The sequence below is a fragment of the Psychrobacter sp. ANT_H59 genome (assembly GCF_008369225.1).
In the GTDB taxonomy this organism is placed as follows: domain Bacteria; phylum Pseudomonadota; class Gammaproteobacteria; order Pseudomonadales; family Moraxellaceae; genus Psychrobacter; species Psychrobacter cryohalolentis.
In genome coordinates, this window is sequence record NZ_VOBE01000003.1 from 115343 (window position 1) to 173013 (window position 57671).

The 57671-nt window shown below is 43.9% G+C and carries 48 protein-coding genes (2 of these 48 running past the window's edge); 33 read left to right on the plus strand and 15 right to left on the minus strand.

The annotated features are described in order from the left end of the window. The 8 genes from FQ083_RS06100 to FQ083_RS06135 all read left to right on the plus strand — a co-directional run. Nucleotides 1-1089: the 3' portion of an FAD-linked oxidase C-terminal domain-containing protein gene (locus FQ083_RS06100; RefSeq protein ID WP_149409221.1), read on the plus strand. The gene continues 390 nt to the left of window position 1, outside the view; only the last 1089 of its 1479 coding nucleotides appear in the window; the start codon falls outside the window, past its left edge; it ends in the stop codon at nucleotides 1087-1089. Beyond that, nucleotides 1086-2144 carry a glycolate oxidase subunit GlcE gene (gene glcE, locus FQ083_RS06105; RefSeq protein ID WP_149409222.1) on the plus strand — a complete coding sequence of 353 codons (1059 nt, stop codon included), beginning with the start codon at nucleotides 1086-1088 and terminating at the stop codon, nucleotides 2142-2144. Before FQ083_RS06100 ends, glcE begins: the two co-directional genes overlap by 4 nt. A gap of 26 nt (nucleotides 2145-2170) precedes the next feature. After that, entirely contained in the window at nucleotides 2171-3382 is a 1212-nt protein-coding gene (glcF, locus tag FQ083_RS06110) for a glycolate oxidase subunit GlcF (protein ID WP_149409223.1), read from the plus strand. Nucleotides 3383-3625: 243 nt separating this feature from the next. After that, entirely contained in the window at nucleotides 3626-5383 is a 1758-nt protein-coding gene (locus FQ083_RS06115) for an L-lactate permease (RefSeq protein ID WP_149409224.1), read from the plus strand. A 192-nt stretch (nucleotides 5384-5575) separates the two neighbouring features. Beyond that, a complete protein-coding gene (locus FQ083_RS06120; protein WP_149409225.1) occupies nucleotides 5576-6784 on the plus strand; it encodes an alpha-hydroxy acid oxidase in 1209 nt (402 codons plus the stop codon). A 99-nt stretch (nucleotides 6785-6883) separates the two neighbouring features. Then, nucleotides 6884-7930, plus strand: coding sequence for a rhomboid family intramembrane serine protease (locus FQ083_RS06125; RefSeq protein ID WP_149409226.1), 1047 nt, complete (start codon nucleotides 6884-6886; stop codon nucleotides 7928-7930). 244 nt (nucleotides 7931-8174) lie between these two features. Beyond that, nucleotides 8175-8987 carry a MipA/OmpV family protein gene (locus FQ083_RS06130; protein ID WP_149409227.1) on the plus strand — a complete coding sequence of 271 codons (813 nt, stop codon included), beginning with the start codon at nucleotides 8175-8177 and terminating at the stop codon, nucleotides 8985-8987. A gap of 218 nt (nucleotides 8988-9205) precedes the next feature. Further along, entirely contained in the window at nucleotides 9206-10114 is a 909-nt protein-coding gene (locus FQ083_RS06135) for a hypothetical protein (protein WP_149409228.1), read from the plus strand. A 169-nt stretch (nucleotides 10115-10283) separates the two neighbouring features. Here FQ083_RS06135 and FQ083_RS06140 read toward each other — a convergent pair whose 3' ends face one another. Together FQ083_RS06140 and fumC are read right to left on the minus strand one after the other, a co-directional pair. Then, nucleotides 10284-10811 (minus strand): peroxiredoxin, encoded by a 528-nt coding sequence (locus FQ083_RS06140; protein ID WP_149409229.1) that lies wholly within the window; start codon nucleotides 10809-10811, stop codon nucleotides 10284-10286. Nucleotides 10812-11108: 297 nt separating this feature from the next. Beyond that, a complete protein-coding gene (gene fumC, locus FQ083_RS06145) occupies nucleotides 11109-12512 on the minus strand; it encodes a class II fumarate hydratase (protein WP_149409230.1) in 1404 nt (467 codons plus the stop codon). 143 nt (nucleotides 12513-12655) lie between these two features. Between fumC and FQ083_RS06150 the strand changes: the two genes are divergently transcribed. Both FQ083_RS06150 and FQ083_RS06155 read left to right on the plus strand, forming a co-directional pair. Further along, nucleotides 12656-13366: a 5-formyltetrahydrofolate cyclo-ligase gene (locus tag FQ083_RS06150; protein WP_149409231.1), complete on the plus strand. Its 711-nt coding sequence runs from the start codon at nucleotides 12656-12658 to the stop codon at nucleotides 13364-13366. Further along, nucleotides 13363-13596, plus strand: a complete 234-nt coding sequence (locus FQ083_RS06155; protein ID WP_149409232.1) for a hypothetical protein — start codon at nucleotides 13363-13365, stop codon at nucleotides 13594-13596. Before FQ083_RS06150 ends, FQ083_RS06155 begins: the two co-directional genes overlap by 4 nt. Before the next feature lie 246 nt (nucleotides 13597-13842). On the opposite strand, the gene FQ083_RS06160 is transcribed toward FQ083_RS06155, so the two are convergent. Further along, on the minus strand, nucleotides 13843-15204 hold the full coding sequence (locus tag FQ083_RS06160; RefSeq protein WP_149409233.1) for a Na+/H+ antiporter family protein: 1362 nt from the start codon (nucleotides 15202-15204) through the stop codon (nucleotides 13843-13845). 318 nt (nucleotides 15205-15522) lie between these two features. Here FQ083_RS06160 and lon point away from each other — a divergent pair, with 318 nt between their 5' ends. Then, a complete protein-coding gene (gene lon / locus FQ083_RS06165) occupies nucleotides 15523-18147 on the plus strand; it encodes an endopeptidase La (RefSeq protein ID WP_262880873.1) in 2625 nt (874 codons plus the stop codon). 274 nt (nucleotides 18148-18421) lie between these two features. After that, complete coding sequence (locus FQ083_RS06170; RefSeq protein WP_149409234.1) at nucleotides 18422-18979, plus strand: superoxide dismutase family protein; 558 nt, start codon at nucleotides 18422-18424, stop codon at nucleotides 18977-18979. Between the two features lie 111 nt (nucleotides 18980-19090). Here FQ083_RS06170 and topA read toward each other — a convergent pair whose 3' ends face one another. Both topA and FQ083_RS06180 read right to left on the minus strand, forming a co-directional pair. Continuing rightward, nucleotides 19091-21781: a type I DNA topoisomerase gene (gene topA, locus FQ083_RS06175; RefSeq protein WP_149409235.1), complete on the minus strand. Its 2691-nt coding sequence runs from the start codon at nucleotides 21779-21781 to the stop codon at nucleotides 19091-19093. Nucleotides 21782-22060: 279 nt separating this feature from the next. Next, complete coding sequence (locus tag FQ083_RS06180) at nucleotides 22061-22657, minus strand: hypothetical protein (protein WP_020444081.1); 597 nt, start codon at nucleotides 22655-22657, stop codon at nucleotides 22061-22063. A 320-nt stretch (nucleotides 22658-22977) separates the two neighbouring features. Between FQ083_RS06180 and FQ083_RS06185 the strand changes: the two genes are divergently transcribed. Further along, complete coding sequence (locus FQ083_RS06185) at nucleotides 22978-23523, plus strand: DUF2799 domain-containing protein (protein ID WP_262880874.1); 546 nt, start codon at nucleotides 22978-22980, stop codon at nucleotides 23521-23523. Nucleotides 23524-23699: 176 nt separating this feature from the next. Here the strand turns inward: FQ083_RS06185 and FQ083_RS06190 are convergent, their stop codons facing one another. The 3 genes from FQ083_RS06190 to FQ083_RS06200 all read right to left on the minus strand — a co-directional run bounded on the left by FQ083_RS06190 (nucleotide 23700) and on the right by FQ083_RS06200 (nucleotide 25990). Next, the gene (locus FQ083_RS06190; RefSeq protein ID WP_011514224.1) at nucleotides 23700-24101 is read right to left on the minus strand and encodes an ExbD/TolR family protein; all 402 of its coding nucleotides are present in this window, start codon (nucleotides 24099-24101) and stop codon (nucleotides 23700-23702) included. A gap of 100 nt (nucleotides 24102-24201) precedes the next feature. Continuing rightward, nucleotides 24202-24891 (minus strand): MotA/TolQ/ExbB proton channel family protein, encoded by a 690-nt coding sequence (locus tag FQ083_RS06195; protein ID WP_149409236.1) that lies wholly within the window; start codon nucleotides 24889-24891, stop codon nucleotides 24202-24204. Nucleotides 24892-24997: 106 nt separating this feature from the next. Continuing rightward, nucleotides 24998-25990: an energy transducer TonB gene (locus tag FQ083_RS06200; RefSeq protein WP_149409237.1), complete on the minus strand. Its 993-nt coding sequence runs from the start codon at nucleotides 25988-25990 to the stop codon at nucleotides 24998-25000. A 334-nt stretch (nucleotides 25991-26324) separates the two neighbouring features. Here FQ083_RS06200 and FQ083_RS06205 point away from each other — a divergent pair, with 334 nt between their 5' ends. The 4 genes from FQ083_RS06205 to FQ083_RS06220 all read left to right on the plus strand — a co-directional run bounded on the left by FQ083_RS06205 (nucleotide 26325) and on the right by FQ083_RS06220 (nucleotide 30511). Next, nucleotides 26325-27377 (plus strand): siderophore ABC transporter substrate-binding protein, encoded by a 1053-nt coding sequence (locus FQ083_RS06205; protein ID WP_149409238.1) that lies wholly within the window; start codon nucleotides 26325-26327, stop codon nucleotides 27375-27377. 81 nt (nucleotides 27378-27458) lie between these two features. After that, nucleotides 27459-28565, plus strand: a complete 1107-nt coding sequence (locus FQ083_RS06210) for an ABC transporter permease (protein ID WP_133105088.1) — start codon at nucleotides 27459-27461, stop codon at nucleotides 28563-28565. Nucleotides 28566-28627: 62 nt separating this feature from the next. Then, entirely contained in the window at nucleotides 28628-29695 is a 1068-nt protein-coding gene (locus tag FQ083_RS06215; protein ID WP_149409239.1) for an iron chelate uptake ABC transporter family permease subunit, read from the plus strand. Nucleotides 29696-29740: 45 nt separating this feature from the next. Continuing rightward, nucleotides 29741-30511 (plus strand): ABC transporter ATP-binding protein, encoded by a 771-nt coding sequence (locus tag FQ083_RS06220; RefSeq protein WP_133105090.1) that lies wholly within the window; start codon nucleotides 29741-29743, stop codon nucleotides 30509-30511. Nucleotides 30512-30551: 40 nt separating this feature from the next. On the opposite strand, the gene FQ083_RS06225 is transcribed toward FQ083_RS06220, so the two are convergent. Beyond that, nucleotides 30552-31841, minus strand: coding sequence for a PepSY-associated TM helix domain-containing protein (locus FQ083_RS06225; protein WP_133105091.1), 1290 nt, complete (start codon nucleotides 31839-31841; stop codon nucleotides 30552-30554). 184 nt (nucleotides 31842-32025) lie between these two features. Beyond that, complete coding sequence (locus tag FQ083_RS06230; RefSeq protein ID WP_149409240.1) at nucleotides 32026-34119, minus strand: TonB-dependent receptor domain-containing protein; 2094 nt, start codon at nucleotides 34117-34119, stop codon at nucleotides 32026-32028. Nucleotides 34120-34767: 648 nt separating this feature from the next. Here FQ083_RS06230 and FQ083_RS06235 point away from each other — a divergent pair. Next, complete coding sequence (locus tag FQ083_RS06235; RefSeq protein WP_149409241.1) at nucleotides 34768-36174, plus strand: uracil-xanthine permease family protein; 1407 nt, start codon at nucleotides 34768-34770, stop codon at nucleotides 36172-36174. 162 nt (nucleotides 36175-36336) lie between these two features. Here the strand turns inward: FQ083_RS06235 and FQ083_RS06240 are convergent, their stop codons facing one another. Beyond that, nucleotides 36337-37002: a TetR/AcrR family transcriptional regulator gene (locus FQ083_RS06240; RefSeq protein ID WP_011514234.1), complete on the minus strand. Its 666-nt coding sequence runs from the start codon at nucleotides 37000-37002 to the stop codon at nucleotides 36337-36339. Nucleotides 37003-37338: 336 nt separating this feature from the next. Between FQ083_RS06240 and uraD the strand changes: the two genes are divergently transcribed. From uraD to FQ083_RS06295, 11 genes are all read left to right on the plus strand, one after another. Further along, nucleotides 37339-37860 (plus strand): 2-oxo-4-hydroxy-4-carboxy-5-ureidoimidazoline decarboxylase, encoded by a 522-nt coding sequence (uraD, locus tag FQ083_RS06245; RefSeq protein ID WP_262498147.1) that lies wholly within the window; start codon nucleotides 37339-37341, stop codon nucleotides 37858-37860. Nucleotides 37861-37898: 38 nt separating this feature from the next. Continuing rightward, complete coding sequence (uraH, locus tag FQ083_RS06250) at nucleotides 37899-38267, plus strand: hydroxyisourate hydrolase (RefSeq protein WP_011514236.1); 369 nt, start codon at nucleotides 37899-37901, stop codon at nucleotides 38265-38267. Nucleotides 38268-38479: 212 nt separating this feature from the next. Then, on the plus strand, nucleotides 38480-39826 hold the full coding sequence (locus FQ083_RS06255) for a urate hydroxylase PuuD (protein WP_149409243.1): 1347 nt from the start codon (nucleotides 38480-38482) through the stop codon (nucleotides 39824-39826). A gap of 146 nt (nucleotides 39827-39972) precedes the next feature. Next, complete coding sequence (locus tag FQ083_RS06260) at nucleotides 39973-41484, plus strand: NCS1 family nucleobase:cation symporter-1 (RefSeq protein WP_149409244.1); 1512 nt, start codon at nucleotides 39973-39975, stop codon at nucleotides 41482-41484. Nucleotides 41485-41584: 100 nt separating this feature from the next. After that, nucleotides 41585-42565: an allantoinase PuuE gene (gene puuE, locus FQ083_RS06265; protein ID WP_011514239.1), complete on the plus strand. Its 981-nt coding sequence runs from the start codon at nucleotides 41585-41587 to the stop codon at nucleotides 42563-42565. 224 nt (nucleotides 42566-42789) lie between these two features. Next, nucleotides 42790-43332 (plus strand): ureidoglycolate lyase, encoded by a 543-nt coding sequence (locus tag FQ083_RS06270; protein ID WP_149409245.1) that lies wholly within the window; start codon nucleotides 42790-42792, stop codon nucleotides 43330-43332. Nucleotides 43333-43446: 114 nt separating this feature from the next. Next, complete coding sequence (locus FQ083_RS06275) at nucleotides 43447-44283, plus strand: bifunctional allantoicase/(S)-ureidoglycine aminohydrolase (RefSeq protein WP_149409246.1); 837 nt, start codon at nucleotides 43447-43449, stop codon at nucleotides 44281-44283. A gap of 256 nt (nucleotides 44284-44539) precedes the next feature. Further along, on the plus strand, nucleotides 44540-44815 hold the full coding sequence (locus tag FQ083_RS06280; protein ID WP_011514242.1) for a Trp family transcriptional regulator: 276 nt from the start codon (nucleotides 44540-44542) through the stop codon (nucleotides 44813-44815). Between the two features lie 61 nt (nucleotides 44816-44876). Beyond that, nucleotides 44877-46295 carry an anthranilate synthase component I family protein gene (locus FQ083_RS06285; protein WP_149409247.1) on the plus strand — a complete coding sequence of 473 codons (1419 nt, stop codon included), beginning with the start codon at nucleotides 44877-44879 and terminating at the stop codon, nucleotides 46293-46295. A 32-nt stretch (nucleotides 46296-46327) separates the two neighbouring features. Then, entirely contained in the window at nucleotides 46328-46975 is a 648-nt protein-coding gene (locus FQ083_RS06290; protein ID WP_020444099.1) for an anthranilate synthase component II, read from the plus strand. A 271-nt stretch (nucleotides 46976-47246) separates the two neighbouring features. Then, nucleotides 47247-48194, plus strand: coding sequence for a DMT family transporter (locus tag FQ083_RS06295; protein WP_149409248.1), 948 nt, complete (start codon nucleotides 47247-47249; stop codon nucleotides 48192-48194). 111 nt (nucleotides 48195-48305) lie between these two features. On the opposite strand, the gene FQ083_RS06300 is transcribed toward FQ083_RS06295, so the two are convergent. From FQ083_RS06300 to FQ083_RS06315, 4 genes are all read right to left on the minus strand, one after another. Beyond that, nucleotides 48306-49049 (minus strand): amino acid ABC transporter ATP-binding protein, encoded by a 744-nt coding sequence (locus tag FQ083_RS06300; RefSeq protein ID WP_011514246.1) that lies wholly within the window; start codon nucleotides 49047-49049, stop codon nucleotides 48306-48308. Between the two features lie 73 nt (nucleotides 49050-49122). Continuing rightward, nucleotides 49123-49806 (minus strand): amino acid ABC transporter permease, encoded by a 684-nt coding sequence (locus tag FQ083_RS06305; RefSeq protein WP_188004087.1) that lies wholly within the window; start codon nucleotides 49804-49806, stop codon nucleotides 49123-49125. Nucleotides 49807-49859: 53 nt separating this feature from the next. Then, complete coding sequence (locus FQ083_RS06310) at nucleotides 49860-50696, minus strand: amino acid ABC transporter substrate-binding protein (RefSeq protein WP_149409250.1); 837 nt, start codon at nucleotides 50694-50696, stop codon at nucleotides 49860-49862. Between the two features lie 314 nt (nucleotides 50697-51010). Continuing rightward, entirely contained in the window at nucleotides 51011-51775 is a 765-nt protein-coding gene (locus FQ083_RS06315; protein WP_149409251.1) for a UTRA domain-containing protein, read from the minus strand. Between the two features lie 269 nt (nucleotides 51776-52044). Here FQ083_RS06315 and hutU point away from each other — a divergent pair, with 269 nt between their 5' ends. The 4 genes from hutU to hutG form a co-directional block, all read left to right on the plus strand. Continuing rightward, entirely contained in the window at nucleotides 52045-53763 is a 1719-nt protein-coding gene (gene hutU, locus FQ083_RS06320) for a urocanate hydratase (protein ID WP_149409252.1), read from the plus strand. Nucleotides 53764-53809: 46 nt separating this feature from the next. Beyond that, nucleotides 53810-55192 carry a YjiH family protein gene (locus FQ083_RS06325; RefSeq protein WP_149409253.1) on the plus strand — a complete coding sequence of 461 codons (1383 nt, stop codon included), beginning with the start codon at nucleotides 53810-53812 and terminating at the stop codon, nucleotides 55190-55192. Nucleotides 55193-55282: 90 nt separating this feature from the next. After that, nucleotides 55283-56845, plus strand: a complete 1563-nt coding sequence (gene hutH, locus FQ083_RS06330) for a histidine ammonia-lyase (RefSeq protein WP_149409254.1) — start codon at nucleotides 55283-55285, stop codon at nucleotides 56843-56845. A 27-nt stretch (nucleotides 56846-56872) separates the two neighbouring features. After that, on the plus strand, nucleotides 56873-57671 hold the 5' portion of the coding sequence (gene hutG, locus FQ083_RS06335; RefSeq protein WP_149409255.1) for a formimidoylglutamase. Its footprint extends 293 nt past the window's final position; only the first 799 of its 1092 coding nucleotides appear in the window; the start codon lies at nucleotides 56873-56875; its stop codon lies off the right edge, out of view.

Below are 57671 nucleotides of genomic sequence, written 5' to 3' on the forward strand. Positions count from 1 at the left end.
TACGGCTTGTATTATGGCCCAGACCCCTCCTCACAGATTGCCTGCTCCATCGGTGGCAACGTCGCCGAAAACTCAGGCGGCGTCCATTGTCTCAAATATGGTCTGACCACTCACAATTTATTAAAAGTTGAGATGGTCACAGTCGAGGGGGATCTCATTACTATTGGTAGTGAAGGTCTTGATAGCAACGGCTTTGATTTGATGGCTTTGATTACTGGCTCTGAGGGTCTACTTGGGGTGATTACTGAAGTGACGGTCAAGCTGCTACCTAGCCCTGAAAAGGCTCAGGTCATTATGGCCGCTTTTGACAATGTTCAGACCGCAGGGGACGCGGTCGGCGGCGTGATTGCCAAAGGTATTATTCCAGCCGGACTTGAGATGATGGATAGCCCTGCCATCATAGCCGCCGAAGCGTTTGCTCATGCAGGCTATCCAATTGACGCCCAAGCGTTGCTGCTGTGTGAGTTAGATGGTAGCGAGGCGGAGGTTCAAGAACAGATTGCAGAGGTTGAGCAGCTGTTTATCGAGCTTGGCGCAACCACAACACGTGTCTCGCAAAGTGAGGCGGAGCGCGCCTTATTATGGAAAGGTCGAAAATCTGCATTCCCCGCTGTCGGACGAATATCCCCTGACTACTACTGCATGGATGGCACCATTCCGCGTAGCCAACTTGCCCATGTCCTAACCGAAATGCAAAAACTCTCAGATGAATACGGTCTGCGCGTCGCCAACGTGTTTCATGCTGGGGACGGCAATTTGCACCCGCTTATCTTATTTGACGCCAATGTCCCAGGAGAGCTTGAACGTACTGAAGAGTTTGGCAGCCGTATTTTAGAGCTTTGCGTCAAGGTGGGCGGCTGCATAACTGGTGAGCATGGGGTTGGCGTCGAAAAAATCCGCCAAATGACGATTCAGTTTAACGATCAAGAGCTGACACAATTTCATGCAATCAAGCACGCCTTTGACCCAATCGGTACGCTAAATCCAGGTAAGGGCATTCCAGTGCTCAAGCGCTGTCAAGAGTACCGTACCCTTGACAGAACGCAACACAACCATGACTCTCAACCACAGCAAGGAGATCTGGCATGACAGACATCAGTCAAGAGCTGATTGCGCGAGTAATGCAAGCCAGCCATGACGGCACAGCCCTACAAATCATGGGCGGGGGCAGTAAGCAGTTTATGGGACGTGAGCCAATAGGCGACCCCATCAGTCTTAGCGAGCACAAAGGTATTCTCAGTTATGAGCCGATCGAATTGGTGCTGACTGCTCGTGCTGGAACCTCAATTACTCAGATTAATAGCGCCTTAGCAGAACACAATCAGTGCTTAGCATTTGAGCCACCGACATTTGACGGACAAGCAACCTTGGGTGGCACATTGGCTTGCCATTTATCAGGCCCAGCAAGACCTTGGAGCGGTTCAATAAGAGACCATGTCTTAGGCATTCGCCTGATTAATGGCCATGCAGAAGAACTGCGCTTTGGCGGTCAGGTGATGAAAAACGTCGCCGGTTATGATGTCTCACGGATGCAAGCAGGCGCTATGGGCACGTTGGGTATCATCACTGAAGTCAGTCTAAAAGTCATGCCTAAGCCTGCCGCCACTGTGACTATTAAGCAGGAAATGGACGCTGCAAAGGCTATTGAGACCATGAACCGTCTCTCAGGAAAATCCAAACCCTTGACAGGGGCTTGTTGGTTTGACAATCATTTGTATTTGCGCTTGGCCGGCGCGCGAAGTGCTGTAGACAGTACTGTCAACCAGTGGCAAGGCGCAATATTAGAGGATACAAATACGTTTTGGTCAATGCTTCGTGAGCAGCAATTGGATTATTTTTTAAACGCGTCCTCATTGTGGCGGTTTTCTGTAAAAAGTAGCGCGGCGCATATGCTACCAGAGGAAGATTGGCTGATTGATTGGGGAGGATCACAGCGCTGGCTTCGTGGCGAATTTACCGCGGACAAATTAGAAGCGCTCGCTGAGGCTGCAGGTGGTCAGGTCAGCCTTTATCGCGGTGGCGACAGGAATCAGGAGGTCTTTCATACTCAGCCTGAGGCGCTCCAAAAGCTCCACCAACGCCTCAAACACGCCTTTGATCCGAATGGTGTTTTCAATCCCAATCGTTTATATAGCTGGATGTAAATTAGCTCGATGACAAGGAAGTCGTAATGCGAACTCAAATCAATATAAAGTATCTGGATCACCCAGATATTCAAGAAGCCGATGATATTTTGCGCACTTGCGTTCACTGTGGATTTTGTAATGCTACGTGTCCCACGTATCAAGAGCTTGGCGATGAGCGTGACGGTCCTCGCGGTCGTATTTATTTACTAAAACAAATGCTTGAAACTGGTGATGTTAGCGAAAAATCCCAACTTCATTTAGACCGCTGTTTGACTTGTCGTAGCTGCGAAACCACTTGCCCCTCCGGGGTAAAATATGGCCGCTTGGCTGAAATCGGCCGCGATATTATGGAAGAACAGCTGTCGCGACCTGCCGATCAAAGGCTTAAACGCTGGCTTATCAGAAAGGTGTTGCCCTATCCGCACCGATTTGGGTTTCTCTTAAAACTCGGACAACTGTTTCGCTCCTTTTTGCCTCGCGACTTAAAAGCCCAAGTTCCTGTTAAGCAAATCACCCGCCCGCGACCCTCGCAGCAACACTCGCGTCAAATGCTGGTGTTAGAGGGCTGCGCCCAACCTTCTGCCACACCCAATACCAACAATGCCGCCGCCCGAGTACTTGATAGGCTAGGCATTAGCTTGATTGCTGCACCAGATGCCGGATGTTGCGGCGCTGTGAGCTATCACATACCTGCTCATGAAGAAGGGCTTGCGTTCATGCGGCGCAATATCGATGCGTGGTGGCCATATATTGAGGCTGGGGCTGAAGCCATTGTTATCAGCGCTTCAGGCTGCGGCTCGATGGTCAAGGAGTACGGCGAAAAACTCAAACATGACGACGCTTATGCAGTTAAAGCCAAGCGTATCAGTGCACTGACCCGAGACCTGAGTGAGATTTTGATCAAAGAGAACCTAGAGAAGTTGGTAGTAAAACAGACGAATCGTAAGACCGCTGTCCACTGCCCATGCTCGCTACAGCACGCTCAGCAGTTAGGCGGTCATGTTGAGCAGATATTGCAACGCGCTGGGATTGAGCTCTCTAAAACCCAAAACGGACATTTATGCTGCGGCTCTGCTGGTACTTACTCGCTCCTTCAGCCTAAGCTTAGCCAGCAACTACTCACCAATAAAATCAACGATCTTACCATCGATAACCCAGATCAGATTGTGACAGCCAATATCGGATGCCAATTGCATTTAGGCAGCCATGCGTCCGTCCCAGTCAAGCATTGGATCGAATTGTTAGACCCACAATAAAACCAACTATAATGAGTTAAGCGGATTGTAAAGGACAATCATAATCAGCTCTTAACTACCTTAATAAAGAATACAAGGTCTCAGCTAATTTTTGAAATAAGTTCTCTACTGCCATTTGAATGACGCCCGCAGCACCAAAAAACTACGGGCTTCTTTTGGCTTAATACTGATAAAGAAAAAAGAAATATCCTTCAATGATATTTCAAAGATGACTTCAACTACATATACCAAGGACGGTTTATTATGTACACTTTTTTGGCCTTAGCGCCTATTCTGGTAGTACTCGTTTTGCTTGTAATGTTGCGGCTCCCTGCCAAGATTTCTATGGGCGTTGCCTATTTAGTAACCGCGCTATTAGCGTTGTTCGTTTGGCAAGCCAGTGGCGCCCAAGTCGCAGCCGCTACTGTAAACGGCATCATCGTCGCACTCACGCTTTTATTTATTGTATTTGCGGCTATTTTATTGCTGAATACTTTGAAGGAAGGGGGCGCTATTGTCGCTATTCGTAAAGGCTTTATGGATATCTCGCCCGATAGACGCGTTCAAGTTATCATTGTGGCGTGGTTATTCGGCTCGCTGATAGAAGGCTCATCAGGATTTGGTACGCCATCTGCTATCGGTGCACCGTTGTTGTTAGCTTTAGGTTTCCCAGCGATGGCATCAGTTATGGCTATGTTAATTATTCAGTCGACGCCCGTATCATTTGGTGCCGTTGGTACGCCAGTATTACTTGGCGTTTGGACTGGTATCAATGATAAGCCAGATATAACGCAAGCGATTGCGCCACTCTCAACTGAAAACTATCTATTACAAATTGCGGGTAACATCGGTCTGATACATGCGCTGGTAGGTTTTCTAATTCCGTTACTTTTGAGTGGATTTTTGACTCGGTTCTTTGGTAAAAATCGCTCCTTCGTTGAAGGGCTCAAAGTATGGCCTTTTGCTATATTCGCTGGTCTCTGCTTTACCGTTCCTTATTATTTAGTGGCTAGATACCTAGGTCCTGAGTTCCCATCATTGGTCGGCGGTTTTATCGGTCTTATGATTGTGCTTCCTGCAGCACAGCGAGGCTTCTTGATGCCTAAAGAGATTTTTGATTTTGCGCCACGCGCTAAATGGGATAAAGACTGGCTCGGCTCGTTACCTGAAGAAAAGTTTGATGATTCCATTGCACCAAGATTTTCTTTGGTTCGGGCATTTTCTCCTTATCTCATCGTTATTGGTCTACTAATCATCACTCGAGTCATTGCACCGCTGAAGGCATTTTTGACTGGAGATTTGACCACTATACAATTTACCAATCTTTTTGGTACAACTATTTCTAGTAAAATCCAACTTGCCTATTCTCCAGGTATCATTCTAATTATTGTTGCCTTAATCTCTATCTTGTTGTTCAAAATGAACGGACAAGCCGTCAAACGTAGTTGGAGTAGTTCTGCAAAAACCATGGTAGCCGCCGCACCAGCCTTGCTGTTTTCGGTACCGATGGTACAAGTATTCATCAACTCCGGGTCAGCTGCTGAAGTCGCAAATTCGCTACCCGCTATGCCCATCTTACTGGCTGAGAGTGCTGCTGGTGCCTTTCAAAATGCATGGCCACTCGTGTCTCCGTGGATTGGCGCGTTGGGTGCGTTCATTGCAGGCTCAAATACCGTCAGTAATATGATGTTCGCTTACTTTCAGTGGTCAACCGCTAGTCAAATTGGCTTAGATGTCAATCTTGCTGCACAAGTAGTAGCACTGCAAGCGGTCGGTGGCGCAGCGGGTAATATGATTGCGGTACATAACGTCGTTGCTGCTTGCGCGGTAGTTGGTCTGATGGATAAAGAAGGCTATGTTATTCGCAAAACCTTAGTCGCAATGACATACTATGTGATTCAGGCAGGATTGATCGGTATGGGTATTATTTTCGGTCAAATGTGGTGGTGGATATTGGCTGTCATTTGGCCAATCGCATTTTTTGGCATCATGGCAATGACGAGTAAAAAAACCGTTACTTAACATGAGTTAGCTGTACTAGTAAATCTGTGAATCTGCACTCAGTACTTGAACTGACGCTATTATACTAACTATGATAGCGTCAGTTTTATGTCACGGTTAAGATAATATTATCTAATAATTAACGACAAAAAATGAATGACCGCAGCATCATAATGAATAAACGGTTACCAAATAAGCAACAAGGAAGACCTTATGAAAAATTTGAGCAAAATTACTGAAATTGAAGACTTACGACGGGTCGCTGAGCGCAAAGTACCTCGCATGTTTTATGATTATGTCGACTCAGGATCATGGACTGAGACCACCTATCGTAATAATGAAACCGACTTTGACCGTATCAAACTGCGTCAGCGAGTATTGGTTAATATGGAAGGACGCTCGCTTGCCACCGAAATGTTGGGCACGTCAGTAAAAATGCCGGTTGCGATTGCGCCAACAGGCTTTACTGGCATGATGTGGGCAGACGGAGAAATCCTCGCGGCACAGGCAGCAGAAAAGTTTGGCGTACCGTTTTCACTATCGACCATGAGTATTTGCTCTATCGAAGATGTCGCCACCCATACCAGCCAGCCGTTTTGGTTTCAGCTATATATGATGCGCGATATGGACTTTATCGCCAATTTGATTCGCCGCGCCAAAGAAGCCAATTGCTCAGCGCTCATCCTGACCGCCGACTTACAAGTACTCGGTCAACGTCATAAAGACATCAAAAATGGTCTATCTGCGCCGCCAAAGCCGACGCTTGCCAATATCTTAAATCTGATGACCAAGCCAGAATGGTGCATGAATATGCTGGGTACCAAGCGTCACACCTTTGGTAATATCGTCGGTCACGCTAAAAACGTCGAGGATATCTCATCGCTATCCGCATGGACAGCTGAGCAGTTCGATCCTGCGCTGAGCTGGGATGATGTCGCTCGTATTAAAGACATGTGGGGTGGCAAGCTGATTATCAAAGGTATTATGGAGCCAGAAGATGCTGTAATGGCCGCTCGTAGCGGTGCTGATGCGTTAGTGGTCTCAAACCATGGTGGACGCCAATTGGATGGTGCACCCTCTTCCATTTCATCTCTATCCGATATTGTACAAGCTGTGCGTGCTGAAGACAGTCAGATTGAAGTTTGGCTCGATAGCGGTATTCGTTCTGGGCAAGATGTACTCAAAGCGATGGCATTAGGAGCCAATGGCACGATGATTGGTCGCGCTTTTCTTTATGGTCTTGGCGCGTATGGCGAAGATGGTGTCCGCCGAGCGCTTGAGCTGATTTATAACGAATGTGATATCAGCATGGCGTTTTGCGGTCATACCGATATCAATGAAGTGCGCGATGATATCTTAGTCAAAGGTACCTACGAGCATCTTAAAACTGCCTTGCCATACGTAGCGCCAATGCGCTGGTAAGTGTAGACGATATAGCTACTTAGACTTGTTGGTCGCTTTCTTTATACTATCTATACCCTTTATACTGTATTGATAATTTTTTATTGATAATTAGATGTTATGACCATTCAACAATTATTAAAGACAGCGCCTGTTACCACCTTGTTATTAGTCAGCTTTATCGGGCTATTTATCATGCAGGTATTAACGGGTGTCGATGCCAATAATCCCTCAACTGCAGCGCTGATAAAATGGGGTGCCAATGCCTTGCCTTTTACTATGGATAATGAGCCATGGCGCTTGGTGAGCAGTGCGTTTTTGCATATTGGGCTGATGCATTTATTGTTTAATGGTTTTGCCATGTATTTTTTTGGTCAAATCGCCGAGCCGATGTTTGGCTCTGCGAAGTTTTTGGCGCTATTTTTACTGGCAGCAATCGGTGGCAACTTACTAAATAATTACGTCACATGGCAAGGTATTGTGGACGGGACAGGACAAGCCGGATTATCTGCGGGCGCATCGGGCGGTATCATGGGTATTGGCGCAGCGTTATTAATCGCTGCGCTGTTTAAGATATCAGTCAATGGTATGGTGCTGAATCTTAAAAGCCTGATATTTATTATGGGCATCAACTTAGTCTATGGTTTTGCGGTGCCGGGTATCGACAATGCTGGTCATATTGGCGGTGCGATTACCGGTCTTATCATTGCACTGGCTTTTGCGACTGCCTATCGTCAACGTATGGCAGCTGTCATACAGAATATTGCCACTTACGAGAATGATTATTTACCCCATTATCAAAGTGAGCAACAAAACGAATATCACACCACTTATATTAATACGCCAGTGAATAGCGACACTGACTTTGATAATGATGTTCACTCAACCAACCCTCATTTAAATCATGACAGTTTGCATAATGAGAGTCATGTGGATAATAATAGTGGTGTAAACTCAAACGTAACTGTTAACCCTACCAATCCTATTCGCCCTACTCTTAACGAAACCCTGAATGAAAAAAGCAAAGCCATTAAACCTGCGCCTATTTGGCAATTGCTGCCGTGGATTGTAATGTTATTTATTAGCATTGGCTTTATGTGGTGGTGGCAAGATATCCATCAGCAATTAATAGAAGTGCTCAATGCCATTGAGCAAAGTACTGTTTAGCCTATAGCTCTTTTATTTTTACCTGATTCTATAGTCAGTTCAAAATAAAAGCGATACGATTGTAATAACGTGCTATTGGCTATAATTTTTTCTTGCTTGCTGTTCGCAGGCGTGACAGAGGCTGCAAAAAATTTATAGCCAATAGCACTGTATCGTTTTTAAGATGAATCGACTATAACGTACAAAATCCTTACGAGTTTTACTATTTTTATCCCTTTGTTTCACCCACTTATGAGAGCACATCATGTTTACATCATCATCGCTATCCCCTACTTTTAAGCGTGCTTTGCTTAGCACGTTGACGGCTACTGCCATGCTTGGCACAGCTAGCCTATCTAATGCAGCACTCTTCAATAAAAACCTACCGAAAGATCCTGATGCTGAGCTAAGCGTCGGCGTCAACGTCATGGCAGTCAAATCTGCTTATGATTTGGAAGAAAGCACCGAGATAAAAGTATTGCCAGGCGCATTCTATGACAATAATAAAATCTACGCACGCGGTGCTCAAGCGGGTGTATACCTTATCAATGACGGCAGCAATCAGCTAGCTGCTTATGCTCAGCTTGCTGGCAATTCATTTGATCCTGATGATGCCACTGGCGCACTAAAAGGACTGGATGAGCGTAAAGCCTCTGCTGCTGCAGGCTTAAGCTATACGCGTCTGACACCGGTTGGTGGCTTTCGTGCCCAATACGCAACAGATATCTTAGACCGTAGTGGCGGTAATACTGCCCGCTTAAGCTATATTGGTAAAATTAGCAAAAACAAGCTAACGGTCTATCCAAGCGTTGGATTTGAGTACAATGATGCCGACTACAATGAATACTACTACGGCGTGAGCGATACAGAGTCAACTAGAACAGGCGTCGCTGCTTATACCGCCAACTCAAGCTTGAATCCTTATATTAATGTTAGTGCCAACTACGATTTCAGTAAGCGCTGGGCGGGCTTTGCCAATCAAAGCTTAAGTTATCTGCCAAATGAGCAATATGACAGTCCAATGGTTGACTCGCGTACTGATGCTACGACGACGCTTGGTTTGCTTTATAAGTTCTAATTGAGATTAGAAGTTTGGTTTAAAAAAGCCGAGCATTTTGCTTGGCTTTTTCTTTGATATGAGACTAATATTAGGACGTTGCATTACACGGCTATGAGCTATCTCTCAATTACTCTGAATTTATGTTTGCTTATTTTTGAGGCTGTTATTATTATGAAATTTAACTAATCTCTCAAAAATCATGGCTAATAGTCAGACTCTAAAAAATAAGACAACTTATGGAAGACGAACAAGAAAAAAATGGTTTAATATCTAAAAGAGAAAAACCTGTAGTACCAGAACCTTATTCTTTTTCAGAAGAAATAAAAAATAGGGAAAGCTGGGCAAAGATAGCAATAGCGATTATATTAACGGCTTTGGTGTCGTACAAGATAGCTACTATTGACGCTAACCTAGACTTCTCAAACTTTAATTTCAGTTTCACAGACCTACTCTCTTTAATACTTGCAATTTTTGCGATTTCTATGTCTGTAGCCCTTTATTTTAAGGCAACAGACACAAGCAATAGGTTCTACGATAACACCTTTAAATTCACAAAGGACATTTCAGAAATACTTGGACGCATAGAAGCTGGATTCGGAGCGAGGCTAAAAAATCTAGATGAAGGTTATTCAGGTCTTAGAGACAGCTTTCAAGGGAGCATAGGTAGTTCTGAAGAAATAGATGCTAGTAAAACTGAATTGGAAAGAGAGATTGCAGAAAAAAACCAGATTTTATCGGATCTTATTGACCAAACAAAATTGAGCGAAGACGAAAAAACAGAAGTGCTTCATAGCCTTCAAAGTAAAGAACGCGAAATCTTAAATTTAACTAAGGAACTCAAATTTCTTAAACACAAAATCCAGAACAACGAAAGCTCAATAGAAAGTACCTTAATTAATAAAGTACCACCTTCTATGAGAAAAATTGTTTTTAACATTTTAGAGTCTAGCGATATTTCTATTCATCGCGTTGCCGATTTACCAATAGAACTTCTCAGAAACATACTTATTTTTGATAGAAGAATGTACTCTGCACCTACTCAAAAATTATTATTTAAATACGGGATAATCGATGATAATGGGAGCTTTACAAACGAAGGTTTGCAATATATTAGAGCGCTAGCAAAAGATAGTTTACCATTCTGAACGAGCACAGCAATGAATATGTTTCTAAATACAATCATGTATGAAAACTCATATTGACTCAATTTATATTAGTTAAACGCAGATAGTTTTAGAATAGATCCAAGACCAAAAAAAGACCTTGCCACATAACGTGACAAGGTCTTTTTTATTTCTAACTTCTCAATAGAATCTAAGCATTACTTTTTAAATACGCTAACATAGTGTCTGCATCTGATACTTCAAATGGGTCTATTGGACAGTTGTCGCCAAAATCAGCTTCCTTAAACACTTTTGTAACTTCTTTATTGTCGACAACCATCGAATAACGCCATGAGCGCATACCAAAGCCAACATTACTCTTATCAACAAGCATCCCCATTTTACGAGTGAACTCACCATTACCATCAGGAAGTAAGAAAACGTTTTCACGGTTTTGCTTCAGACCCCATTGATACATGACGAACGCATCATTGACAGAAATGCAAACTATTTCATCTATGCCTAATGCCTTAAACTCATTATAAAGCGCTTCATAACGAGGGAGATGGCTGGTCGAACAAGTTGGCGTAAAGGCACCTGGTAGAGAAAACACAACCACTTTTTTATTGGCAAATAACTCATCTGTGGTCAGATCATACCATGTGAACGGGTTGTCTCCTCCAATAGAGTCATCACGAACACGAGTTTTAAAAGTCATATCAGGTACATGGGTAATCATTGTTTACTCCGATTTAGGTTATTGTCTTTTTTTCCAAAATTCTGCATGTATATGATAATAGTTATAGTAGTCTATAAGCAATCTTTGAGATTACATTCACTATATAAGATGTAGATCTAGCTTTAAAAATATAAACCAAAAAAAAACCTTGCCACATTCTCGTATAAGAAGTGACAAGGTCTTTTTATTCTAAATTTTTAGTGGAACAAATATGATGCTGCTACTAGCAGTACAAATGGTACCTATCGTACATTAAGCAAGTCTGACACCGTAGCAGGTCATTATTTGGTCTACTGCTTACTTAGGATTTACCATGTCAGCAGGAATAACCCACTCATCAAACTGCGCTTCAGTTAATAGCTCTAACTCAACTGCAACTTGCTTCAAGGTTTTGTTTTCTTTGTAAGCCGTCTTAGCGATTTTCGCGGCATTCTCATAACCAACATGACGGTTCAATGCAGTGACTAGCATCAATGAGTTATGCAAGAAGTCATCGATTTTGTCTTTTACTGGCTGGATACCAACAGCACAGTTTTCGTTAAAGCTATTGCACGCATCGCCAAGCAGTTTGATAGATTGCAGTAGGTTAAAGGCAATCACTGGCTTATAAACGTTTAGCTCAAAGTTACCTGACGCGCCTGCCATGCTGATAGTGACATCGTTACCCATGACTTGCGCAACTACCATGGTCATTGCTTCTGACTGGGTTGGGTTTACTTTGCCCGGCATGATAGAAGAGCCAGGCTCATTTTCAGGAATCGTCAACTCGCCCAAACCACAGCGGGGACCTGATGCCAACCAACGTACGTCGTTAGCGATTTTATTCAAGCTACTTGCTAGCGTTTTTAGTGCGCCTGAAGCAAATACTTCAGCATCACGAGCAGCTAGTGCTTCAAATTTATTCGGTGACGTCACAAATGGAAGACCAGACAATGTCGCCAATTGCTCAGCTGATTTTACGGCATAATCAGGATGAGCGTTTAGACCAGTACCAACCGCCGTACCACCTAATGGCAATTCATACAAGCCTTGTAGCGCATTATCAATACGTACCAATGAATGATCAAGTTGGCTAACATAGCCGCTAAACTCTTGACCTAAAGTCAAAGGCGTGGCGTCTTGCAAATGCGTACGACCGATTTTTACGATGCTATCGAATTCTTTTGCTTTCGCATCTAGCGTATCACGTAGCGCTTTTACCGCTGGAATCAATAAGCCGTTGATTTCACGAGCAGCGGCAACACGAATCGCCGTTGGAAAGCTGTCGTTGGTAGATTGAGCATGATTTACATGGTCATTTGGGTGAATCGGCGTGTAGCTACCACGCTCAGAACCAGCGATTTCATTGGCACGATTAGCCAATACTTCATTCATATTCATGTTTGACTGTGTGCCAGAACCCGTCTGCCAAACGACTAGCGGAAACTGATCGGTTAGACCACCATTGATGACTTCATCAGCCGCTTGGACGATAAGATCGCGCTTGTCTGCATCGATACGCTCAAGGCTCGCATTGGTAATCGCAGCGGCTTTTTTGACCAGTGCCATCGCTTCAATCATCGGACGCGGCAAGGTCTCGCCACCGATTTTAAAGTTTTCGCGGCTACGCTGAGTTTGTGCACCCCAATAAGCGTCAGCTGGGACTTCTACATTGCCCATGGTGTCTTTTTCGGTACGAGTTGCCTGATTCTGTGTTGACATAACTACCCTCTTTGATGGTTTGGTAATGAATGGTTTGTCATAAAAAGTGCAACAGCTGCTGCACACAAAGAAAAATACGCTGTAAAGTGGCGTTATGATAGCATGACTTATCACAAATTTCTCCACGTCCGTGAGGGTAACTGATGTCTAAGAGCACCAGCCAACAACAATCTACCAGTTCGCTACCTGAGTTATCTACCGTGAGCAGTCAAGCTACTAATAATATGCAAATAGCTGATACCATTAGCAACCCACCCAGACGCCATTTTACTCGCCAGCGTCGTAGGCTCTTGGATAATGAGCGTAAACAATATGCACGCATGGCAAGCTTGCATTTAGTCAAGCTACAGCAACGCTTACCGCCAAATGCACGTATCGGCTTATATTATGATGGCTTTGGTGAGCTGCCCACTCAGCCAATTTTGGATTGGTGTCAACACTTAGGCTATTTTTCGTATTTGCCGGTGGTCGGCTCATTTGGTCGTACTAGCAATGGCTTTGAAGATAAACGATTGCGCTTTGTGCCTATTTATCATGCAAAGTTATTAAATGTACCGACACGCATTCATAGCTTAGGGATGAAACAAAACCATCATCGAAGATTATTGTGGGCACGCGAGCTAGACGTCATTATCTGTCCATTGGTGGCGGTCGATTCGAACGGTAATCGTATGGGCATGGGTGGCGGGTTTTATGATACGACGCTTAGCAAAAGCTATCAATCAGGAGCAAAAAAACCGTTAAAGATAGGCTGGTGCTATGACTTTCAAGTGGTTGAGCAACTAGAGCGTCAATCATGGGATGTGCCTTTAGATGCCATAATTACGCCAAGTGGCTTGAGGTGGTTTCGATGAAAAATGATAAGAAATCTCTAGATACTAACTCTAGTGCAGAGAATGTCGAACAACATTTGCAAGAGTTAGAAAAAGCGGATTATGAGCGGCTCTATTATAGTCAAGAGCAGACTTTTAGCGCTGACGAGTTAGCAAATACTATCAATGAACGCCGTTTAAATGAATTAATGGCGCAAAGTGATGAGTTTTTGAGTGGGTTAAATAGTGAGATTGAGGATTTTGATGAATAGTATTAAGAAAGGCATAAATCACATCATCATATAGTTAAAATACCTTAAAAACGCTACAGTACTGCTGGTATAAATTTTTTGTAGCCTCTGTTTGCGTCTGCGTAGGCATAGCAAGCAAGAAAAATTAATATCAGCAGTACATGATGTATGGATATTACTTCTCCCTGACTATAAAAAATCAAAAAGGCGAATGATTATAAAATCACTCGCCTTTTTTATATCGACATTAAGAGTTTATATTGTTAATTAAAGCACCATCGCCGCAATCCAGCCAAAGATCAATAACGGAATGTTGTAATGGATAAAGGTTGGCACCACGCTGTCTTTGATATGGTCATGCTGTCCATCAACATTTAGACCAGAGGTGGGACCCAATGTTGAATCTGACGCTGGAGAACCGGCATCACCAAGCGCACCAGCCGTTCCAATAATAGCTACTGTTGCCAATGGCGAAAACCCAAGCGAAATACAAAGTGGGACATAAATCGCTGCCAAAATTGGAATGGTCGAAAAGGATGAGCCAATACCCATGGTCACAATCAAACCAATGAGTAACATAATAAATGCGGCCATCGCTTTGTTACCAGCAAACAACGATGCCGCTCCATCAACTAATGGCTGTATCTGCTCAGTCGCTTTCATGACTTCCGCAAACCCTTGCGCCGTAATCATAATAAAGCCAATCATCGCCATCAGCTTGATACCGTCATTAAAGACCGTATCGGCATCACGCCATTTAACCACGCCCGTTGCCATAAAGACGCCAAAACCAAACATTGAGCCTAGCAATAATGAATCAGTATAGAGCTGTACAACAAAGGCAGTGACAATCGCTGCAATCGCCACTAGCGTCTTCATTTTACTTTGTGTTTGTGCAGTAGCCGCAGTTTTGCTTAACTCGTCACTATCTAACACTTCATCATGTGCAGCTTTATCAATTGCTAGCTGCTGATACTGACGCGGTTTACGATAGCTGATAAATACAGCAATCAGTAAGCCCACGAACATACCCAAAGCGGGAATCGCCATGGCTTTGGTCACCGAGATATTACTGATATCGATACCGGCTTCACCAACGTTTTTGAGCATGATTTGATTAAGATAAATATCGCCAAACCCATAAGGAACAAACATATAAGTCGTGACAAGTCCAAAGGTAATCAAACAAGCAATCAGGCGTCTATCAATATGCATGCGGTTAAATGCTAATAATAGCGGCGGCACAAGCAAGGGAATAAAGGCAATATGAATGGGGATTAAGTTTTGACTAAAGCAGCTCATAGTGACTAGACCTGCAAACAGCATGTATTTAATCATGCCACTGGTGCCGCCTGCATCAATGCGCTTAATCACTGCCCCTGCCAAAGATTGTGGCAAGCCGGAATGCGCAATTGCCACTGCAAACGCACCTAGCAGCGCATAAGACAGCGCAATTTGCGCGCCGTTTTTAATCCCTTCTTGAAAGGCGTTCAAGGTATCAGTCATACCGAGACCAGCAATGAGCCCACCTGCCAGCGCACCGATTAACAAACTGAGTACCACGTGTACCCGCGCCAAAGACAGCCCTAGCATGATGACTACCGCCAGTAGCACCGCATTGATGGTCATATTCTCGCCCCTTATCCTATATTTTTTAGCCTACTATCGACCCATTTTGGTATGCTGCCAATTTACTTATGTCGTCTCAGCCTTTTAATCCACACAGTTGCTATTTGAACGGAGCGATTAAGACGCGCGCTATTTTACCTGATTTTACGACTAAAACCCACGCGCAAAACCAAATAGCCTGAAGAGAAAAAGTAGATAAAGGCACAATATTCTCTCAACTGTTGATAACAGAGCCTTGCAATTTTATATAGCAGCACCATTTATCTAAACATGAACCACTAACTTGACTTTACAAGTCTGGTGAACGAGGAAGAATATATGAGTGAACATAAAATTGATAAAGACAATATCGACATCGATGTCGACGTATCACCTAACGTTGCTGATGACAACAAGCAGCGAAGTGAGCTAGAAAACGAGCAACAGAACGAGCTAAAAACCTCGTCTGATAACGCAGTAGAAAACAAGTCAGCGGCTGACGCTGCTCAAGAAGATGACACTGCGAAAGACAGTAAAGAAGATGCTGTTGAAGATTATCTGCCATTATTGGCATTGCGCGATGTCGTTGTTTATCCGCATATGCAAATCGCCTTGTTTGTCGGTCGTGAGCCTTCAGTCAAAGCGGTTGAATTGGCGCAAGCTGAGTACGGCAATAAAGTATTGGTCGTTGCTCAAAAAGACTCGCTCACCGAAGACATTGATCACGATAACTTATATCAATACGGCACAGTATGTCGTATCGTCAGCACCATGCCACATGATAGCGATGAGAATTGCATCAAAGTATTGATCGAAGGTCAATATCGCGCTCGTGTTGATTCGATAGAGAGTCATGATGATTTATTGATGGCAAGCTTTGAGCGTGCAGACCTTGATGTCAGCATGGATGAAAGCCAGCAGAAAAACACGATTCAAGCTTTAACCTCGCTGTTTGAAAGCTATGCCGATGCACGTCTACGTAATGCGCGTGAGCTAACGCGCGTTGCAAAACGTATCGATGATTTGCTTGAGTTGGTCTATTTTATCTCAACTCGTGTGTCGATGGATCTTGATATCAAACAGTCATTTTTAGAGCAAAATGATATCAAAACCCATATCAACACTTTGACTGAATATTTGGTCAAGCAAAGTGCTGAGCAAAACATCGAACAAGATATCCAAGAAGCTGTCCGTCAGCAAATGGAAGACAATCAGCGCGAATACTTCTTAAACGAGAAGATGAAAGCCATTAAAAACGAGCTGTCAGATATGAATGACGGTGCGTTCGATGGTGAAGATGACGTGGCTGAGCTTGAACAACGTCTTGATGAAGCTGACTTGCCAGAAGATGTGCGCAAAAAAGCTGAGCAAGAAATGAAAAAGCTCAAAATGATGCCACCGGCTTCGAGCGAATCTTCAGTGGTGCGTAACTATATTGAATGGATTTTGGACACGCCGTGGAATGCGACGACTAAAGTTTCTATCAATTTAGATAAAGCTAAAACTGTCCTAGACGAAGACCATTATGGATTACAAGATGTCAAAGATCGCATCTTAGAATATCTCGCTGTACAATCACGAGTGAAAAAACTGCGCGGTCCGATTCTTTGCTTAGTCGGTCCTCCGGGTGTTGGTAAAACGTCATTGGGTGAGTCGATTGCACGCGCAACCGGTCGTAAGTTTGTGCGTATGGCGCTTGGCGGCGTACGTGATGAAGCGGAGATTCGTGGTCATCGCCGTACGTATATCGGTGCAATGCCAGGTAAAATCGTGCAGTCATTGGCAAAGGTAGAAGTCAAAAACCCGCTATTCTTATTGGATGAAATCGATAAGATGGCGCATGATTTCCGCGGTGATCCAGCATCAGCATTGCTTGAAGTGCTAGACCCATCACAGAATGATACTTTCAATGACCATTATTTAGATATGGACTTAGATTTGTCACAAGTGATGTTTATCTGTACCGCTAACAGTATGGATATTCCAGCCGCGCTACTTGACCGTATGGAGGTTATTCGCTTACCGGGTTATACCGAAGCAGAAAAAGTGAATATCGCGCAGAAGTATCTAGTGCCAAAAGCAATTAAAAATAATGGTCTCAAAGAAGGCGAGATTGAGATTGTAGAAGCGGCATTGCATAGCATCGTCCGTAGCTATACACGTGAAGCCGGTGTACGTAATCTTGAGCGTGAAGTGAATAAAATCTGCCGTAAAGTGGTTCGCGGTTCGGTTGAAACGCATGGTGCACGCGCTCCGAAAAAAGCAGAACGTCAGCTGGTCGTGGTCGATGACAAAAACATCGATGACTATCTAGGTGTCCATCAGTATGACTATGGTCTAGCGGAAGAAGAGCCTGAGATTGGTCGTATTACTGGGCTTGCTTGGACACAAGTCGGTGGTGAGCTACTCACTATCGAAGCGGTTGCGATGAAAGGCAAAGGTGAGCTTATCTTTACCGGTTCACTCGGCGATGTGATGAAAGAATCTATCCGTGCAGCGATGAGTGTGGTACGTGCTCGCGGCGATAGCTTAGGGATTGACTACGAGACCTTTAAAACGACTGACGTCCACGTACATATGCCAGAAGGAGCCACTCCAAAAGATGGTCCATCTGCTGGTGGTGCGCTAACGACAGCGCTGGTCTCTGCCTTAACTGGTATTGCTATTCGTCCAGATATTGCCATGACAGGTGAGATTACCCTGCGTGGTAAAATCTTACGTATCGGTGGTCTTAAAGAGAAACTGCTCGCAGCGCATCGTGGTGGTATCAAGCATGTGTTGATTCCAGATACTAACGAGCGTGACTTAGCCGACATCCCTGATAACGTCAAAGAAGGCTTAACCATTCAGCCAGTCGCGACGATTGATGAGATATTAAAAGTAGCGTTGGTCAGTATGCCAGTACCAATTAAACCTGCCAAAGTAACGGTTGATAAGACCAAAGGTAAAGCGCTACACAATTAATCAGTTAACGTAAGAAAAAGACCGTAATATTAGTTACGGTCTTTTTTTTGTTCAGGATTTTTAAATTTGCTATTTATTTTCTCTTGGATTAAATCCCTTCAAATGTGATAGGAAGATACCCTGCTTAAGTTACCTTCTTTTAAAAATCATATGATACTTACATTTATTAACTGATTGTTGCGCTTTTGGTGAATAACTCCTTCAAGCACCTAGCTATACTGATACAGTAAATCATTGATGATATCAAAAACAAAAATTTAAAACGGAGATAATAATGAATAAGACAATACTTGCAAGTGCTCTATTATGTGGTTCTGCTTTAGCAATAACGGGTTGCCAAACTGTAGAAGGTCAAATGCAAACAGGCAATCCTCTAAACCAACCTGTTTTAAAGTCGACCATTAATGCTGTTACTGGTGATAAAAATGAAGTCGGGCAAATGTTTTTACGCCCCGTTGATGGCGGTGTACAAGTATATGGTAAGCTGATGAACTTGCAGCCGGGTCAGACCGTGTCGCTACATATTCATGAAACAGGAAGCTGTGGCAATATGGGTAAAGCAGCAGGTGGGCATTTTAATCCAGATAATAAGCCACACTCTAACCCAGATGACATGAATGGTCATGCAGGCGACTTACCTAATCTAACGGCTAATGCGGATGGTGTCGCAACTATCAATTATGTGAATAAGAAAATTTCTGCCGCTGACGCTGGTAAATATAGCGTCAATCGTCTAGCCTTTATCGTGCATAACGGCGTTGATGATTATACCAGTCAGCCAGCTGGTAATGCCGGTGATCGCGTCGCTTGCGGTATCATCGAAAAAAGATAATCCATAGTCCATAATCACAGCTTCGATTTTAAATCATAAAAAAACCTCTTAGATTGTCTAAGAGGTTTTTTTATTGCCTAAAACTACTGAAAGCTTAAAGGTAAAAGAAATTTATTCCTCTACCCACTCGCCTTTACGCCAGTAAACGCCCCAACGTGTGGCTTTGCCATTTTTCTCAGAGCCGATATACTGCTCTTTTTTCTTGCGCGACCAACGTAAAATCGTTGGATTACCATCTGGATCTTCATCTGGACCTTCAAACAAATACTGGAACTTGTCTTCCATTTTATCTTTAATCTCTCGCAGCTCAGCAAGCTTTGGCGGACGTGTCTCCCGTACTTTAGGGAACTTAGAGGCGGCTAAGAACATGCCCGCTGCGCCTTCACGTAAGATAAAGTAATCTTCATGCTTAACAGATTTTAACTCTGGTAGATGGATAGGATCCATGCGCGGCGGTGCTGCTTCGCCTGTTTTCAGCACTTTACGCGTGTTATCACATTGCTGGCAAGCAAAATAAGGACCAAAACGTCCCGTCTTTAGCTCCATTTGTCCATCGCACTTATTACAGTCAATAGTTGGAGAATCAGAGCCAGGAACTTCGAACTTACCTTCTTCTAAGACATAACCATCACAATCAGGATTGTTACCACACACATGCAGCTTAAGACCGCCATCAACGATATAACCATTCATTGCCGTACCGCATTTCGGGCAGCGTTTCTTCTCCATCAAATCTCTGACTTCGGCCGCTTCGTCATCACCTTCGGCATCATCAAGATTGGCAAAAGCTTCGACTGGCATTAAGTTCTTAGTGCCTTTACAGCGTTCTTTTGGTGGTAAGTTGTAACCAGTACAACCTAAGAATACACCCGTTGAACCGGTACGTAGCTGCATTGGACGAGCACAAAGATCGCAATGGACATCTGGTACATCGGTTGGATCATTCGGGCGCATGCCGTCTTTTTCTTTAGCACGATCAAGCGTTGTTTTGAAGTCACCATAGAAATTATCAAGGACATCTTTCCAATCGGTATCGCCTTCTGCCACATGATCAAGCTTGTCTTCAAGCGCGGCGGTAAAGGTATAATCCATCAAATCAGGAAAACTTGCCGTCAGTCTATCGGTGACGATATCACCCATTTTTTCAGCAAACAGGCGCTTGTTTTCTAACTTCACATAACCGCGATCTTGAATAGTCGAGATGATAGAAGCATAGGTCGATGGACGACCGATGCCTTTTTTCTCAAGCTCTTTGACCAAACTTGCCTCAGTAAAACGCGGTGGTGGCTTAGTAAAATGCTGACTCGGATCAAGCTTATCTAGTATTAATTTATCGCCTTTTTTCACATCTGGTAATAAGTTATCGTCGGTCTTGGCGGGTGGCATAACCTTGGTAAAGCCATCAAATACCAAGGTGCGACCGCGTGCTTTTAGCTCGACATCATCAGCAGCAACGAATAAATTCACTGATAGATATTTTGCTGGTAGCATCTGACAGGCCACAAACTGACGCCAGATTAGCTCATACAAACGTATCGCATCACGCTCAACGGCTTTAAGCTGTGTTGACTTCATATTGACGTTAGACGGACGTATGGCTTCATGCGCTTCTTGTGCGCCTTGTTTATTACCATAGAAATTCGGCTTTTCTGGCACGTATTTTGCGCCATAGCTGTCTTCGATATAGCCACGTACCGCAGCAAGCGCATCACCTGATAAAAAGGTCGAATCGGTACGCATATAAGTAATATGACCCGCTTCATATAAACGTTGCGCTAAAATCATGGTTTTCTTAACTGAGAATCCCAGACGCGTGCTGGCGGCTTGTTGCAAAGTCGAGGTAATAAAAGGCGCGCTTGGTTTCGACTGCGTTGGCTTCTCTTCACGTTCTTTGACGATAAAGTCATTTGCTTTTAGGACATCTAATACTTTATCGGTCTGCTCTTTATTGACGAGTTTTAGCGTTTTGCCGCCTTGCTTGGTCGCTTCTAAACGAATACCAATTTGCTCAGCGTCTGCAGCTTTTTTGGCTTTGATATCAGCAATATGGGTATCGGCATGAATCTGCCAATACTCTTCTGGAATAAAGGCGCGAATTTCATGTTCTCTTTCTACGACCAAGCGCATGGCAACTGACTGTACGCGACCCGCCGATAGACCACGAGCGACTTTTTGCCACAATAGTGGCGATACCATAAAACCAACGACACGGTCTAAGAAGCGACGCGCTTGCTGTGCATTAACTCGGTCAATATCAAGTTTAGACGGTTGCTTGAAGGCATTTTGAATGGCAGATTTGGTAATCTCGTTAAAAACGACGCGCTCATATTTACTGTCAGCGCCGCCGATGACTTCTTTAAGATGCCAAGCAATCGCTTCCCCTTCTCTGTCCATATCCGTTGCCAGATAGATTTTGTCAGCGTCTTTGGCTAAAGCTTTCAGCTCTTTGATGACCTTGGTCTTATTTGGCAAGACTTCATAGACTGCCGCCCAATCATGCTCAGGGTCGACACCCATACGCCGTACCAATGCTTGCTGAGTTTTCTCTTCTTTGCTTAGGCTGTCATCTTTTTTGGTCGTTGCTGGTTTCTTTGCGCTTTTGCTAGCACCGACTGGCAAATCTCGGACATGACCGATACTTGAGCGCACGATAAAATCATCACCCAAGTATTTATTGATGGTTTTTGCCTTGGCGGGTGATTCAACAATCACCAAAGATTTGCCCTTTGGACTGGCTTTTGGGCTGCCTTTAGGTTTGTCAGCAGCGGGCGCTGCACTTTTTTTAGCTGCGGGTTTTGTCATAGGTGACGACACCATAATAAGTAAATTAAAATAAGAATTGTCTAGCAGCATGCCATTTATAGGTTTGGTTATAAGGGCGTGGCAAATTATTGTAGTAATGGCTGCTAGTAAAATCGGTTATAAAACAAATGATAACCATAACGAAAGGTTTCAGTTATAAAGACGTTACACTGCTAAGGCTCAAACTGTCAACTGAAAATGACTAAGCGTCTGCCAAAAGCACTTGCATATCGCTCGTTTATGGAGACGAAAAAACAATTTGCTACCTTGTGGCGATTTTTATAGGATCTTTTGCATCTGCAGCGCCCACTCTTCAAGCTTTTCTTTGAGCGCTAATAAATCGCTCTCAATCAATTTTTGCTGATAAGTAGGATTGGTCGCAGGGCGTACATAAGCGATATCTTCCCAATAAATCACGATACTATTTGCCTTAGTCAATAGCCCCTTTACGTAGGGCTCAATACTGACTGGCAAATCAAGTGGCATCTTGTCCAAACTGACATTGGGCTTCTTAATTGCCGTATGGGTATTGCTTTGATTCGCACGAATAGCCGTTGGCACGATAAGCTTATTATCATCTGTAGTCGTATCGACAAAGCTACTATCTGGTCGCCATTGCCCATCAATCACTTGATAGCGGGTAAACGGCAGATTGGTATTTTCTAATATTAAGCAATACTGACCCATCATTCCGCGACCATACTCGTTGTCTTTACCCTTTATCCAGTCAGGACAAGTGACCAGCTTTGGATTGAGCTGCAAGCGGCGCGCGGTCATACGCAGCTTATCTAAACGCTGATCGATACCGCTCGGCTTGAGCGCCATCATACTCCCTAATACGAATAGTACAATGAGAATAGCAATCCACATACCCATGACAATCTGACCTTTTAGCTAATAAGTTCGCTCATAGCAGCGATTATTTTATACGTGACTGACCTTGATAACTGTATTTATAATGCGTGTCAGCTCTCAAAAATCAAGAAGAATAGAGCGCAAGTACACAAATTACCGCATGCTAGATTATCTATCGTTATGAGACAAGCCACCAGCTAATCTACAATATCGCTGATATTTATAGTGGCATATCAAATACTTAGTACAGAAAGCTACTCGTTCGATAACAAGATACAAAAAGTCGGGCATATAAAAAAGTGCTATGATAAACCATAATTTTAAACGCGCGCAGGTTTATTATGAATAATCTTATTAAGCGAAACTCATCGAGTGCCAATTTTACTCAAAAATCGCGCAGTCCAATCATGAGTAGGTCCAACGTTGCATTAACACTAATCGGTGTTGCCTTATTTACTTTATCAGGCTGTGCTACCACCCAAAAAAGCCTGACGCCGCAGCAATGTCAAAGCAGCAACTGGCAAGAAGTGGGCTATGCCGACGGTATCAATGGGCGCTCAGGGGATTATTTCGGTCATTATGCTAATAGCTGTGCTCGTGCTGGCGCTCCCATGCCAAACCGTATTCAATGGGAACAGGGTCGCCAGCTGGGGCTAAAAAAATACTGTACCGAGCTAAATGCTTATAAGCGTGGTCGTGAAGGCTATGACTGGCAGCCTGTCTGCCCGCTTGAAGGCATTGAAAAGCTCGAAGAAGCTTACGCGCAAGGTCGCTATTACCATATCCGCCAACGTGACCTTGATTACTTGCGGTCGCCTTATCCGTTTGGTTATGGTCCTAGACGCTATGGCGGCTACGGCTATCGCCCGTTTGGCTACGGCTGGTAAGCATTTATCAAGAATAAAAGCCAAATAATACATTAATAAAATAAAGGAAACCTCACAAGATTACCTTGTGAGGTCGGAGAGAAAGTTTATTATTTTAATGGTTCTTATTATTATTCTGCTGATTTTTCTGTTAATAAGCTTGCTGATACTTCTAGCAAGTATTATGGCTTTAACGATTATTCATTAACAAAGGCTATTTTGCTTAGTCCCGCTTCACTCGCCGCTGCCAACACTTGAGCGACGGTATCATATTTACTGTCTTTATCAGCACGTAGCTGTACGGAAGGATCTTTGCCAGCGGCACTTTGCTGCTGCAAGCGTACTTCTAGCTCTTCCATACTAATAGGATCGCTGTCCCAAAATATTCCTGCATCTTTATCAATACTGATTTGAATCGCTTCGGGCGGGATTTCATTTAACATCGCACTGGTCTTTGGCAAATCTAATGGCACTGCCGGATTCAATACGCTCGCCGTCAATAAAAAGATAATCATCAATACCAGCATGATATCGATCAGCGGAATGAGGTTCATCTCATTCATGCTTTGACTACTATCATCACCCAATTGAAATGCCATAATATTCTCAATACGTTTTGTATAATCATCAAAGCTATTACTTTCTAGCTTACCTGTCGCTTCGCTTTCTTTTAATGTAAAACCCTATCAATAAATAGGGTTACGGCTGTGATGGCGCTGATTTATGATAACGTTCTGTTTGTTGAGGAGCTTGCGTCTCTTTATGATTACCTTTTACTAACTGAGCTTGAGTCACGGCAGGTTCATTATTTATTGATGATTGTTGTGTGACTGCTAGCTCAGCAGATTGCGCCAGTAAATCATGGGCGCGATCATTTGCATGGTACATGATGCTACGATTAATACGTACAGCAAGGTTATAGAACACTACCGCTGGAATCGCTACGGCTATTCCTAAACCGGTCATGATAAGTGCCTCACCGACCGGTCCCGCTACCTGCCCAAGTCCTGCTTGTCCGCTCATACCAATATTACGTAGGGCATGGAAAATACCCCATACTGTCCCAAACAGACCAATAAACGGTGCAATCGCTGCTGTCGTACCAAGGATAGGCAAACCACGCTCGCTAGCAAAACGGTAGCGACCAATGTGCTTTAGCAAGGTTTGCTCAGTAATCAAACGCCGCGTCGCTGCATCTGCCACGCTTAGATCTGAGCGCTTTGCCTGCATCTGCTGGCTCAAATCATCAGCAACAGTCGTCACCAATTTTCGACTTTGTAGCACCCGAATGATGCCCGTGACCCAAGATATGATAGATAAAGCGAGCAGTAAAAAGAACAAGGTTCTAGTCACCATGTCGCTATATTGCCAGTAAGTTGTAAAGTCCATGTCAGACTCCCTAGTAAGTTGTGCCATCACATAAACCTGCAGCGACTATCGCATTTATGCTTATCGTGAAAAGATTATAATGTATGTTTTTATAGATGGATAATCGTTAAGGTACTGCGTAGCTCACAGGCAAGGTCACATTACCAACCACTGGTACGCCAGCATTATTCGTAAAGGGTTTGAACTTGCCTGAGCGCACTTGCCGCGTCGCTTCTTTATCCAATGCCGCATTCCCCGAAGATTGAGCGATACGCACATTATCGATCCCGCCCTGCTTGTTTACCCTCAGTATCAACACAACGTTGAGCGTATCACCCGAATTTGCTCGTCGTGCAACGCGCTCAGGGAAACTGAAGTTTGGCGCTGATACCCAATTTGCCGAGCTGGCGGTAAAATTGACAGGCTCATTACTTTCAGCAGCTGCTTTAGCGGCCTCTTCTGCTTGCTTAGCCGCTCTTGCTGCTTTTTGGGCCGCGTCATTTGCTGCTTCGGCACTCGCTTTAGCATTTGCTACTCTTTGCGCTTCCTGAGCCTGCGCCTGTTGCCTCTGTGCTTCTTGCGCTGCTTTTTCCGCTTGTGCTGCTACAAGTCGACGTTGCTCAGCTTGCTGATTGTTAACCTTTTGGTTATTAGCAAGCTGCTCAGATATGGCTTTATCAATGGCGGGATGCGGCTCTTCTTGCTTAGTCTGTTTTTGTGACGGCTTTTCTTGAGCAATCGACGTTGTCTTTTCTTTTTTGACTAGCGGTGTAATATCAGGTTTGCGTTCTTGTACCACTGGTTGTTTTGGCGTCTCTGTGACCGGCTTTGGTTTTATTATAGTCTGCGGTTTTGGCGCTGGCGTGCTTTTATCTATCACAACCTTAGTCACTTCTTTTTCAACAGATTTCACAACTTTTACCGGCTCTTTAGGTAACGCAGCAGGTAATGATACCAGCTCTATTTCAATAGGCGGCGTCTGTTTGGGCAGCGCGACTTTGGGTGCAGACGGTTTCATTGCCACCAATGCCACTGCCGTGAGCACGTGAAGCCCTACTACAACTAGTATCGCTATCAAGATTGATTTAAGTGGGGGCGTCTCTAAATCCGTTGAACTCATAATACTCTAGCATTTAACCGTCATAGAATGGTGGTGATAATAATGCAAACGATAATTATTATCAATAGTAAATTTCTAATATTTCAGGCGTTATTGTGAATTTTTTAAGTTCAATCTAGGTCAGTATGCGAGTCTATTATAACCTGAATACACTTAGTTAATAAAAATCATTATCATCTTTATTGATAATACGTCTCAATTACTTTATGATGGCGGCTGAATTATTTATCCAATTTATAATAAAACACCGACTCATTTAACCTGCCGTTAAATGAAGACTTTTATCGAGCAGGTTGTATAAAACTGTCAAAACCCGTCCTATACCGAGTTATCTATGTCTACTACCTCATTCTCTAGCCACCGTGCTACTCCTGTTTTTAAACGTCCCTTAGTAGCTGCACTCATGACAGCACTGCTTACTAGTATTACTGTAACTGGCTGTAGCGCTCCTGAATCTAATGACTCAGAACCCGCAGATAGCAACACCGAAAATAAAACCGCTGATAAAGCCAAAAATGTCGCCACTAACGAGGCGGTTTCTGTGACCACTATTAGCGTTGATACCATCAAGGGATCTGTTGATTTGGCAATCAACCCATCGCCGCTAGTGGTTTATGACATGACCTTGATGCAGGATTTGGCAGCGCTCGATGTCGCTGTTGATGGCATGCCAAGCGGTCTAAAATTGAATAATCTGCATTCAAAAACTCAACCAGATCCGAAAGAAGTCGGCACGGTATTTGAGCCAGATCTTGAAGCATTAAACGCAATGCAACCACAAGCTATCTTGGTCGGCTCGCGTATGGCAGAGAAATATAATGCGCTCTCAAGCATCGCGCCAACGCTCGATATGAGTATTGATACTGCCAATATCTATGAGTCTAGCAAACAGCGCTTGCATGATTTGGGTGCGTTATTTGGCAAAAGCGATCAAGCCTTGAAGCTGCAACAGGATATCGACGGTCTTATTGATGAGACGAAAACAGCGACCAAAGATAAAGGTAATGGCTTGGTCATCATGGTTAATGGTAATAAGTTGTCTGCTTACGGTGATAAGTCACGTTTTGGCTTTATCCATACTGTACTCGGCGTACCGATGGTAGATAATCAGATAAAAGACGCCGATCATGGTCAGCCGGTTTCCTTTGAATACTTGCAAAAAACCAACCCTGACTGGTTGTTTGTAATTGACCGTAGCGCGGCTATCGGTGAAGAAAACGTTGGTGCAAAAGCCGTCTTGGACAATCCATTAGTCGCGCAAACGACAGCTTGGAAAAAATCTCAAGTGGTTTATCTAAGCCCAGATTCATACCTTGCATTTGGCGGTTATTATCAGTGGATGCAAGATTTAACCGCGATTAAAACGGCATTTAGCCAAGCAAAGTAAATATTTTTATTCGTTGAAAACCAGACGTAAGTGCCCATTCTTGCGTCTACCCTTTACGCTAATCATAAGTTAACAGTCGTTATGTCGTTATTTTCTAATCACGCTACCAATATAGATAAAGTTAATAGCGATAAACCCCTATCTTCTGCACCATCACAACGGCAGCAGAAGATAAATGGTCAGTTAAACTCTAAATCACGACACGCAAAAATAGCACCTTGGTTAATAAATACCGCAAGCTTTGTCATCATGGGAATGTTGGTATTGCTAAGTTTATCTATTGGGGTTGCTGACTTTTCATGGTCAGGTGTTTTTCATAGCCTCATCAATCATAGTGCAAACTCAGACAGCTCGCTGATGCTGGTCAGCCGCTTACCACGGACGATTGCTATTATTTTGACCGGTATCGCCATGGCAGTGGCAGGTATGATTATTCAAGTGGTACTCAAGAACCGCTTTGTAGAGCCGTCTATGGTGGGCGCAACTCAAAGCGCTGCCCTTGGCTTATTGGTGGTGAGTCTATTCTTTCCGGCCAGCGCGCTAATTGTAAAGATGAGTGTGGCAACCATTGCGGCGGTATTTGGCATGATGCTCTTTATGCTGCTGATTCATCGTATTCCGCCGACAGATTTCTTGATGATTCCGTTGATTGGTATTGTCTTTGGCGGGATTATTGATGCTATTACTACCTTTATTGCCTATCAAACGGAAACGTTACAGATGCTCAGCGTTTGGCAATTTGGTGACTTCTCAAGCGTGTTGTCAGGACGGTATGAGCTGTTATGGTTGACCGGCGTGCTGTGTATTATTGCTTATATTATCGCCGATAAGCTGACCATTATTGGATTGGGCGATAATATTGCTTTAAATTTGGGTATTAGTAAGCGTCATGTGACGTGGATTGGCGTTGGTATGGTCGCCATGATGAGTGCCGTGGTCGTGGTTACGGTTGGAATGATTCCTTTTATTGGTTTGGTCGTGCCGAATATCGTTAGTCGCATTATGGGCGATAAGCTCAGGCGTAGCTTGCCAGCGGTAGCGTTATTGGGCGCTTCAGCGGTATTGCTTTGCGATATTATCGGGCGCTCGATTCGCTATCCGTTCGAGATTCCGGTAGCGACCGTCTTTGGCGTGGTCGGAACGGTGGTGTTTTTATGGCTATTATTACGTGCGCCTGCTGAGTCATAAATGAGCTAGATTATCTAAGTTATCATTGTTTTACTTGCCATTCTCTTTTATAAGATTAGCGTATGTTTTTACCTTCTGCCTCGTCTGGTCAAACGACTGATGCTACTATTGATAGTGCTAAGAGTGCTACCGCCAACCTGAACCCATTAGCAAAATTCTGGGCAAGGCTATGGTTAGCTATCAGTCAACAGCCTAAATCTGTTGCGGCTCTTGTTTTATTAATCTCCGCCATTTTATTTTTAACCGTCAATGTCCATGGGCATTGGGATTTTACCCTGCCACTACGGGGTAAAAAACTATTGGCGCTGATGGTGGTCGGCTACGCAATTGGCGTCTCTACTCTGCTTTTCCAGACTTTAACCCATAACCCTATTCTCACTCCCTCATTATTGGGCTTTGACTCGCTTTATGTGCTATTGCAAAGTCTATTGGTATTTTTCTTAGGGGCGATTAGCTTCACCAGCCTTAATCCGATTGCCAAATTTTCGCTTGAGATCGTATTGATGTTTGGCGCGTCGTTATTGCTGTTTAAATTACTCTTCTCTAAAAGCAGTCAGGACTTAACGCGGCTGATATTGGTAGGGGTTATTTTTGGAGTCTTGTTTCGCAGCTTATCAGCCCTGATTGCGCGACTGATTAATCCAGATGATTTTGTAGTGGTGCAATCGGCAAGTTACGCGCAGTTTAATACGGTCAATCCGCAGCTATTAAGCATTAGCCTATTTATTTGTGTCGTGAGTGCGCTATTTATTTGGCGCTGGCGGTATCAATGTGATGTGCTCATGTTGGGTAAAGCGCAGGCAACTAATCTCGGTATTAACTATCAACGTTTGGCATTTGGGCTATTAACTGTCATCGCGGTATTGGTCGCTACAGCTACGGCATTGGTCGGTCCAGTGACCTTTTTTGGTTTATTGGTCTGCGCTCTAACCAATCGTATGGCGCGCCATATGTATCATAGCGAACGGCTCATTTTAGTGAGTTTAGTAGCGATGATTTGCTTGGTACTCGGTCAAACGCTCTTTGAACAAGTGCTCGGTATGGCAGGCGTATTATCCGTCGTTATCGAGCTGGCAGGCGGCTTGATATTTTTAGCATTGATATTTATGAGCCAGCGGCGCTTGAATTAAAAACTCTAAACACTTATTAAACATTCAGCTTAAAAAAGAAGCATTATGATAAAAATAACGGGTGTATCACATCATATTGGCAAGCAGCAGATTTTGCACGATATCAACTTATTATTGCCACCGTCACAAGTCATCGCTTTAATTGGTCCCAATGGTGCTGGTAAATCGACGTTATTTTCGGTGATGGCGCGGTTGCAATCCTTGCAAAGCGGACAGGTTAGCTTTGCTGTAGATAATGAGGAACGTGATATTGTTCAATGCGATGCGCGTACCCTTGCGACAACGGTAGCGATGCTCAGTCAAGACAATCAAGTGCAAGGGCGGCTGCGGGTGCATGAATTACTGATGTTTGGGCGCTATCCGTATCATCAAGGTCGTCCAACGGCAAGCGATCAGGAAAAAGTGGCTGAGATTATCGAACGCTTTGAGCTAGAGCCATTAGCGGAGCGTTTTTTATCTGCCTTATCGGGTGGACAGCGGCAACGGGTGCTGATTGCGATGATTGTTTGCCAAGATACACCGTATTTATTGCTTGATGAACCGCTAAATAATCTCGATATGTATCATTCAGGTCGCTTGATGCGTGAGCTGCGTGAGTTAAGTCATAGTCAGCAAAAAACCGTGGTCATTGTCCTCCACGACATCAATCAAGCCGCCCAGTTCGCTGATACCGTAGTGACAATGAAGGACGGTCAAGTGCAAGCTATTGGTCGTCCAGTCGAAGTAATTACCCAACAAACCATGAAAGATCTCTATAACGTTGACGTTACCGTACTCAATCACCAAGGTCGTCCGGTAATCGTGGATGCGGCTTAAAATCGTACTTGTAAACGGCTTTGTCACTTTAAGACCAATTTTATCTCAGCTTTCGCAAAGATTTTAAGCGTTGCTGTCGACCTTTCCACCACAAATATACCCCAGTACCAGACAAGACAGCAACGGCTAAGCCAATCAATGCCAAGAATATTTGATATGCCAGATGACCGACACCATGACTGATATGTCCCATATGTAAGGTGGATAGCCATTGGTCAGCTTTATGACCAAATGAGGCGTTTTGATAAGCAAAATTTACGCGCTCAACACTACCGATTGCGGCATTGACCGTGATAGATGACGCACCGCCTTTTTTACCGATGTCTTGATTGGTTTTAAAGCGCATCTGCCACTGCTTATCTTCCTCAACCCAGCGAATACCCAATAATTGCTGCACGGTCAGTCCGTTTTCTTGCGCGGCAATATTCGCTTGATTGCTTAAATAATCGATACTATTGGCTTTATTAACAATATTAGCAGTGATCATTTCAGTGCTAACTGGCGCGCTAGATTTATCTGTTTTATTTGATTTACCTTCTTTCCCTTTGTTGCCGTCAAGACCGACCACCGCTTGCATTACTGGCTTATAAACCTGCTGCAAATTAAAACCCACACTTGACCAAGCAATCACAAACAGCATCAGCCACAACCATAAACCAAACGCATGATGCGCGTCATAATTAAGCTTAAAGGTATTGGTTTTGGTGCGGATTTTCCACGCAGGCAGCCAGCGTTTTAATAAAGAAGCCCGTTTTTTAGTAGGATATTGGGGCGGTACCTGATTCTTTTTAACCGCTCTTGGAAAGGTTAAATAAAATCCAATAAAACAATTAATCGTCCAAACAAGCGCAATAATACCTAGTACTAACTTACCAATATCACCAAGCAACAACTCACGATGCAGCCAGAACACCTTCCACATGGTATTGCGCCATGCCCACTCGTCTTTATCACGCGTGCCAATAATATCCGCAGTATAGGGATTGATATAAACCTCTTGGAACAAGGGTTTAGGTTCTACTTTTATATCGCCTTTATATTTATCGACAGCAAAGACGACAGCGCGATTAGGCTCGATTGCCACGGGCATGGTCGAAAAACTGTATTCTGGATAGTGGCTAATCACCTTGTCATGCAAGGTAGCAATAGACAATGGCGGTGTCTGCACTTTCTCAACAACCGCCAAACGCTGATTAAATACCGCGTCCAGCTCATCGTGAAATGCCAATAGTGCGCCCGTTATACCAGCCATAAGTAAAAAAGCGGCCATCACAAGTCCAGTATAACGGTGAATCCATAGGCAAGTTTGGCGTGGGTTAAATGAAATCATTGATTATTATTCTTTGTTAATTTTAGCGTTAGAATTGCGCTAAATGCTGATGTGTTAAAGACGCATAAAACGATTTAAAAAAGACATCTGGTTTAAAAAAGAGGTTTCGACATAAAAAAGCCAGCTCTTATACAAAGCAGCTGGCTTTTTTGATACTCATTTTTTACGCATGATCACTATAAATTTAGAACTGATAGGTTAAAGATGCTTTGATATTGCGACCGGGTTCAAAGTCGGTGCGCAAACCATCTGCTTGTTCTGCAAGCGAACGTGACGCATGGCTGGCATAGGTTTCATCAAAGATATTATAAACCCCAACAGTCGCTTTTAAACCATCGACTTGTTTTGGCATATAACTCATAAAAATATCATGCACATCATAGTTAGACTTTTCAGGCTGGGCAGATTCAGTTTTGGGCGTGATAGCAGCCACATAGGTACTGCGCCAGCCAAGCTCAGTAGTGTCTGTTGGTACGTAGGCCAAGTTCACCATATATTTATCGCCTGAGTCGGCGCTGCCACCAGTCACTGATGGGATGCTATAGCCCGTTTTATCACCTTTACTACGTGCATGGGCATAGCTTAGACCCATGCTAAAATTATCCATTTTATAGTCAGCAGCGAGCTCAACACCCTTAATTTTATAATCTTCATCTTTATTGACCGCGCCTTGGCAAGCGCCACCCAGTTGTCCAGTGGTACAGTCTAGGCCAACGCGAGTACCACCAGAACGGACAAATTCAATAAAGTTTTCGATATCAGTTTCAAAATATTTTCCGCTAAGTTGCAGTGCATCGCCCGCTACCGTTAGATCGCGCAAGGTTTTTACGATACCAATCTCAGCATTTGACCCTTCTTCTGCTTTTAAGTCACTATTGACGTAGGTTTTGTCGCCATCTGAGTTAAAGATCGCTTGACTCAAATCAGGACCGTTAAATAACTGCGTATAACTGGCAAACACTTGCGTTAACGGTGCAATCTCATAGCTGGCAGCAAGGGCACCAACCACATTGTTATAGGTTTTGCCTGCCGATACAAATTCAGGCGACTCATAACGGTCGTAGCGTACGCCCGGCGTTAAGGTTAATTTGCCATTCTTCCACTGATCTTCTAGATAAATAGAGGTATTTTTGGCTTCATCGGTGCCCTTTTTAACGAAGTCGCGCTCTAGCTCAGATTCTTTTTTGTAGTGCTCAATACCAGCGATTAGCTTATGGCTGCCGACATTGGTATCAATAACACTGGTATTTTGAATTTTTGCGCCGGTGGTTTTTACGCCTGCTTCCCAGTTATAACCTGGCTTTGTCGTATAATCGGTATCGCGTGAAATCTGCGTTTCGGTTTGATAAACATTGGTATCGACATTGACCAAGTTACTGGCAGGATTGTAGCTATAGTCCAGCCCATAAGTATCACGCTTAACCTTTTGCGGCAGAATTTCATTCCAACTGCCAACGCCTGGGCTTGCTGGGAAATCTGGGCGTAATGGGAACATGCCTTCGTTTTCGGTACGGCTAAAGCTAGCCCCTACGTGATGGTCATTGGCAATATACGCGCCTGCCTTTAATAAAATATTCTCGCCTTTGCTATCTTCCGTTTGGATCTTACGACCTTCGCCATCTTCACCCGCATTGGCATTACGCTGACCATAATAAGCCAGTAAGTCTATATTATCCGTTGGGGCAGCAAACACAGTCGCTGAGGTGAGCAGTTCATCATTATTACTACCATAACCTGCATGCAATTTGGCACCGATTTTTTGACCCGGTTTTAGCAAATCTGCAGCATCAACGGTTTTAAAAGCAACTGCGCCACCTAGCGCATCGTTACCTAGTGTCACTGAGTTATTACCGACCGATACTTCCGCTTGTTTTAGCAAATCAGGGTCAATGGTCACATCGCCCATATGATAAAACAGCGTGCCTTCTTGGCGAGCGCCATCAATAGTGACTTTTAGATTAGTATCATCGAGTCCACGTACGCGTATACGCTGATTGACCGCTGACGTACCACCTACCGTAACACCGGGTACGACATTTAAAAAATCACTTAAGTGGCTTGCTTGCGCAGCTGGGGTATAGCCTTCAACATCAACACCGCCCTCTTGCACGCTTTCACGTACTGAGCTGTTTGCCGTCACTGTGATGGTCTGTAAGGTGGTGCTCGGCATATCTGCTGAGGTAGCAGCACTCGCCGCTTGTGCCCCTAATACTGCTGCTATGCCCATAGACAATACGGTCAATCGACTAGAAAATCTTGCTAATTTTACTTCGCGCATAACATACTCACTTTATCTAGTATAAGAATTTTAAAACTCGTTTAGGAAACCAATAATCAGTAATTTTTGCCCAAAATCACTTTCTAAAAAGCTTGATGCTTTAATAATTATTAAGTTTCATATAAGAATGACATTATTAATGTTAATGATAATGATTAGCGTTTAAATATTGACAGGCATAATAACGAAGTATTAACAATTTGGCAATATTTAAACTGAAAAATTTTCTTTTAATATCTTTGTACGCTTGTATCAGCACCTGCACATCTGATGAATACCTTTAGTCTATTGCTGTCTAGATAAGTTTCACCTATATGCGGAGGCGATTATGAGCGACTGAGTGATTATTTATAAACGCTGAATATCAAAAAAAAGTATTGCAATATACTGCCAATTACATATACCCTAAGATAGTTGACTATTTAGTCAGGTTTGTACATACGACTATCGGTCACACTGAGAAAGACTGGTTATTTGCTTGCATGTATTTGCATAAGGATCATGCGACTCTGTGTTTGATACTGTGTAAACAGCTAGTGCGATAAGGATTTATAGAGACCCTCATATGTCTCCTATTTATCAACGTAACGCTGTCTCTAAATATCTTTACAGAGCTTGGACTAAAAGTCACTTTAGGAGAAAGCCAAAATGAGTGAGCATACTCAAGGAAATCCCGATTTATTGTACGGACTGCACGACCGTCCTGCGCCTGCAAAAGCATTTTTAGGTGCGGTACAACATGTACTCGCCGCTTTCGTTGGTGTTATTACGCCCTCATTGATTATTGGCGGTGCTTTGGGTCTAGGTGAGCATATTCCCTACCTAATCAGTATGGCGCTAATGGTATCTGGGGTTTCAACCTTTATTCAAACCCGTAAATTTGGTCCTGTCGGTTCAGGGCTGATGGCTCTGCAAGGCACCAGCTTTGGTTTTTTAGCGGCCGTGTTAGCAGCAGGTTTTGTAGTAAAAAACCGAGGTGGTAGTCCTGAGGAGATTCTCTCTGTAATCTTTGGCGTGACATTCTTAGGCGCCTTTGTCGAGATATTCTTGAGTCAGTTTATTACTAAACTTAAATCCTTGATGAGCCCTATCGTCACCGGCTGTGTCATTGTCACTATTGGTTTGTCCCTAACCAAAGTTGGTCTAACCGATCTAGCAGGCGGTGTTGGTGCAGAGAATTTTGGTAGTATGGAGAATTTGCTACTGGGTGGCGGGGTCTTAATCAGTGTCGTGCTTATTAGTATCGTACCTAACAAAGTTATTCGCTCAAGCGCTATTTTTATTGGTCTGATGTTAGGCTTGCTGGTAGCAGCATTTATGGGTCGTATTGACTTCTCATTAGTCTCACAAGCCCCGCTACTGACTGTACCTGTGCCTTTCAAGTTTGGCTTTAGTTTTGATTGGCAAGCGTTTATACCGATTGCCTTTATGTATATCATTACCAGTATCGAGACTGCTGGTGATTTGACCGCAACGTCGATGATCTCAGGTGAGCCTATCAAAGGTCCACTATATGAGAAACGTATCAAAGGTGGGGTACTAGCTGACGGTGTCAACTCTGCCATTGCTGGTATCTTTAACAGCTTCCCAGTCACTACTTTTAGCCAGAATAATGGCGTTATTCAGATGACGGGTATCGCTAGTCGCTATGTGGGCTTCTATGTCGGCGGTATCTTATTTTTTATGGGTTTATTCCCTATCCTAGGTGCTATCTTCACTCAGCTACCAAAACCAGTAGTTGGTGGTGTGACACTGTTGATGTTTGCAACCGTAGCGACTGCTGGTATTCGCATACTTTCAACCGTAAACTTCACCCATCGTAATATCTTAATCATAGCCACTTCTCTAGGTTTGGCGATGGGTGTTGCCTTTGTGCCTGATGTATTTGCACAAATGCCGCAGATGTTCCGTAATATCTTTGGTTCAGCAGTGACCGTATCGGGTATTATCGCGATTACGCTTGATATGATTTTACCAAAAAGCTTTGGTGCGGAGTTTGATACGGCTGACCAGCATGCTGAGGATGACGTGAAGTCTGCTCGTGAAGCCGCTTAAGAATCAAGGGTTAGATGATTTTCTAAGACAATGTAAAAGACTTTGCTGAGTGACAAAAGAAAAGGATTGCCTTAATGATAAAGCGCTAATTAGCAGCGATATCGTTAAAGCAATCCTTTATGCGTCAAGCTATTCATTAATAGCAGTTGTTCCAATCTACCCCTACTCGAGTCCGCAACCTCGTAGTATAAAAGGTATTAAGAAGTCAGCAGCGCGGGCCTCGTCTGTCTCATCATACGCGCTCTTTTGCATTAAGCCGACGATTTCTGTTTCAAACTCTGCATAGCGCTGCGTGGTTGCCCAAATCAAAATCAATAGCTGTAAAGGGTCAGCAATGGCAATTTTGCCTTGCTCATGCCATATCTTCATGACTTGTGTCTTATCCAGTGCCCAATCTTTCATCGCCGTCGACATAAAATCATGTAAATGCGGGGCACCGCCGATGACCTCTAACGCAAATAGCTTATGGCGATTTGGGTTTGCAAATGCTTGATGCAATTTGGTGCGGACGAACTTTTCGATAACGGTTCTCGGATCGCTGTCTACTGTCATCGTCACCAAGCCATCATTCCACTCTTGAATGATGGCACGCAAAACTACTTTGTACAGATTGGTCTTACTCTTAAAATAGTAATGCACATTGGCTTTTGGCAGCCCTGCTCGATCAGCGATACCTTGCATGGTGGCACCGCGATAGCTTTTCAGCACAAACTCTTCTTCAGCGGCAGTCAAAATCACCGCTTGGTTTTGGGCACGAATATCATGCTGATTGCGATGAACCACACTCTCAGAGGCGGATGAAGCTTTTGCTTTAGAAATTTGAGTCATAGGTTGCACCATTAGACATTTATATCAGTAAGTACCATATTCTAGCGTGACTTTAAGATAAACTGTGAAGAAACACACTGATTATTAGCATATCTAGTAAAAAATAAAAATATTTTGCATAAAGTAGTTGACCATTTAGTCAGGTTTAAGCAGAATGGATATATATTAACCAATTATGACTCAATCGATACTACTTTCACCTGAGTTTTTCCCTGAGTTAAGTAATCAACAGACTAATATCAGCACACGATACTGTCTGTACCTTATAAATTCATATCACTCAAATGATAAATGTGTATCCGTCAACACTTTGTGTCAATAGATAAGGATATCACTGTGAGCTTATCACTAGCGCAACTGAACGCCCTCTCGCAAGCCGATGCGACCTCAGAATTTCTAACTTGCTGTACCAGTAGCCAATGGGCGCAAACCTTGGCAGACGCACGTCCGTTTGCAGATATAAAAGCACTATTGAGTGCAAGCGATGACGCATGGCAACAAGCTAAAGCGGATGAAGCTAACTTGCTAGAAGCCTTTGATGGTCACCCACAGATTGGCAATGTCGACTCATTAAAAGAGAAGTATCGCAATACGCAAGACAGTGCTGCTCATGAGCAATCAGGCGCCAATGACGCTGAAGATGCGGTACTTGAAGCGTTAGCACAAGGCAATCAAGACTATCTCGATAAATTCGGCTTTATCTTTATTGTCTTCGCAACTGGTAAAAGCGCGCAGCAAATGCTTGATCTATTGCAAGCTCGCCTGCCAAATGATCGCAAGACTGAATTGCTCAATGCGGCTACTGAACAAAATAAAATCACGCGTTTGCGTTTACAAAAACTGTTAGGCGACGCTTAAATCTTGCTTTGTCTCTCTCATACATAAAAGGAATTATTATGTCAGGTACTCTTTCATCACATATTTTAGACACCCATCTTGGCAAGCCTGCCGCTGACATCGCAGTGACGTTACATCGTATTAGTGCCAGTGGCGAGCCATCATTATTGGCAAACGGTGTCACCAACGCTGATGGTCGCGTGACGCCAGATAGCTGGGCATTTAACCCAGAAATTGATATTGCTGAGTATCATTTAGATATCGGTCGCTATACGCTGACCTTTGATACCCAAGCATATTTTGATACGCAAAACCTCACAGTATTTTATCCGCAAGTGGTCATCGATTTTATGATACAAGATAACGGTCACTACCATGTGCCGCTACTGCTTAGCGCACACGGCTACGGCACTTATCGCGGATCATGATTGATTCTATAGCTTTATGACTCGAAACCTTATAAAAACAAGGCTAAACGAGTGCTGGAAACTCTAAACACCTGACAATGAGGTCAGTGATTTAAGACCAAATGAATAATGCTGGTATCGCTACGTTGTATCACAATCTTTTATAATAACGAAGGTGAGCAAAAGTCGTTACGAGTTACCAAGATATAATAATATAAAAGGACATTGACAACATGGGTGCATATCTTCTCGATTGGCTAAGCTTATTTTTCCGCTGGTTTCACGTTATCGCTGGTGTAGCATGGATTGGCGCATCATTTTACTTTGTATGGCTAGATATGAGTCTTCAGAAGCCACCAGAATGGAAAGCCAAAAAAGGCATTTCAGGCGATCTTTGGGCAGTACATGGTGGTGGTTTCTATGAAATTGCCAAATACAAGCTCGAACCTGAAGAGATGCCAAAAACGCTGCATTGGTTTAAGTGGGAAGCCTATACCACATGGCTAACCGGTATGGCGATGCTCATTATCGTTTACTATATCAATGCCACGGCTTACTTGATTGATCCGAGCAAAGTTGACTTTGGTAGCAGCGTTGGTGCTATATCGACCAGTTTACTGTTCTTATTCGGTAGTTATTTTATTTATGAAGTCATTGTACGCAGCAATGTCGGCAAAAATAAACTGGCTTTTAGTATCACCATCTTTGTACTAATGATTATTGCCACTTGGGGTTCTTATCAGCTATTTAGTGATCGTGCATCTTTTATCCATGTCGGTGCCATTTTAGGTACTATCATGGCAGGTAACGTCTTCTTCGGTATTATGCCGGCTCAGCGCGCACTCGTAGATTGTGTACGCCGAGGCGTAAAACCAGGTCCAGAAGTAGCAGATTTGGCATTGATGGCCAGAAATCGCTCATTGATGAATAACTACTTTACCTTGCCGCTCATCTTTATCATGATTAGTAATCACTATCCAATGATGTATTCACATGCGCATGGTTGGTTGATATTGGTATTCATTGGTGTCATCACGGCAACAGCTCGTCATTACTTCAACGAAAAACACTTGGGTCGCCATAGACCAAAATTCTTAGTGATTCCTGCGATAGCAACCGTGCTATTGATTATCTGGATGCGTCCAGCACCTATCGAGCCATTACCAGTTTCTCCAATCAAGACGCCTGCTGTCACTGAAGTAGCACCGACAGATACACCGCCTGCTGCTGTCACTCAAGATACGAATACGGTAGCACCTGCTACTGCTACAGAGGCTGATTCCAATGTGGTTGCTGGCGGAACTGCCGCTACCGAAGTAGTACCTGTTGCTGCTTCAGCTGACGACGCTATCATGAAAGTAGTAGAAGCAAAATGTAGCGTTTGCCATGCGGCACAACCAACACAAGCTGGATTTAATGCGCCGCCAGCGGGTATTATTATCCAAACCCCTGCAGACATAAAAACTCATCAAGCTAAGATTGTGACTGCCGTACAAAGTGGTTATATGCCACTGGGTAATATCACTCAGCTGAGCGATGAAGAGCGCCAACAACTGGTCGCTTATGCTTCAGGGTTATAAATGAGCATTCTAGACAAAGAAGAGTAAACGCTGATCAAACAATTATCTTGACCAATGACCTAGACATCCTTAAAGTGTTAACAATAAACATTAATAAGTGTTAACAATGTTTATTTCGATTGATTCCAATCTAAAGGGAGAAAAGGATGTCCACTGCGAATAAGCAAGGAAGTCAGCTCAGTACTCAATCTAATAGCGCGCTCTATGATTGCAATACCTTTAATCCAGAACGCAAAAACTCAAGATTATATAATGAAGATCTTGCCCCACTACAGCCTGAACAGCGTAATTGGGGTTGGTTTGCGATATTTAATGTTTGGTCCAATGATATTCAGAGCTTATTCGGTTATACCTTAGCGGCCTCCTTATTTTTGAGTTATGGACTGAATGGGTGGTGGGTCATGGCAGCGATTATCTGCTCAGGATTCATCGTCATGCTGATGGTCAACTTAACTGGTAAACCCAGTGTCAAATATGGCATCCCTTTTCCAGTCTTGATACGTGCCAGCATGGGTATCAATGGCGCTAACTTACCTGCCATCTTACGCGCTATTATCGGTATCTTTTGGTACGGGGTGCAGACCTACTTTGCCTCAACTGCAGTTGCCATTTTGTTGACTATTGTCATAGGTAGCCCAGATACGAAATTTTTAGGCTTGAATAGTACCGCTTGGATTGCCTTTGTCATCGTTTGGGTATTTCAGATTTTACTGTTTTGGGCAGGCATCGAGCCGATCAAGCACTTTTTGAATTGGGCAGGACCGCTAGTCTATGTCGTTATGGTCATCCTGATGGCCGTCATCTGGTATCAATCAGGCTCTGAGTTGTTACCTGCGATTAACTCTATCTTCGCTAGTGGCAGCGATTATAGTGGAAATTCCATACAGGCATTTACTGCTATCGTCGGTACGATGGTTGCTTATTTCGCAGCAGTCGTCATAAACTTCGGTGATTTCTCACGATTTTTGCGTAGTGAGCGCGATATGCGCTTGGGTAACTTACTCGGTTTGCCGATTAACATGGTATTTTTCTCGTTCATCGCCTTGGTCATTACCGCTGGAACCCTAGTAATATTTGGCGAAGCATTGACCAATCCATCGGATATTGTTGATCGTGTGGATTCTCTACCCTTGACCATTATTGCAGCGCTGACCTTCTTTGCCGCAACCGTCGGTATCAATATGGTTGCAAACTTTATTCCCCCTGCTTACGATTTGGCTAACTTATTTCCTAAGCATATTAACTTTCGCATGGGCGGTTTAATTACTGCTGTTATCGCCTTTTTCGTTGGTGCATTGTGGCTATCATTCATCAGTAAGATCGGTATTGTCGGTTTTGTAAATACTATTGGTGCGGTTATCGCTCCATTCTTTGGTATCTTAGTCATCGATTATTACCTAATTAAACGTCAACATATCGATATGAATGACTTATTTTCCGCTCAACCAACTGGTGCTTATTACTACTACAAAGGCTGGAACATCCGTGCGCTTATCGCCTTTGCAATCGGCGCTTTATTCTCTATCGCCACGGTATTGATACCCGCACTGACTAAGCTTGAAGGTTATGGTTTCTTATTAGGCGCGGCAATAGGTGGCATCGTGTATTGGGTATTGATGCGCCCTTATGCAGTAGATCCTGACACCATAGTAGAATAAGGCAGTGAAGTCAGAAAGATGAAGTGCAATAGTAGAATAAAAAATAGTTATTACATTTCTAATAGATCTATTACTCTGTTTTTATAAAGGATAAAACACCATGAAAAAAAAGATAACCAGCGACTTTGATCAAGCCGCTTATCCACGCGATTTAAAAGGCTATGGCGACCATCCACCCAAAGCCAATTGGCCGGGCGGCGCTAAGATTGCCGTACAGTTTGTGCTAAATATCGAAGAAGGCGCAGAGAACAGTGTCTTGCATGGCGACGGTCAGTCAGAACGTTTTTTATCAGACGTTTTAGGTACGCCAGAATTTAACAACCGCCATCAGTCGATTGAATCCGCCTTTGAATATGGTAGCCGAGTGGGTGTTTGGCGCGTACTAGATACTTTTAAAGAATATGGTTTACCTATTACTACCTTTACTTGTGCAGCCGCTGCCGAAAAAACACCGCATATTGTCGAGCGCATTCTAGAAGATGGTCATGAGATTGCCAGTCACGGACTGCGCTGGATTACCTATCAATATATGTACCGCGAGACCGAGCGTGAACATGTACGCCGCGCCACTGAAATATTTGAGCGTATGGTCGGCAATCAGCCTCTTGGCTGGTATACCGGTCGCGATAGCCCAAATACTCGCGAGCTGGTCGCAGAACAAGGCGGCTACATTTATGACTCTGACTCTTATGCTGATGAGCTGCCGTACTGGCTCAATGTTAAAGTAGAAGAAGGCAACAAAATTGCTCGCAAACCGCATCTGGTCATTCCTTATACGCTTGAGACCAATGACATGCGTTTTTCTTCAAGTCCTGGGTTCACCAATGCTGAACCTTTTTATCAATACTTAAAAGACAGCTTTGACACTCTATATGAAGAAGGTCAAGACACTCCCAAGATGCTAACCATTGGTTTGCATTGCCGCATCATTGGTCGTGCTGGTCGCATTAAAGCGCTTAAACAGTTTTTACAATACATCACCAGTAAACCCGACGTTTGGATCTGCCGCCGCGATGAAATCGCTAAGCACTGGTATGAAAATCATCCAGCCACGGCTGATAACACCGCCAACTGGATGTAGCCGTAACAACAATCATAAGACGTATCATCATATTAATAAGCACGTACGTAGTAGCAACCACGTAAGCTAACGGATGATACGCTTGAGGTGGTAGATACCTGAGTGCTGTAATTGCTTAAAGACGACATCTTATGTCCGGTATTTTCTTATCTCAAATCGAGCTATAACTGAATAAATTGCTAGAACAAATAAATAATATTGCTAATTAATCTAAAGGTGAACTTATGAAAACCACAATCATTGCTAAACCTTTAACTAAAGCTGCTTTTGCGCCTTATGGCTCAGTGATTGAGCCTTATGATGATCAAGAAAAGTGCCCTGAAAACAGCTGGGATATCAATCGTGGCTTTGCCTGTCGTCATAATGCCATCTCAAAAGTCACTCATGATGGCGGAGAAGTCGGTTTTAGTATTTTCCGTACTAAAAGACGTGACTGCCCTATTACGTTATCGGTCATGGAATACCATCCATTTGGCACGCAAGCGTTCTTTTCTATGAATGGCACAGACTATATAGTCGTTGTGGCCAAAGCTGGCGATTCGCCTAAATCAGCTGATGATTTAGAAGTGTTTTATGCTCATTCGCATCAAGGTGTACAGTATGATGCCAATGTTTGGCATCATCCGCTACTGGCGCTAAAAGCGGATTGTGACTTTTTAGTGATTGATCGTATCAACGGCGAAGGTAACAATTGCCATGAATTCGAGATTGATGATTGGGAAGTTTGCATTGATATCTCTGTTGAGCAAGCTAAAAATCAGGCTTAATGGCTATCGTCAACTAACGAAGAATTATGCTAATGTCAGAGCATTAATCGCATAAAAAATCAAAGGTTCAGACACAAATTTATCGCGGCACCAAACCCCTAAGGAACACGAACCATGACAACAAAAAGTACTTATTACGCACCAACTGGCGGATTGCCTCCACAAACACAATTACTATCCGATCGTGCTATCTTCACCGAAGCTTATGCGATTATTCCTAAACGTGTACTAACCGACATCGTGATTAGTTATTTACCTTTTTGGACAGGCATGCGGATGTGGGTACTTGCCCGTCCTTTAAGCGGTTTTTCAGAAACCTTCTCGCAGTATATCGTCGAAGTAGCACCAAATGGCGGCTCAGAAAAACCTGAGCTAGATGCAAATGCCGAAGGCGTCGTATTCATCGTTGAAGGTGAAATGGACATGACGATTGAAGGCGTGTCGCATCATCTTGAAGCGGGTGGTTATGCATTTTTACCACCTGGCTGCAAATGGACGCTAAAGAACAATAGCGACAAGCATGTCAAATTCCATTGGATCCGTAAAGCCTATCAACACTGTGAAGGTATTGATGTGCCTGAAGCGTTTGTAACTAGCGATCACGATGTTGAAGCTATTGAGATGCCGGGTACTGATGGCGTATGGACAACCACCAGGTTTACCGAGCAGTCTGATATGCGTCACGACATGCATGTGAATATCGTGACGTTTCAACCAGGTGGCGTGATTCCATTTGATGAAACGCATGTTATGGAACATGGTTTGTATGTATTAGAAGGTAAAGCCGTCTATCACTTAAACGGTGAATGGGTAGAAGTTGAAGCAGGTGACTTTATGTGGTTACGCGCATTCTGCCCACAATCTTGTTACGCTGGTGGACCAGGTCCATTTAGATACTTACTATATAAAGATGTGAATAGACATATGCCGTTTATTCGCCCAGTAAAATAAGCAATATAAAGGCTTAGTCGTTCATTCGAATCTATCATTCATTGTTCTTTAGAACACCAGCAAAATTTTTAATAGTAAAGCCAGCTCATTACGATTAGCTGGCTTTTTATTTTTATGCTGAAGTTAATATTTTTAAACAGCGCTTTAATCAAGCAATGCTAAAACATTCATCACTTTACTTGTTTTTTATGTACTACTGTACTAGAATACTGAAACAAGATAGCCACTTACCTCTTTTTTATTAAGATTAAATATTATGAGCACTGACCCTTATCGTAGCTTGTTGACGCATTTAGCCCATTGCAATGACAGTAATGATATCGATGAGCTATTAACAGCGCTACTAACGACTAAAGAGCAACACGAGATTGCCAATCGCATCTGTATTTTTGATTTGCTCGAGCGTGGTATCACCCAGCGTGACATATCCGAACAGTTGGGCGTTGGCATCGCAACGGTCTCTCGTGGCGCCAAAGCCATGCAAATTCACGATGTAAGTGCACTGCTAGCCACCCACAGACAAGACAATTAACGCCAAGAATATTAGCTGAATTTATTTTATAAGACCTATTTGAATTACTTTGGACCTCGTTATGACCTCTCCTACACTACAATATGACCAGCCTGCTACTATTGATATTCCAAGCAAGCCGCAGCGGATAAAGCTGACGCAAGATATCGATTTTTTCGCGTTATTTAAACGCATTGAACGGGTTTTCGATACCTGTTATTTGCTCGAATCCTTGGGTGAAGACAGCCATATGTCACGTCACCATGCCATTGGTTTTGATCCGGTAATGACCATTGCTGCCATCGACCGCACTACCCTTGCCATTACCGATAATAAAACCGCTGAAACCAAAAATTATCAGACTGACAATCCTTATCAGCTTCTACGTACTATTACTCCGCAGCACGTTATTGCCCGTGAGCAAAGTGGCGGTCTTGTCGGCTATCTAGGCTACGACTGTGTCAATTTCTTTGAGCCAAGTCTCAATGCCAAGCCAAGCGATGATTTTGAACCTTTCAAATTTGGTGTCTATCTAGATGGCTTGACGCTTGACAAGATGACTGGTGAGATATTCTATTTTTATTACCCAACCGCTCAGCAAGACAATCGCATCGAGCAAATTAAAGCCTTACTTGATGTACCTATCCCAAGGTATAAACCGCCCACCGTAGAGTTTTTAGGTGATGGCATGAGTCAAGAAGAGCATGCTAAAGTCGTTATGCAAGTCAAAGAAGACATCATCTCTGGGCGTATTTTTCAATGTGAAGTCGGCTTTAAATCCAAATATCGTATTGCGGGCGATAAGATGCCAATTTATGAAAAGCTACGGGCAGTCAATCCATCACCGCATATGTATTTTATGAAATTTGCTCAGCAGTGCATCATAGGTGCCTCACCTGAATTGCTATTTCGCTTGCGTCAAGGAGAGATGGAGACCTATCCGCTCGCAGGTACAGCCAAGCGTGGCGTTGATGTTGCTGAAGACCGCAAACTTGCCCGTGCCCTACTGAATGATGCCAAAGAGATTGCCGAGCACAATATGCTGGTCGATTTGCATCGCAATGATATCGGACGCGTCGCACAATTTGGTACGGTAAAAGTGCGTAATTTGATGGATATCAAACGCTTCTCACACGTACAGCATATCTCCTCTGAAATCGTCGGTATTCTACATCCCGATGAGGATATGTTTAGCGCACTTGCCAGCAACTTCCCTGCTGGCACATTGTCAGGCGCACCAAAAGTTGAAGCGATAAAAGTGATTAATGAGCTTGAACCAGATGGTCGTGGTGCTTATGGCGGCGCATTAGGATCCTTTAACTTTAACGGCGATTGTATTTTTGCCATTCCTATTCGCAGCTTATTTATCAATGGTGAATCGGCCTATGCACAGACTTGTGGCGGCAATGTGTACGACTCCAATCCTGCTGATGAATATCTAGAAATCCAGCGTAAGCTTTCTGCTATGAAAGTGGTACTAGACAGCTTTATGAACCAATAACCACATATAATTTATCAAAGAGTTGGCTACCCATGAATGTTTTAATTATCGATAATTACGACTCATTTACCTTTAACCTTTATCAATATATCGGTGAGATCTTGCAGACGATGGACAGTGATAAACAAGCAAATGTCATCGTCAAGCGTAATAATGAAATCACCTTAGCAGACGTACAAGCGATGAGTCTTGACCGTATTATTATCTCACCCGGTCCTGGGTCACCTGATGATCCTGCCTATTTTGGCATTTGTGCCGAAGTGATTGAAGTGATGGGTAAAACGACGCCACTATTAGGCGTTTGCTTAGGCATGCAAGGCATTGCTCATGTATTTGGCGGTGACGTGATACGCGCCAGTGTGCCGATGCATGGTAAAGTTTCAGCCATTCGTCATGATAGTGCGGGCATTTATAACGATTTGCCACAGGAGTTAGAAATCATGCGCTATCACTCATTGATGGTACAAGCAGATACGCTACCAAATTGTTTGACTGTCACCGCAGTCGTCGCCAATGATGAACATAATGATTTAGATTTGACTGAATCGGCGCTGGCTGGTGATGAGATAATGGGTGTGCAGCACAAAGACTATCCGATTCAAGGCGTGCAGTTTCACCCAGAGTCATTTGCGACCGAAGGTGCCAAGCGTTTATTGACGAATTTTTTACTTCAGGTGTAAATCACGATGCTTAAGCTGGTTTGGAGGATATGAAGCTAAAGGGTAATAAGCTGAAGTGAAGCCTGCACCTAACTCAAATAAATTGCATTTTATGCCTAACTGACTTGTGTTAGTACTTAATTGACGCTTTAATGATAGACTGAAAAAACAAACAAAAGGCAGCCTTTAATCAGGTTGTCTTTTGTTATTTCAGCATATTATTAAGTAATGAGCCAGAAGGCTTGGACCGCTTATTCTTTGAACCTGGTAACAAATAAAAATAGAGAGCGATATGGCGCATACCGATAGCACAATGTCAGCACGGCAGTCATGGATAGGCACCATTCAAATCATTACAGCCGCTGTCTGCTGGGGTACTTTAGGGATATTCTCAACCTATCTCAACCAAATCGGCTTTAGTGGCTGGCAAACGACCATTTTACGTATCGTGACCGCCGCTCTTATTATCCTCGTTATGCTGCCAAAACTATGGCCACAGCTAATAAAGTTGCGTCCAAAACAGTGGCTCGGACTGGCACTACAGTCGTTGATTGGTGTACTCGGCATGTCGGTTTGCTATTTTTTTGCCGTTATCTATGTCGGTGCTGGTCCTGCCGTCGCCTTGCTATATACTGCGCCCGTTTTTAGCTTATTATTTTCAGCATTCTTACTTAATGAATCCATTACTCGGCAGTCAGCCCTACTGGCACTCATGGCAGTATTTGGTGTCGGCTTGACGATGTTAGGTGAGCAGGCGCAAGTCAACTGGGGTATTGCATTAGGTTTATTATCAGGCATATGTTATTCCCTATACGGGGTATTGGGTAAGCGCGCTATGCATGACGCGCACCCTGCTCCTTTAGTATTTTTTACCTCTATTATCATCAGTGCTGGCATACTGCTACTACTACCTGAAACCTATAACACTTATGGACAATTACTAACCTTACCCTTATCTACTTGGGGCTATGCATTAGGATTGTCTTTGATTGGAACCGTCGTACCCTTTGCACTTTATATGAAGGCATTAGAGAAGCTACCTGCCACCCGTGCATCAGTGTTTACTATCTTTGAGCCTCTAACCGCGATTGCTTTGGCAACGCTATTACTGCATCAATCATTATCTTGGATTCAATATGTTGGCGTCATACTCATTCTGCTAGCAGCCTTATTTAATGCTGTGCTAAATGGTACTACTACTCGCGTACCACGTTGGCTAGAAAGACGGCAAAGGGTTTAGTCGATATCCTATAATCACTTTTAATAGCCTTAGATTTCTTTCTGTTGAATCAAAAAAAAGCCCCTACTATGAATATAGTTGGGGCTTTTTATTTAGCATCTTTCAAACTTATTACTGTTCAATACGCTGTAAAAACGCTTGCGTACGCGGATGCTTAGAATCCTCGAATAACTGCTTAGCACTGCCCTCTTCGACAATTTTACCATCTTCAATCAAAACCACATGATCAGCGACATCGCGGGCAAAATTTATTTCATGAGTAACAACAACCATCGTCCAACCTTCTGATGCCAGCTGTTTCATGGTTTCAAGCACATCTTGTACTAGCTCAGGATCAAGCGCAGACGTTGGCTCATCGAATAGTAGTAAAGACGGCTCAATCGCCAATGCACGAGCAATACCAATACGCTGCTGCTGACCACCCGATAGCTGAAACGGATAGAGATCTGCCTTATCAGACAAACCCACTTTATCGAGTAATGCTAATGCCTGCTCGCGTGCTTGCGCTTTACTTTGCCCTTGTACCACCGTAGGTCCAAGCATTAAGTTTTCGATGGCTGTCTTATGTGGAAATAAATTATAAGATTGAAACACCATACCTGACTTACGTTGCAGCGCAAGTAAGGTTTTTTTCTTAGGTTTAGTGGCAAAATCGACCGTCAGGCTGCCATCATCAAAAGCGATGATACCTTGATCTGGAATTTCAAGCGCATTCAAACACCGCAAAAACGTCGTCTTACCAGAACCTGATGGTCCTAATATGACCACCACTTTGCCCTTTTCGATGGTCAAGTCGATACCTTTAAGCACTTGATTGCTCCCAAAGGCTTTATGAATATTGGTGACTTGAATCATAAGACGTCCACTTGCAAATTAAAAAACACATGGGTTAAAGGGGCGAGAAATATATCATGGGTTGATAGCGATATTATTTGGCAACATAACGATCAAGACGCGTTTCAAGCCTACCTTGGATAAAGGTCAAAAACAGACAAATACCCCAATAGATAACGGCCGCTTCGATATAGACCAACATAAACTCATAGTTACGCGCGGTGATAATCTGTGCTTGTTTAAACAGCTCAGTCACCAATACGAGCGATGCTAGCGAAGTATCTTTTACCAGACTGATAAAGGTATTAGATAGCGGCGGTACGGATACGCGTAGTGCCTGCGGCAAAATAACATGGCGAAAGGTCTGCAAATACGTCAAGCCGACAGTCGAACCGGCTTCCCACTGTCCTTTTGGAATAGACAAAATGGATGCGCGCACCGTCTCTGACGCATAAGCACCAATGTTGAGCGAAAAAGCGATAATTGCTGACGGAAAAGGATCAAGCTTGACCCCAACACTTGGTAACCCATAAAAGATAATAAACAGCTGTACCAGCATCGGCGTGCCGCGAATGGCAGACACATAGATGCGAGCAAGTCTATAGACAATCTCATGAACCCAACCAGCACGCGGCACAATACGAATCAGTGCCACGGTCAGCGCAATTGCCATACCGATCGCAAACGATATCAATGCCAGCGGTATCGAATAATAGATACCGCCTTTAAGCATCGGCCAAAATGAGTTGATGACAATCTGCGCCCGATCAGGACTCATAAACGGCAATAATGCCAATAAATCTGCTAACACTGACGTTATAGAAGCTAGCATTATTTTTGTTGACTTATATCAGCACCAAAGAATTCTTGGCTCAGTTTGGTGAGCGTTCCATCAGCGGCCAATGCTGCCATGGCTTCGTCTAATTTTGCCAATACCGCATCATCACCTTTTATCAACACCAAGCCCGAACCGGTTTGCTCACTGACAGGGGCCGTCAATTTAATCTCAAGCGCCGCATCTGGGAATTTTTTTAGATAATCCAAAATGGCAAGATTGTCATTCATGGTAAAGTCAGCGCGATCTTGTTTGACCAGCTGGATCGCTTGAGCCATACCATCAACAGGGATGACTTCAGCTTGATAACGCTCTGCAAGCTCACCATAGTTGCTGGTCAGTGATTGAGCGCTACGCAGACCTTTTAAAGCCTCCCACGAGCTATAACGGTTATCATCTTTTGGCGCTAAAACCACTGCGCCCGACCAGCTATACGCTTGCGCTTTATCATATTTTGCTAAACGCTCAGGCGTGGTCAAGCTGACTTGGTTGGCAACCATATCAAAACGCTTGGCGTCCAAACCTGCGAGCATTGCATCCCACTGGGTTTCTTGAAACTCAACTTTAACGCCAAGTTTGTCAGCAACGGCACGCGTCACTTCGACATCATAGCCGGTCAGTTTGCCGCTCTCATCATGATAAGTGAATGGAGGATAAGTGCCTTCGGTACCGACGTTGATAGTGCCGCCGTTATTGATACGCTGTAGCAAATCAGAACCGCCACTTGCAGCGGTATCAGTTGCCTTGATTTCAGCATCATTGGTAGGTGATTGACCACAAGCGGCAAGCAATACGGTACTTGCGGCAAGGGCTAAAAGCGTGCGACGTTTCATAAGACGTCCTTATCATAGTGAGTAAATAAAAGTGACTGAGTCAAATAAAGCAAAATATGTCCTGCCAATAAAATCGTACTGAAGAACAAGCAGATATCATCATAAATATCTGCTTGGTATTATTTGACTGTGACTGCTCAATTTGAGGATACACAGCATATTTTTCAATGCTGGTTTTATTTTATTCTTGAAAATTTGAGGCATTTTATGACAAATACTTATTCTAAATCTGCCCATTAAACATCTGCTCATGCGTATATTAACGCAATTTAGAAAGAATAAACGTACAAAAATAGTGAATATGCGTAAGGTTGTTATAGTTCCCCTGAAAACTGGTACCGCTCACCTGCATGCCACATTTTGACAAAAGTCAGTACTTGACCCGCTGAGTAAGTTTGACGACAAAGTACCAATGTAGGCGACTGCGCGGTAATCTGTAGTAACGCTGCAATCTCATCGGGTGCGGCTAGTGCTCGAATAGTATAGCTACCGCGCTCCAGTGGGCTTTTGGCAATGAGATAATCACTGGTATTGACCACGCTAAAATCTTGCTCGATAAACTCTGGAACCTTTAGAGCATCCACCCAGCGCTCTTCAAACTGTATCGGCTGACCATCCGCAAAATGGATAATCTTGACCTCATATAAAACAGCGGCTTCGCTATCAATACTTTTACCTTCTTTCGATTCAGAAGTTTCAACCACCTTCTCAAGACCAAATTTACGCCGTAGCTCATCGTTTAGCATAGCAGCAGTAATGCCACGCTTACTGACAACTTTTGCTTGATAATCACGATTGGCAGACTTTAAGTCTTGGGCAATATTACGCACTTCTACAAATGTATGATTAAACTGTTGCTGCGCAACAAACGTCCCCGACCCTTGCCGGCGCTCCAATACTCGCTCTTCGCTCAATTCTTTTAAAGCACGGTTGACCGTCATACGAGAGACACCAAACTCTTCTGCCAACGCCATTTCGGTAGAAATCGCATTGCCCGCCTGCCATTTACCTGAATGAATATTGTCCAATATCGCATTTTTAATGCGTTGATATGCTGGAATCGCCTTTATCGTATCCATTTTTAACCGTTAGTTTTACCAATAAGAATAGCGCCATAGTAACACGAGATAATCATACAAACCTCAGCAAAACCATATAGGAGCTGCACATTTGTCTAATCACTCACAAAAATAATGCTGCAACAAAGAAAAAAAACTTGCATGAAAAAATGATTCCTGATAATTTGTATATACAACTTTACGGCAGTATTAGTAAATTTAGCAAACTGACCGTACAAGACTCACTTTGATTGCCATATTGCCTCAACAGATATCACAAGGATATGATCATGACTACTGATAATGGATTGAACAAAACCCCCGAATATACTCGCCGTGACGAGAGTCGCAATATCGCGGCGCCAACTGGCAGTACGCTACACTGTAAGAGCTGGCTGACCGAAGCCCCTTATCGTATGTTACAAAACAACCTACATCCTGATGTGGCTGAAAATCCAAAGAGCTTGGTCGTCTATGGCGGTATCGGACGCGCAGCCCGTAATTGGGAAAGCTATGATCAAATTTTAGCGTCACTTAAAGAATTAGAAGACGATGAAACCTTATTGGTGCAATCTGGCAAACCAGTTGGCGTTTTTCAAACCCATGAAAATGCCCCGCGCGTATTAATCGCCAATTCCAACCTTGTACCGCGCTGGGCAACATGGGAGCATTTCAACGAGCTTGATCGTAAAGACTTGTTTATGTACGGTCAAATGACTGCGGGCAGCTGGATTTATATCGGCACTCAGGGCATCGTTCAAGGCACTTATGAAACCTTTGTCGAAGCTGGTCGTCAGCATTATGACGGTAGCTGGGCAGGACGTTGGATTTTGACTGCTGGCCTTGGTGGTATGGGCGGCGCGCAGCCACTAGCCGCGACCTTTGCTGGAGCCACCTCTTTAAACATCGAGTGTCAGCAGTCTAGTATTGATTTCCGTTTGCGTACGGGCTACGTCGATAAACAAGCTGACAATCTTGACCATGCCTATGAGCTGATTAAGCAACATACTGCCGCAGGTGAAGCCGTCTCAATCGCGCTACTTGGCAATGCAGCAGACATCTTGCCTGAGATGGTAAAGCGTGCCAATGCAGGCGAAATCAAACCTGATTTGGTTACTGATCAAACCTCCGCCCATGATTTGATTAATGGGTATCTACCAAGTGGCTGGACAGTAGAAGAATGGAAAGCTGCACAAGAAGATTCAGAGCAACATGCAGCATTAACCAAAGCTGCCGCTCAGTCTTGTGCCGTACACGTACAGGCGATGCTAGACTTGCAGGCAATGGACATTCCAACGACCGATTATGGCAATAATATCCGTCAGGTGGCGTTTGATGAAGGCGTAAAAAATGCCTTTAATTTCCCGGGTTTTGTCCCTGCGTATATTCGTCCGCTGTTTTGCCAAGGCAAAGGTCCCTTCCGCTGGGTCGCATTATCAGGTGATCCAGAAGATATCTATAAAACCGATCAAAAAATTAAAGAGCTGTTCCCTGAAAACCAACATATTCATCGCTGGCTTGATATGGCAAAAGAGCGCATTCAGTTCCAAGGTCTGCCAGCACGTATCTGTTGGTTAGGTCTAGGGGAGCGTGATAAAGCAGGTCTTGCCTTTAATGAGATGGTCAAAAACGGCGAGCTTAAAGGTCCTATCGTCATCGGTCGTGACCATTTGGATACCGGCTCTGTTGCTAGTCCAAACCGCGAAACAGAAAGTATGAAAGACGGCTCAGATGCGGTATCGGATTGGGCATTATTAAACGGTATGCTGAATGTCGCAGGCGGCGCTACTTGGGTATCATTGCATCATGGCGGCGGTGTTGGCATGGGTTACTCGCAGCACTCAGGTATGGTCATCGTCGCCGATGGTACTGATGCCGCAGCCAAGCGTTTAGCGCGAGTACTGGTCAACGATTGTGGTTCTGGCGTTATGCGTCATGCCGATGCTGGCTATGAGTTGGCGATTAAAACTGCCAAAGATTACGGTCTAAATCTTCCTATGATTAAGTAATTTTTCGTAGACCTGTAGATAACATAATTTTATCAAGGAAGATAATATGACCAAGCAAGATACCCTACAACTAGGGAAAACTGAGCAAGTTGCTAACACCGTGCCCGATACGACAACGCCAGAGACATTGCTGTCAAAACCCATTGCACTACTGCAACTGATTGTCTTTAGTATGATCGGTTTGGTGATGTTTTTTGTGCCATTTACCATTGGTGAAAAAAGCACGATTTTGTTCGACCATGGCGCAACTTATCTGGTCAATCAGCAACATACTTTATCTGTAACTTTGTTATTTATGCTGATGATATTTGGGGTAAGTAAACCGTTTATTGATGGTTCATGGCGCAAAAACATCACCCATAAAATCCTAACTGTCTTTAAAGTACTGGGACTGGTATTAGCTGTAATGTATATCACTGATAACGCTCCAGCCTTTATGATGGAAAAAGATATGCTGCCGTTTTTATTTGAAAAACTGGCGCTACCCGTTGGTATGATTGTGCCGCTTGGGGCTTTGATTCTGGCATTTTTAGTGGGTTTTGGTTTGCTTGAGATGGTTGGTGTGCTGATGCAGCCGATTATGAAACCTATCTGGAAAACGCCGGGCGCATCAGCGATTGATGCAGTTGCCTCTTTTGTTGGCAGTTATTCGATTGGGCTGCTAATTACCAATCGTGTGTATCTGCAAAAGCAATATTCTGCGCGTGAAGCCATTATCATTGCGACTGGTTTTTCAACTGTATCAGCTGCGTTTATGGTAATCGTTGCCAAAACACTGGGATTGATGGAATTTTGGAATCTGTTTTTTTGGTCAACGCTAGTGATTACCTTTATCGTCACTGCCATCACTGCCCGTATTCCACCAATTAGTCGGTTTGATAATAAGGTTGAGCGTCCAAATTTAGACTACAAAAGAGGCACGCGTCTAAAAGCGGCATATGAGCTAGGTTTGTCCACGTCACGCCGTGCATCAGATTTTAAACAAATTCTATGGACCAACTTTCGTGATGGCTTGACAATGGCAGCCGCTATTGTGCCCTCTATTATCGCCGTTGGACTCACTGGTTTATTATTGGCCAAGTACACGCCAGTATTTGACGCTTTAGGTTTACTGCTTTACCCCTTTACCTGGTTGGGCGGTTTGCCAGAGCCGCTCGTCGCTGCCAAAGGCATGTCTGCAGGATTGGCTGAGATGTTCTTACCCGCATTATTGCTCAGTGAAGCGGATATGTTGACCCGTTATGTCGCCGGCGTCATCTCTATTAGCAGTGTGCTGTTCTTTTCTGCCATGATTCCTTGTGTACTAGCAACTGAGATTCCTATCTCTGTTGGGAAAATGGTCATCGTTTGGTTCCAACGTGTAGCACTTAGTATCTTACTGGCAGCAGCTTTTGGACATTTGGCAATGTCTTTCGGCTGGATAAGTTAGGATAGATTGCACCTATTAATACAGGCACAACATCAATACTCCACCATATAATAAATACAGCTAATAACATTTAACCCTAGGATTACCACCATGACTGCTATCAAAAAATTAACCCTACAGCCACGTCAGCTTAGCTTTGAGATACTACGCGATATCTATGAGCAGCCCGTCATATTGACCTTGCCTGATAGCGCTTATGAGGCAATAGACGCCTCACACGAAGATGTACAAACGATTATCCGCCGCGATAAAAGCGCTTATGGTATCAATACCGGTTTTGGTCTGTTGGCAAAAACCCGTATCAGCGATGATCAGTTAGAACTATTACAGCGTAATCTTATCGTGTCTCACTCGGTGGGTACTGGTGAAGCATTACCAGCCAACGTGGTTCGACTGATTATGGTAATGAAGGTCACCAGTTTGGCACAAGGTGTTTCTGGCGTCCGCCGCGCCGTGGTCGACAGCTTACTGGGCTTAATTAATAACCAAATTACCCCAAACATCCCTGCCAAAGGCTCAGTTGGCGCTTCAGGAGATCTCGCACCTTTATCGCATATGACACTGGCGATGATGGGCGAAGGTCATGTTTATGTTGATGGTAACAAAGTACTGGCCGCTGATGCTTTAGCACAGCATGGTCTTGAGCCAATCACCCTTGCGGCAAAAGAAGGTCTTGCCCTGATTAACGGCACTCAAGTGTCTACCGCACTGGCACTACGGGGTTATTTCTTAGCACGTGATTTGCTTGAGACGGCAACCATCGTCGGCTCACTGTCTATCGATGCGGCTAAAGGCTCAGATGCGCCATTTGATGCGCGTATTCATGAAGTACGTGGTCATCATGGTCAAATTGAAATCGCCAAAGCACATCGTCAGCTCATTAAAGGCAGTGCCATTCGCGCCTCACACGATGGCGAGCAAGACGACAGAGTACAAGATCCTTACTGCCTGCGTTGCCAGCCGCAAGTGATGGGTGCATGCCTCGATATCATCAATCAAGCAGGCAAAACGCTATTGATTGAATCTAATGCTGTAACCGATAATCCACTTATCTTTAACAATGAAGACGGTCCAGTTGCCATCTCAGGTGGTAACTTCCATGCTGAGCCAGTGGCTTTTGCTGCTGATATTTTAGCTTTGGCCATTGCTGAGATTGGTTCTATGTCTGAGCGCCGTATCGCTTTGCTGATCGATGCTACTTTGTCAGGTGGTTTACCACCATTCTTAGTGGATAATGCTGGAGTCAACTCAGGCTTTATGATTGCCCATGTCACTGCAGCGGCGCTCGCCTCAGAGAATAAATCTATCGCCCATCCCGGTAGTGTCGACAGCATTCCAACTTCTGCCAATCAAGAAGATCATGTGTCGATGGCAACTTATTGCGCCCGTCGCTTATATGAGATGGCGCAAAATACCGCCACCATTATCGGTATTGAGCTCTTGGCTGCTGGTCAAGGTATCGACTTCCATCGTGGGTTAGAGACCTCAGAGCCTTTGACTATGGCACATCAGAAACTTCGCGAGCAAGTAACCTTTTATGATAAAGATCGCTATCTAGCCCCTGATATCGAAGCGGCCAAGCAGTTAGTATTAGACGGTACGCTTGCTGAGCATTGGCAGTCATTGCGTAGTAATTGGTACGACTCTAAATAAAGGCTGATTGCAAAAAGGAATCTGGCGATGACATCTCTAACAAATAAAGCAGCAAGCACGATTACCCATACAGAAGCCGTGAGCCACACGGTAGCTGATATGAGTCGCTGGACAGGACGTGCGGAGCCGTTTGAGACAGCTCGCGCTCGCTACTGGTATCAGTTGGCTCAGCCTTATGCCTTTGATAGCACCAGTCAGCAAAACGGCCAGCGTATTGGGCTGGTCGGTTTCGCTTGTGACCAAGGTGTCAGGCGCAATCAAGGACGTGTGGGCGCAAAAGCCGCACCGCCATTGATTCGTCAGGCGTTTGCTGCACTGCCAGTCATCGCTGAGCTACAGCAGCGCTTTGACAATCAACTGCCAACCTTACTGGGTGATGCGGGTGATATTCACTGCCATGATCATGATGAATTTGCCGCAAACATGCTAGAACAAGCACAACTCAATTATGCCGATAAGGTAAGCCAGATTATCAAGCAAGGCGGCTTACCCATCGGTCTTGGCGGTGGTCATGCTATTGCTTATGGTAGCTTTTTAGGATTGTGGCAAGCGCTACAGCAGACAGACACTAATAGTGATACAGATGCGCTACCGCGTATTGGCATTATCAATTTTGATGCGCATCTGGACATTCGTCAGTCTGATGTCGCTACCTCGGGTACGCCATTTCGACAAATTGCCGAGCATCTTGACGAGCAAGGTCAGCCATTTAATTATTGTTGTATTGGCGTCAGTCGTTTCTCTAACACTGCTGCGCTCTTTGATCGTGCTGAGCAATTGGGCGTGGATATCATCAGTGATGAAGATTGTACCAATAAAAAATGGA

Excerpts from the sequence above, each read along its gene's own strand:
- glcE (WP_149409222.1), top strand. The coding sequence starts at position 1,086 with ATGACAGACATCAGTCAAGAGCTGATTGCGCGAGTAATGCAAGCCAGC.
- glcF (WP_149409223.1), top strand. The coding sequence starts at position 2,171 with ATGCGAACTCAAATCAATATAAAGTATCTGGATCACCCAGATATTCAA.
- FQ083_RS06115 (WP_149409224.1), top strand. The coding sequence starts at position 3,626 with ATGTACACTTTTTTGGCCTTAGCGCCTATTCTGGTAGTACTCGTTTTG.
- FQ083_RS06120 (WP_149409225.1), top strand. The coding sequence starts at position 5,576 with ATGAAAAATTTGAGCAAAATTACTGAAATTGAAGACTTACGACGGGTC.
- FQ083_RS06125 (WP_149409226.1), top strand. The coding sequence starts at position 6,884 with ATGACCATTCAACAATTATTAAAGACAGCGCCTGTTACCACCTTGTTA.
- FQ083_RS06130 (WP_149409227.1), top strand. The coding sequence starts at position 8,175 with ATGTTTACATCATCATCGCTATCCCCTACTTTTAAGCGTGCTTTGCTT.
- FQ083_RS06135 (WP_149409228.1), top strand. The coding sequence starts at position 9,206 with ATGGAAGACGAACAAGAAAAAAATGGTTTAATATCTAAAAGAGAAAAA.
- FQ083_RS06140 (WP_149409229.1), bottom strand. The coding sequence starts at position 10,811 with ATGATTACCCATGTACCTGATATGACTTTTAAAACTCGTGTTCGTGAT.
- fumC (WP_149409230.1), bottom strand. The coding sequence starts at position 12,512 with ATGTCAACACAGAATCAGGCAACTCGTACCGAAAAAGACACCATGGGC.
- FQ083_RS06150 (WP_149409231.1), top strand. The coding sequence starts at position 12,656 with ATGTCTAAGAGCACCAGCCAACAACAATCTACCAGTTCGCTACCTGAG.
- FQ083_RS06155 (WP_149409232.1), top strand. The coding sequence starts at position 13,363 with ATGAAAAATGATAAGAAATCTCTAGATACTAACTCTAGTGCAGAGAAT.
- FQ083_RS06160 (WP_149409233.1), bottom strand. The coding sequence starts at position 15,204 with ATGACCATCAATGCGGTGCTACTGGCGGTAGTCATCATGCTAGGGCTG.
- lon (WP_262880873.1), top strand. The coding sequence starts at position 15,523 with ATGAGTGAACATAAAATTGATAAAGACAATATCGACATCGATGTCGAC.
- FQ083_RS06170 (WP_149409234.1), top strand. The coding sequence starts at position 18,422 with ATGAATAAGACAATACTTGCAAGTGCTCTATTATGTGGTTCTGCTTTA.
- topA (WP_149409235.1), bottom strand. The coding sequence starts at position 21,781 with ATGACAAAACCCGCAGCTAAAAAAAGTGCAGCGCCCGCTGCTGACAAA.
- FQ083_RS06180 (WP_020444081.1), bottom strand. The coding sequence starts at position 22,657 with ATGGGTATGTGGATTGCTATTCTCATTGTACTATTCGTATTAGGGAGT.
- FQ083_RS06185 (WP_262880874.1), top strand. The coding sequence starts at position 22,978 with ATGAATAATCTTATTAAGCGAAACTCATCGAGTGCCAATTTTACTCAA.
- FQ083_RS06190 (WP_011514224.1), bottom strand. The coding sequence starts at position 24,101 with ATGGCATTTCAATTGGGTGATGATAGTAGTCAAAGCATGAATGAGATG.
- FQ083_RS06195 (WP_149409236.1), bottom strand. The coding sequence starts at position 24,891 with ATGGACTTTACAACTTACTGGCAATATAGCGACATGGTGACTAGAACC.
- FQ083_RS06200 (WP_149409237.1), bottom strand. The coding sequence starts at position 25,990 with ATGAGTTCAACGGATTTAGAGACGCCCCCACTTAAATCAATCTTGATA.
- FQ083_RS06205 (WP_149409238.1), top strand. The coding sequence starts at position 26,325 with ATGTCTACTACCTCATTCTCTAGCCACCGTGCTACTCCTGTTTTTAAA.
- FQ083_RS06210 (WP_133105088.1), top strand. The coding sequence starts at position 27,459 with ATGTCGTTATTTTCTAATCACGCTACCAATATAGATAAAGTTAATAGC.
- FQ083_RS06215 (WP_149409239.1), top strand. The coding sequence starts at position 28,628 with ATGTTTTTACCTTCTGCCTCGTCTGGTCAAACGACTGATGCTACTATT.
- FQ083_RS06220 (WP_133105090.1), top strand. The coding sequence starts at position 29,741 with ATGATAAAAATAACGGGTGTATCACATCATATTGGCAAGCAGCAGATT.
- FQ083_RS06225 (WP_133105091.1), bottom strand. The coding sequence starts at position 31,841 with ATGATTTCATTTAACCCACGCCAAACTTGCCTATGGATTCACCGTTAT.
- FQ083_RS06230 (WP_149409240.1), bottom strand. The coding sequence starts at position 34,119 with ATGCGCGAAGTAAAATTAGCAAGATTTTCTAGTCGATTGACCGTATTG.
- FQ083_RS06235 (WP_149409241.1), top strand. The coding sequence starts at position 34,768 with ATGAGTGAGCATACTCAAGGAAATCCCGATTTATTGTACGGACTGCAC.
- FQ083_RS06240 (WP_011514234.1), bottom strand. The coding sequence starts at position 37,002 with ATGACTCAAATTTCTAAAGCAAAAGCTTCATCCGCCTCTGAGAGTGTG.
- uraH (WP_011514236.1), top strand. The coding sequence starts at position 37,899 with ATGTCAGGTACTCTTTCATCACATATTTTAGACACCCATCTTGGCAAG.
- FQ083_RS06255 (WP_149409243.1), top strand. The coding sequence starts at position 38,480 with ATGGGTGCATATCTTCTCGATTGGCTAAGCTTATTTTTCCGCTGGTTT.
- FQ083_RS06260 (WP_149409244.1), top strand. The coding sequence starts at position 39,973 with ATGTCCACTGCGAATAAGCAAGGAAGTCAGCTCAGTACTCAATCTAAT.
- puuE (WP_011514239.1), top strand. The coding sequence starts at position 41,585 with ATGAAAAAAAAGATAACCAGCGACTTTGATCAAGCCGCTTATCCACGC.
- FQ083_RS06270 (WP_149409245.1), top strand. The coding sequence starts at position 42,790 with ATGAAAACCACAATCATTGCTAAACCTTTAACTAAAGCTGCTTTTGCG.
- FQ083_RS06275 (WP_149409246.1), top strand. The coding sequence starts at position 43,447 with ATGACAACAAAAAGTACTTATTACGCACCAACTGGCGGATTGCCTCCA.
- FQ083_RS06280 (WP_011514242.1), top strand. The coding sequence starts at position 44,540 with ATGAGCACTGACCCTTATCGTAGCTTGTTGACGCATTTAGCCCATTGC.
- FQ083_RS06285 (WP_149409247.1), top strand. The coding sequence starts at position 44,877 with ATGACCTCTCCTACACTACAATATGACCAGCCTGCTACTATTGATATT.
- FQ083_RS06290 (WP_020444099.1), top strand. The coding sequence starts at position 46,328 with ATGAATGTTTTAATTATCGATAATTACGACTCATTTACCTTTAACCTT.
- FQ083_RS06295 (WP_149409248.1), top strand. The coding sequence starts at position 47,247 with ATGGCGCATACCGATAGCACAATGTCAGCACGGCAGTCATGGATAGGC.
- FQ083_RS06300 (WP_011514246.1), bottom strand. The coding sequence starts at position 49,049 with ATGATTCAAGTCACCAATATTCATAAAGCCTTTGGGAGCAATCAAGTG.
- FQ083_RS06305 (WP_188004087.1), bottom strand. The coding sequence starts at position 49,806 with ATGAGTCCTGATCGGGCGCAGATTGTCATCAACTCATTTTGGCCGATG.
- FQ083_RS06310 (WP_149409250.1), bottom strand. The coding sequence starts at position 50,696 with ATGAAACGTCGCACGCTTTTAGCCCTTGCCGCAAGTACCGTATTGCTT.
- FQ083_RS06315 (WP_149409251.1), bottom strand. The coding sequence starts at position 51,775 with ATGGATACGATAAAGGCGATTCCAGCATATCAACGCATTAAAAATGCG.
- hutU (WP_149409252.1), top strand. The coding sequence starts at position 52,045 with ATGACTACTGATAATGGATTGAACAAAACCCCCGAATATACTCGCCGT.
- FQ083_RS06325 (WP_149409253.1), top strand. The coding sequence starts at position 53,810 with ATGACCAAGCAAGATACCCTACAACTAGGGAAAACTGAGCAAGTTGCT.
- hutH (WP_149409254.1), top strand. The coding sequence starts at position 55,283 with ATGACTGCTATCAAAAAATTAACCCTACAGCCACGTCAGCTTAGCTTT.